Genomic DNA, 57,671 nt, shown 5'->3' on the forward strand with positions numbered 1-57,671 from the left:
GAACGGGACGTCGTCGAACAGGAGTCGCTCGAGCTCGTCGGGCGGCAGGTTGAGGAGCTCGTCGCCGGGACGGTGCAGGCAGACCTTCCTGAGCTTGCCGATCTCGGAAGGCACGTGCAGACCTTTCGTCATGGCCTCCTACCTTTCTTTCGGGCCTTACTGGCCGAATGTATCAGCGCCCCTCCATATGGGACGCTGCTTGCTGACAGCTCTAGTTATATCCAATTTCCACCCGCAATTCCACCTCGCCCCCGAACGGTCAGCAAAGTACGATGAACGGTATATCGCATATGATTTCCCATGATGCACTTCAGTTTCGTAAAGCAGATTTTCCTAGGTAAACGTTATTTTTCTAAGAAATCAAGATTCCACACTCAAAGTTATCCATGATTCAAAATTGCATAGAGAAAACAGTTTTCTGCATATATATGACGCTTGTCCTCGATTCGACCTACATTCGATTATATTCAGCTTGCTATCATTCTTATTCATACATTCTCACCAGTTGAGTGAGGATATAGATCGCTTACTCAAGGCACCGGACGTAAGTGCTTCGGCTCGTCAGCGTTAGAAGTAGGTAAAGATACCGTTCGCGCGATACGCCCGTGCCATAGGTCGACTAAATTGAGACAATAGAGAACAGTGTTAGGCTACCGTCCCCTGTAGGGACTGAACGGACAGATGCATATGCCGAGCAAAATCGAAAAGAAGCAAGCCGCCGCAAAGCTGCGCAAACCGCCGCGCGACTTCTCGTATACGCAGAACCGAGAGCTCAGCTGGCTACGCTTTGATAACCGCGTGCTTGACGAGGCATTCGACGAGACCGTTCCTTTGTTCGAGCGTCTAAAGTTCGTGTCGATCTTCGAGTCCAACCTCGATGAGTTTCTCATGGTGCGCGTGGGCGGCCTGTCCGACCTGGCAGAGCTAAAAAAACAGCCTGTCGATAACAAGAGCAATATGACCGCCTCCGAACAGGTCGATGCCGTCATGGCCGAAATGCCCGGGCTCCTTACCCGTTGGGAGTCCATCTTCAAGAGCATCGAGGGCAAACTCGACGCCCTGGGCGTTCACCGCGCTCGCGTCGATTCGCTTACGCCCGAGGAGCGCACCTTTGTCACCCGCTACTTCCAGGCCTACGTGTCGCCGGTCATCTCGCCGTTGGTCATTGACCCGCGCCACCCCTTCCCCAACCTGCGCAACGGCGCACTCTATCTAGCTTGCGGACTGGACGGTGTCACGGACGAGGAAAGTCTGCTGGGCCTCATCGAGATTCCCGCCTCGATGAACCGCGTGGTCGAGATTCCCTCGCCCGCCGGCACCTACTCCTACATCTTGCTCGAGGACGTCATTCTTGCCTGCTTGGACAGCTGCTTTGGCTCCTATAAGCCGCTCGACCGCGCTCTGATCCGCGTCACCCGCAATGCCGATATCGACCCGGACGGCGAGGGCGTCGAGGAGGAAGAGGATTACCGCCAGCACATGAAGCGCATCCTCAAAAAGCGCTTGCGCCTGCAGCCGGTGGTGCTTGCCGTCTCCGGTTCGCTCGAGAAGGCGACGCTCAAGACCATCCGCAAAGCGCTCGAGCTTTCGCGCCGCTCGGTTTTTACCTGCGATATCCCGCTCGACCTGGACTACGTCTTTGGCATCGAGGGCAAAATTCCCGAGCACCTGCGCAACGAGCTCCTCTTTACGCCGTTTAAGCCGCAGCCCAACCCCACCATCGACATGTCCCGCTCCATTCGCGAGCAGGTGCTGCAGGGCGACAAGTTGCTCTTTTACCCCTACGAGGCCATGAATCCGTTCCTGGACCTGGTACACGAGGCCGCATACGACCCCGAGTGCATCTCGCTGCGCATCACGCTCTACCGCGTGGCCAAGCAGAGTCGTCTGTGCGAGTCGTTGATTGACGCCGCCGAGAACGGCAAAGAGGTCACGGTGCTCATGGAGCTCCGCGCGCGCTTTGACGAGCAAAATAACATCGAGTGGGCAGAGCGTCTGGAAGAAGCGGGCTGCACCGTCATCTATGGCTCCGAGGGCTTTAAATGCCACTCAAAGATCTGCCAGCTCACCTATCGCGAGGGCATGGCGCTCACCCGACTCACGCTTTTGGGCACCGGTAACTTTAACGAGAAGACGGCCAAGCTCTACAGCGACTTTATGCTCATGACCGCCCACCCCGGCATCGGCGAAGACGCCAACTTGTTCTTCCGCAACCTGTCGCTGGGCAACCTGCGCGGCGACTACCGCTTTTTGGGCGTGGCGCCCGTCGGCCTTAAGCCACTCATCATGCGCGGTCTGGACCGCGAGATCCAACGCGCTCTCGCCGGCGAGCCCGCGCGCGTATTCTTTAAGCTTAACTCGCTGACTGACCGCGAGGTCATCGACAAGATCGCTGAGGCATCGTGTGCCGGTGTGCGCGTGGACATGATCATCCGCGGCATCTCGTGCCTGAAGCCCAACATTGCGGGCAAGACCGAAAACGTGCACGTACGTTCTATCGTCGGACGCTTCTTGGAGCACGCGCGCGTCTATGCCTTCGGCGTGGACTCGGACATGATCTACCTGAGCTCGGCCGACATGATGACGCGCAACACCGAGCACCGCGTGGAGATCGCCTTCCCCGTGCTCGACCCCACCTGCCGCGCCCTGGTGCACGAGTACATGGGCATGCAGCTGCGCGACAACGTGAAGGCACGCAGCCTGACGAGCGACGGCACCTGGGTTCCCGTAGAGCGAAAAGAGGGTGAGAAGCCCTTTAACTCGCAGGAGTTCCTGTTGGAGCGCGCTTATCGCAACGCCGAGTCCGCAGCCGTGGCTTCGGAGCCCGTCGCCAAAGCAAAACCGGAATCCGCACCTGTTCTGGGCCCCAAGCCCAAGCCCCAGGCGGACGTTCCCAAGGTCCAGAAGGTCCAGGCAACCGTCATTGAACCCGACCTGGAATCCGAACCCGAGCCTGCGCCCCAGCCCCAGCCCCAGCCTCGGCCGCAGACCGTCAAGTCCGCGCCCCATGCAAGCGCCCACCGCGAGAAACCCGCCGGCCAGACCAAGGCCATCGAGCGCCATCGCCCCGGCCGCGTGCGTATGGGTCTGGGCCTGATCGGCTTAGGCCTTAAGACGCTCATTACCGGCAAGACGAAATAGACGTTTGTAGAAGCGCCCCGTATTTGAGGAATGCCTCAGGTACGGGGCGCTTTTCCCTGCTACCATGGTTGCGGACAACAACGCGAATGACAGGCAGGAATATGAAGCTCACCATAGAATCGATGACGTATGGCGCCGATGGTCTGGCGCACGCCGACAACGGCAAGGCCGTATTTGTGCAGGGCGCCGTGGCGGGCGATACCGTCGAGGTCAAAATCGTGCAGGACGGCAAGTCGTTTATGCGCGCCCGCGCCACCGAGATTCTTGAGCCGAGCCCCGATCGAATTCAGCCTCCCTGCCCCTTCGTGGGCGCCTGCGGTGGCTGCTCGTGGGGCAATCTCTCGCGCACCGCTCAGCTTGCCGCCAAGGAGCAAAACCTGCGCTCCACGCTCGAGCGCATCGGCAAGTTCACCCCTGAGCAAGTCGACGAGCTGGTGCAGCCCATCCGCCACACCAAGGACGATTGGGGCTACCGCAATAAAATTGAGCTCGAACCGACCGTCGTTAACGGCCGCGTTCGTCTTGGCATGCACGGCGTCGATCCCAGCAAGATCGTGACCGTCGATTCGTGCCCGCTGTTCGATAAGCGTTTTCCCAAGGCGCTCAAATCGGTCGTCGGCGCGCTTAACTATCTGAGCGGCAGCCACGACCTGGGCTTGGAGCGCGTGGGCATTCGCGCCTCGCGTCGCACCAAAGCGCTCGAGGTCGCGCTCTGGACGCCCACGGGCTCGTTCCCGCGCTCGCAAGTCTCGCGCGTGCTGGCAGACGCCGCACACCCCACGAGCATAGTGCGCGTTATGAGCAAGGGTGAGAAGAAGGCCCGCCGCGTCTCCAAGGTTGAGATGCTCGCCGGTGAGGGCTCCTGGACCGAGAACATCGCCGACGGCCAGATGCGCCTTTCGGCCCCGTCGTTTTTCCAGGTCAACACCAAGGGTGCCGAGATTTTGATCGAGCTTGTCATGGAGGCGCTCGACCCGCAGGAAGACGAACTTGCCGTGGACCTGTATTGCGGAGCTGGAACCTTCACCCTGCCGCTCGCCCGCCGCTGCGACTTTGTTGCCGCCGTCGAGGCCTACGGCCCGGCCGTGCGCGACCTGCGCCGTAACCTGGAGATCAACAAACTCGATAACGTCGATGTCATCGGCGGCGACGCGGTGCGCGAGTTCCCCGATCAGGACGCCGATGTCCTGGTGGTCGACCCGCCGCGTGCAGGCCTCGCCCCCGAGGCGATCGACCTTATCGCCAGCACGAGTGCTCGCGATGTCGCCTACGTGAGCTGCGACCCGGCCACCCTGGCGCGCGATCTCAAACGCTTTGTCGAAGAAGGCACCTTCTCCCCCGTAAAGATCAGGCCAGTCGACCTGTTCCCGCAAACCTTCCACTGCGAAACCGTCGTCCACCTCAAGCGCAACTAACCCAACTGCTCGAACCCACCGCCCAAATGATTTTTCTGGGACGGGGATTTAATGATCATTGTGTACCGAATGATTATTAAATCCCCGTCCCAGAAAAATCATTTGGGAATGGGGCATGGCAAGCATGAGTCTTCGGGGTATAAGACGGCTAATTGTATGCCGCCCTATGAAAGGAACCCTCATGCCCAGCGTTGCCGTTCTCGCCGCCGATGGCTTTGAAACTATTGAATGCCTGACCATGGTCGATGTCATGCGTCGCGGCGGCGTGCGTGCCACGCTCGTCTCGATCATGCCCACGCGTGAGGTCGTAAGCTCGCTGCAGATCCCCGTGACCTGCGATGCGCTCTTTGATGAGATCAATTTTGACGAGTACGACTGCGTCGTGCTGCCCGGCGGCCTGCCCGGTGCCACCAACCTGCGCGCCGATCAGCGCGTCTGCGACGTGGTCTGCGAGTTCGCCGCGACCAAGCATGTTGGCGCCATCTGCGCCGCCCCGTTTATCCTGGGCGAGCTCGACCTGCTCGAGGGACGCCGCGCCACGTGCTTCCCCGGATTTGAGAAGAGCTTCCCCGAGGGCGCCTATACCGGCGACAAGATCACGCACGACGGCAACATCATCACCGCCAGCGGCATGGCCCAGTCGCTCCCCTTTGCGCTTGAGCTGCTGCGTACGCTCGCCGGCGACAAGGCCGTCGAGAAGGTTGCCGAGGGCATTCAACTATGATTTTGGCTTCGCAATCACCGCGCCGCATTGAGCTCATACGCGAAGCGGGCTATGACGTTCGCGTGATTCCCGCAGATATTGATGAAACGCCTTTTGATGGCGAGGCCCCGTTCACACTTGTCGAGCGCCTGGCACGCGCTAAGGCCGCTGCCGTTGCCGCCGAACACGCCGAGCCCAATGAGCTGACCATCGCGGCCGACACCATCGTCACCTTCGATGGCAAGATCTTAGGCAAGCCGGCAAACGAGGACGAAGCCCGCACCATGCTCCACGAGCTCTCGGGGCGCACGCACCAGGTCGCAACCGGCGTCTGCATCGTTAGAGCCGGAGACACCACCGCCCCACACGCCACCGAGAGCCTGTCGTTTGTCGATGTGACCGACGTGACGTTCTATGAGCTCACCGACGAGCAGATTGAGCGCTATGTCGCCTCGGGCGAGCCCATGGACAAGGCAGGCGCCTACGGCATCCAAGGCGTCGGCGGGCGTATGCTCGTGCACGATATTTCGGGTGACTTTTACAACGTGGTGGGCCTGCCCATCGCTCGCGTCGCGCGTGCGATTCAAAAACTATCGTAATTGTATCTGGCGCTGGGTATCCCCCGGCGCCTACAATTTTGGCGTACCGTACGGATCCCGACCGGGCATAAGGCCCGGCGGAAAACCGATAGGAGTAAAACATGGACACACTGCTTGAGGCCATTGACGTTTGCGATGTCGATGGCTTTTGCTTTGGCAACTATACGGACGAGGAGGCCGGCACCGGCTGCACTGTAATCGTGGCACCCGAGGGCGCCACCGGCGGCGCTGACGTTCGCGGCGGTGCCCCGGCATCGCGCGAGACCGACCTGCTGCGTCCCGAGAACACCGTGGACAAGGTCCACGCCGTCTGCCTTTCGGGTGGATCGGCCTTTGGTCTGGAGGCCGCAAGCGGCGTCGCCCGCGAGCTCGAGAGCCGCGGCATCGGCCTTCCCGTCGGCCCCACGCAGGTGCCCATCGTGTGCTCCAGCTGCATCTTCGACCTCGCCTTTGGCGACCCCACCGTACGCCCCGACATCGAGGCCGGCATCGCCGCCGTGCGCGAGGCGCTCGACCACACCCCCGCCACGCTCAAGCAGGGCAATGTGGGTGCCGGCACGGGTGCCACCGTCGGAAAGCTCATGGGGCCCGCCACCTGCATGAAGGCCGGCCTTGGTGCTGCCGCTGTGGCACTCGGCCCCGTCAAGGTGGGCGCCGTGGTCTCGGTCAACGCCTGCGGCAACGTGGTCGACCCCTTCACCGGCAAGTGGGTCGCCGGCATGCGCGCCGCAGCCGATAGCGACCAGATTGTCGACATGGAGCTCGCCGCCTTTGCCGCCGCCGGCTCTATGCAGATGCCGCTCGACCGCACCAACACCACTATCAGCTGCATCGTCACCAACGTGGAGCTCACCAAGGCCCAGGCCACCAAGGTCTCCCAGATGGCAGCAGACGCCTACGCGCACGCCATTCGCCCCACGCATACCACCAACGACGGCGACACCATCTACACCCTCGCCAGTGGCAAACTGGGCGCCCAGGCAAGCGCCGCCATTCCCCTAGACCTGCTGGGCATGCTCGCCGTAAGGGCGCTGGAAACCGCCATCGTAAACGGAGCCAAAACCGCCAAAACCTCCCACGGCATCCCCGGCGCCGCAAAGTAAACCAACTCGTCCGGTTGCCCGGTGGGGCTTGGTTATGTTTGCTGCTCTACAGTCCTGGCTCGCACGAAGAGCACATTAAGTGCTCTTCGGCTCGTGCGGAACTCGCGACAAACATAACCAAGCCCCACCGGGCAACCTACTCAACCAGATCCCTTTCAGCCCAGGCCCCTGTGTACCGCGCGTCGAAGATCTTCAAATTCAAATCATCTGAAAATCGATACTTATAGCAGAGGTCCCTTGGCCTTTAGTTTGATACAAGTTCCGCACGAGCCGGAAAGCACTTAATGTGCTTTCCGTGCGAGCAGGACTGTCCGCAGTAGCAAACTAAAGGCCAAGGGGCCCAGTCAACCTAACAGAAGCGATTACTCGGCAGTTAGTTGAATTTGAAGATCTTTGAGGCAAGACGGTATAGGCCGAGTGTGGTTTTGTCCCCGGCCCGTCCGCGCAGGTTGGTAAAGAAGCCGACCACGCCGTAGCGCGCACGACGATACATGCGCTCGTCGTAGGACTTCAAATCGCCCCACAGCGTCTTCAGACGCTCATCGGCACAATCCTCATCGGAAAGCTTGGTAAGCACCGAGCAAATCGCCATCATCATGGTGAAATAGCCCATCATGTACGAGCGCAGGCGCGACGACTCGACATCGCTGTACAGGTGGAACGATTCCATCATGATGCGCGTAACGCGGAACTGCTGGTCCAGGCGTTTAACCATCGTCGCCTCGTTGACGCTCTGGCCCTCGCGACCGATAAAGTAGCGGTAGAGGTCGATGTCGGCGTAATAGATAGTCTTGCAACGCGGCAGCGGCACGTAGGCGTAGATGTTGTCCACATAGAACGTGTGCGGCGGCATGGGAAGGTTGGACTCGCGCAGTACATCCGTGCGATAGCACAGGCTGTGCATGAGTAGGTTCTGGTCCAGGCGGAAATGACCGATCTGGTCCCAGGTAAAGATCTTTTTGCGCGGCAGGGCAAACTTGTAACCGATAGCGGTATGCGTGCCCTCGTAAACCTTCTCGTACACGTAGTTCGAGATAAACAGATCCACGCGCTGGTCGCGCTCCTCAAAGCCGCGCAGGATCGAAAGCATGGTCGAAAGGGCTGCGCCGTCGAGCCAGTCGTCCGAGTCGACAACCTTGTAATAGGTGCCCTGTGCCTCGCGCAGGCCCGAAAGGACGGCGATACCGTGGCCGCCATTCCCCTGATGCACCGCGCGGATAATGCCGGGGTAACGCGTCTCCCACTCGTCGGCCTTAGCGGCCGTCTCGTCCTTGGAACCGTCATCGACGATGATAATCTCGATGTCGGTGGCATAATTGCTCCCCTCCAGAATGGAGGTGATGCAATGGTCCATGTCCTTGGCGGCGTTATACGAGGGAATACCGAATGTTATGACTTTATGCATGGCAGGCGATAATCTCATCCGAAAGATCAAGGGCGGAGTTGGTCACGGCATCCATATCGTAGTAACGATACTCGGCCAAGCGACCCACCGGGTGGAAGTTCGTCAGGTTCTGGACGCGCTCAAGATAGCGCTCGTAGAGCTCGCGGTTCTCGGACTCCAGAATGGCGTAATAGGGCGTCTCGCCCGAGCCGGGCGTATAGGCCTTGGAGTACTCCTTCATGATGGTGGTCTTGCCGGGCAGGACCTGGCCAGTCATGTTCTTGAACTCGGTGATACGCGTGAAGTCCTCGCTCGTGGTGTAGTTGACGGTGCCCACGGGCTGGAACTGATCCATATCGAGCGTCTCGAACTTCATATCGAGCGTGCGGTACGGCAGCGCGCCCAGGTCGAGGTTGAACAGCTCGTCGAGTGGACCGGTGTAGACGATCTCGCCGCCGTAGACCTTGCCGTCGATCTTGACGGTGGTCTCGTCGATCTCGAAGAGGTCGCGGGCGTCCACGTCGCAGAACACATCAATCAGATCGTGGTCGAGCATGTGCTCGAACAGCGCGGTATAGCCGTCCTGCGGCATGCCCTGGAAAGGAGCCTGCGGGAAGTAGCGATCGTCATCGCCCACAAAGACGGGGACGCGGCCGGTGATCGAGGGGTCGATCTGATCGGGCGTCTGGCCCCACTGCTTCATGGTGTAATGCAAAAAGACGTTCTCGTAGATGTAATCAGCGACCTCGGCCAAGTCGGGGTCGTTCTTCTTACGCAGCTCCATAATGGGCACCTTGACATCCTTGCCAAAGGTCTCCACGAGCTTCTGATACAGCTCCTCGCCGCGCTCGTCACCAAAGGCGAGTTTGAGACTCGCATGGTTGAAGGGCACGGGCATAAGGGTGCCGTTGATGTTGGCGAGCACCTTGTGCTGATAATCCGTCCACTTGGTAAAGCGCGCCAGGAAATTGTGCACGCGCTCGTTAAAGGTGTGATAGATATGCGGACCGTACTCGTGGATCAGGATTCCGGCCTCGTCAGTGCAGTCATAGGCATTGCCCGCAATGTGGCTACGGCGCTCCAAAACGGCAACACGATAGCCGATGGTCTCGGCAAGACGGCGGGCGCAAACGGCACCGGCATATCCAGCACCGACGACAATCATGTCGTACGCGCCGGCGTTAAAGCCTTCAGGCAGGCCTGAGGTAATCTGCATCGATACTCCTTGTCAAAAGCCACGGGCTCGTTAGCTGGGCTTTTCTCGAACATTCTTCGAGACATATTTATCAGAGCGATTATAGCGCTAATGCGTCCTATAATGAGCTTGCCACACAAGGAAAGCTCAAGCACCGCGGCGTACAAATTTGAAAGGTAAACCCGCTAGCAGCGGGTTTATTCGTGAACAGCCGGGCGCCTGGAGCTTAGTGAAACGCTTGTAAGGAGTAACATGAGCGATTTCCTTAACCGTATGAAGTCTGCCGCCAAGGCCGACCTTAAGACGATCGTCCTGCCCGAGGGCGAGGATCCGCGCACCATCGTCGCGGCCACCAAGATCATCGAGGAGGGCCTGGCAAAGATCGTCATCCTGGGCAACCCCGACGAGATCAACGTTCCCGGCGCCACCGTCATCGATCCGCGCAATGCCGAGAAGCACGAGGAGTACGCGCAGAAGTTTGCCGAGCTCCGTGCCAAGAAGGGTGTCACCATCGAGCAGGCTCGCGCCCAGGTGATGGACGCCACCTACTTTGGCACCATGATGGTCAAGATGGGCGACGCCGACGGCCTGGTCTCCGGCGCCTGCCACTCCACCGCCGACACCCTGCGCCCCGCGCTGCAGATCCTCAAGACCGCCCCGGGCACCAAGCTGGTCTCGGCCTTCTTCGTGATGTGCACCGACACCCCGCAGTTCGGCACCGACGGTACGCTGATCTTCGCCGACTGCGGCCTCAACATCAACCCGTCCTCCGACGAGCTCTCCGAGATCGCCATCGCCTCCGCTCACTCCTGGTCCACTTTTATGAGCAGCGTCGAGCCGCACGTGGCCATGCTCTCCTACTCCACCATGGGCTCCGCCGGCGGCGAGGTCGCCAAGAAGGTCCAAGAGGCCGTGAAGTTCTGCAAGGAGAAGGCCCCCGAGCTCGCCATCGATGGCGACCTTCAGCTTGACGCCGCCATCGTTCCCACCGTCGCCCAGCTCAAGGCTCCCGGCTCCTCCGTTGCCGGCAAGGCCAACGTGCTTGTGTTCCCCGACCTCGAGGCCGGCAACATCGGCTACAAGCTGGTCCAGCGCTTCGCCGGCGCCGACGCTTACGGCCCTATCCTGCAGGGCATTGCCAAGCCGGTTAACGACCTTTCGCGCGGCTGCTCTGCCGACGACATCGTGGGTGTCGTGGCCATCACCGCCGTCCAGGCTCAGATGGCTGAGTAGCGGACGTATCCCCTCGGGACCCCACAGGGTAAAGCTCTGAAAACGTCCTCGGACATGTCGGAAGCCCCCGCTGCGCACTACGTGCGGCGGGGGCTTCCTCCGTCCTGCGGGATGTTTTCAGAGCTTTACCCTGTGGGGTCCCTGCCGCTACGTGATATTCAGGGAATCTGGAATGGACGGCGGCTTGGCTACGAGCTGGAGCTGAGGATCTGAATGGTCGGGTGCCGCTGTTGGGAGCGCAGGCGTTGCTGGTGATGATCACTTTGGGACTGGAATTTCCGCCTGCTAGCAAAAAGGCCTCCGAAGCTGTTGCTCTGGAGGCCTTTTTTCAATTACAAACGAATGCGCTAGTTGTTCTTGGTCAGGCGCTCGACGTCGTGGGCGATCATGTATTCCTCGTCGGTGGGGATGACCATGACCGTGACGGAAGAGCCGGCGGCGCTGATGACCTGCGGGCCGTTGCCCACGGCCTCGCGGTTCTTGTTGTTGTCGATACGCACGCCCAGCCACTCAAAGCAGTCGCAGAAGGCCTTGCGGATCGACCAGTCATTCTCACCGATGCCGGCGGTAAAGGTAATGGTGTCCACGCCCGCCATGGAGGCGATCATGGAACCGGCCTGCTGCATGGCCTTATAGGCGAACATATCGAAGGCGAGCAGGCAGCGCTCGTCACCCTCGGAGGCGCGCGTACGGATGTCGCGGGCGTCGTTGGAGATGCCCGAGATGGCAAGCAGACCGGACTGCTTGTTCATCATGTCATCGACTTCCTGGTAGGTGTAGCCGCCCTCGCGCTGGAGGTAGCACACGGTGGCCGGGTCGATAGAACCACAACGGGTGCCCATCATCAGACCGTCAAGCGGCGTGAGGCCCATCGTGGTATCGCGGCACACACCGTCCTCGATGGCGGCAATCGAGGCGCCGTTGCCCAGATGGCACGAAAGCAGACGGTGGCAGCGCGCACCCAGGATCTCCTTGGCCATCATCCACTCGTAACGGTGGCTCGTACCGTGCGCGCCATATTTGCGCACGTGGTACTTGTCGCACACGTCCTTGGGCAGGGCGTAGGTGTAGGCGACCTCGGGCATGGTCATGTGGAACGAGGTGTCGAAGACGGCCACATTGGGCAGCTCCGGATACTTCTCGCGGCAATATTCGATTGCCGCGGCCTCGCCGTAATTGTGCAGCGGGGCGAGCGGGGCCACCTCAAGGATCTTAGCCATGACCTCATCGTCGACGACCGCGGAATCATCGAAATGCCAGCCACCCTGAACGATACGGTGGCCGATGCCATCGATCGTAAAGTCGGTCTTCTCAAGCTCCTCGAGTACGCGCGCAATGGCCGAGCGATGATCGGGGAAGGGAACTTCTTCGGTCTGCTTGGCGCCACCGTTCTCGGCGTGACCAAAGATGCCCATGTCCGAGCCGATACGCTCGCAGTTGCCCTTGGCGAAAACCTCGCGGGTATCGGTATCCAAGAGCTGATATTTAAGGCTTGAGCTGCCGGCGTTAACAACAAGTACGTTCATGAGACTCCTTTGCAGTGCAATACGGTCGGCATGCCCCTTAAGGCGGCCGTATGTTAATAAGAAGTTATCACAGCTTGATAAATAGCTATCATGCATATCGCCCAACGAGCGCAAAAGAGGGGCCAAACGGCATGTTGCTGTCCAGCCCCTCCCCTCTTGCAATTACTTGGCGTTGACGATGCGCTCGACGTCGGAAGCGATCATGAACTCCTCGTCCGTGGGGATGACAAAAATCTTGACCTTAGAATCCTTGGCGGACAGGCACCAAGCGCCGTCGCCGCGCAGGGCATTGCGGGCATGATCCATCTTGACGCCCATAAAAGCCAGACGATCGGCCACGCCGGCGCGAACGGCCGGAGCGTGCTCACCGATGCCAGCAGTAAAGACCAGGGTGTCCATGCCACACATGGAGGTGGCCATCTCGGCGGCCTTGGCGGCAATCTTGTAGACGAACATATCGAAGGCGAGCTGAGCCTCGGGGTCGCCAGCGGCGGCGAGCTCCTCGACGTTACGGCAGTCGTTGGTCTTGCCGCCAGTCACGGCCATGAGGCCGGACTTCTTGTTCATCATCTCGTCGACCTCGTCAAAAGTGTAGCCACCCTCGCGCTGCAGGTAGCACACGGTAGCCGGGTCGATGGAACCGCATCGGGTACCCATCATGACGCCGTCGAGCGGCGTCAAGCCCATGGTGGTGTCCATGCACTTGCCGTCCTCGATGGCGCACAGAGAAGCGCCGGATCCAATGTGGCACACGACGACCTTGCGGGCCTCGCCGTTGGTCATCTCGGCGACCTTCTTGGAGATGTAACGGTAGCTGGTGCCGTGAGCGCCATACTTGCGGATGTGCAGCTTGTCGCAGACGTCCTTGGGCAGGGCGTAGGTGCGGGCGACCTCGGGCATGTTGAAGTGGAAAGCGGTGTCGTAAACCGTGACGTTGGGCAGGTCGGGATACTGCTCCAGGCAGTACTCGATAACGTTGGCCTCGGGGTTGTTGTGCAGCGGGGCGAGCGGGGCAACCTCGCGGATCTTGGCGAGAACGTCCTCGTCGACGAGGGAGGAATCGCCAAAGTACCAACCGCCCTGAACGATGCGGTGGCCGATGCCCTCAATCTTGACGCCGTTGGCCTCGAGGTCCTTGAGGACGACCTCGATGGCGACCTTGTGGTCGGGGAACTCGATGTTCTCGGTCACCTTCTTGGAGCCGTTGGCAGCATGGGTGAAGGTGCCGCCGGTAAAGCAGACGCGCTCGCAGGAGCCCTTTGCGGACACCTTGTGGGACTTGGTATCGATGACCTGATACTTAAGGGTCGAAGATCCTGCGTTTACGACCAGAACGTTCATGTGTCTCCCTACTAACAGGCGGTGTGGCGCCGCCAGGTTACATACGCTTCAATAATACCCCTAAACGTACGTTCGTCCTAAGCGGGAGCTGATATATCAAGCCCTGAGAGACACATTCTTCGAACGGGAACCACCGCGGTCTTTCGTAAGCTTGAAAAGCGCCGGAATATAAAGGAGCGCAGACAGAAGAAGCGCCACTAATATGGATGAAGAGACCCCAATAGACGAAACAAACAGCGCGTTGAACGCATAGAACAAGATCGCTCCAACCGAAACCATCAAGCTCTGAACCGAAATGAGAGAACAGCGAAACTGCGCAGGTGCATTGCTCTGGAAAATGGAATATTTAATCGGGGCAAAGAAAACGTACGCAACAGTCTGCAGAATATACAACAGAGGTAGAAGCGAGCGCGGCATAAATGGCAGCAGAAAGAGCGCAGTCAGCAAATACCTCGTGCAGCCCGTTAAACGAGCGAAGCGTCGTTGATCGATTCTCTTAAGCAGCGATGGAATGGCCAGCCCGAGACCAGCAGAGCATAAGAGTTGGACCGCAACCGTCGCGCCTGCGGCAACGGAGTTCATCCCCCTCTCGTTTAACATCAGCGTGAAAAAATCCTCGAGTGAAACGAAGGCAAACGCCTGCGAAACGTCCATGACATACGCCTCAATTAGGCAGGGGTTGTACAAAATCGCTTGAGTTATTTGCCCAACGGTCACATGGTCATCCCGCGCCATCGTCTTTGAGCCGTCGCGAGGTTCGTGAATCAGGGCAACGACAGCGAGCGTTAAAACCATAGCTACGATATCGCACGAAAGACCAACCCGATAAGCCTGCGCAGCCGAAATCATGCCGCCAAGGAACGCTGAAATCGCATAGGAGGCATAGAAAACGAATCGCTCAATAACGTTTAGGGAAACCAAAGCTTCTTGGGGGACACTGTCAATGTAGATGGCTTCAATAGAGCCACTGATGCAGGCAAGAGAAATGCCTTTGACGGCAAAGGCGATCAGAAGCACAGTCGGCGATTGCACAAAGAGCAGCGCAAGGTAGTATGCAATTAGACCAGCAACACCCAGCAGCCCGCTCGCTTTTCGGCCATAGCGGTCAGCAATATACCCAGTAGGCACCTCTGAGACGAACTTGCCGATCTGGTAGGCAAGCAGCATTGCTGAGATAGTCGTGAGCGAGAAACCCTCGTGCTCAAGATAGACGGTCAAGAAATAGAGGATCGTGCTGAAGTTCGACAGGAACACGAACAGCATGTAGGGCAGTATGACCCTTTTAAGCATTTTAAACCCCCTGAAGCCCAGTTTTCCAGGAGATATATCTTTTTAGCATATCGGAAATATCAGAGTAATACGGGCATTTCTTATAAGAAGAGGAATCCCCGCGCCTCACGCGACAGGCGCCTCCGCAAACAGGAGAGGCAGGGCACTCTGAACAGGGGATTTCCATCTGAAAGGCTCGGCCGCTAAGGTATCTTTCAACACTTTCAAAATATGAACAGGAATCATCCTCAACCATACCCAATGGAACCGAATTGGTACCGGCTTCGTTACAATCATAGACAGCCCCCTCTGGAGAAAACAGAAGCACCGACCCAGATAGACAGTCACCGAATAGAGGATAATGCGCTTGATCTTCTTCAAATATCTGGTAAAAATAGCCGACTTGATTCACGGCAAGCTCTGTCAAAGATATATAGCCATTCAAGCATAGTTCTAGCAATTGCCAGAAAGAAACGGCCTTTTCGTATAGAGGATATTCAACACGATGAATCTCGTACTTAAAGTCAGAGTACCTCCAATTGGAATGTCTCAGCATATCGATATTATCTTGGGATACATTTAGGCGAACCGTTACGTCAATCCCATTTCGCATAGCAGCTTTACTAGAAGAGACAACCCGATCATATGTCCCCTCCCCATCAAGCGTCCTTCGAACTTTATCATGTGAAAAGCGAGCGCCGTCCAGCGTAACGGTAACACCGTCCAACACTCCAATACTTCGCTTCAGAATTTCTAGATAATGAGGCAGTTGAGTCCCATTAGTGATTACCCGAAGTCGAAAGCCATGTCTTTTGCATATGTCTAAAGCCTCTAAAACCAGATTCATATTTTTAGGCAGTAATGGCTCTCCGCCATATAAAACGATAACAATCCGAGCAGGATCGCACGATGTCTTAAGCAATCTCTTTAAGCACGATTCAATATTATGAAGGGTGCCCGGCGCCATAGTCCGATGCTGGTACCCATTTGAAGCTTGAAAGCAATAGGAGCAACGCAAGTTGCATTCATGGGTTAATTGTAGATAGACATAGCAAGTAGTTTCGTGCTTTTGCAGATAGGAACTCCAGAGACGACATATTAACTCACGCTGTTCATGGTCCCGGACTTGCAGGTGCCCCCGTTTTTGAAGATAGGCCGATTCGGCCTTATCGAGAGTCTCTACAGAAATCGAATGATCCTCGTCAATATAATCGGCATCAATAGCATCTAGGGTGCCCAACAGATAATTAGCCAACACCGACACCCTGCTAAATTCGACAACCGTCGTAAAGTCCGCTTGCGCAAGCATCAGCAACACCCCTCATCGCTACGAGAGGCGCAGTGCCGATGCACTTCATAGTCCAAAATCGAATGAAAATCCGGGCATGATACAGAGCCTTTCCTCATGTCATATAGGGTAAGCCTCCCAGTGCATCCGCCGCCACAAACATATCTATAACGGCAAACTCGGCAGGCATCCATTTTAAGCACGGAGCGATCCCGGTAGTAAGACAGCAGCTTCTTATTCCATGCAATTCCGTTATCGTCATCGAAACCCACGGCTCGAGACCGATTGCCCATGGCCCACCAGCATTTATATACATAGCCAAATTGGTCGTATATGAATTGATTACACATAGCAGTGCAAGTTTTAATTTTTGGATGAAACTTCTTGCCACTAAATATTGATTCGATCAACTTTCTCCCGTGATACTCAACAAGAAGGTTATCGAGGTCGCCGTTTTCATCCTTTAGCCTGTCTAGGGCTTTAATTCCTTCAAGCTCATCAAGGACGTTCTCACTCTGACAACGTCCCTCTTGCTGCATAAGGTAAACATAGAATAGAACTCGATCAAACTTTTGAATGAGAGGTCCAATTTCAGTCAACGTGCCTACATTTCGCCGCGTCACGTTGATTCTTACCTGCAAGTTAAGATCAAGACAGCTTAGCAGCTCAATTGAGTGGACGATTCGATTGAAGGTCGGTTTACCGTCAATGGCCACCCTAATTGAATCATGCTCCCTTTGGGCGCCATCTAACGTTATTTGCATATCATCAATAACGGAGACGTAATCAGAGAGTAGATGCAAATACTCTGGAACAGCAAGCGCGTTCGTAACGAACGAAACCCTAAAGCCCCTATTTCTGCAGCCTATGAGAAGCTTTTCAATTGTCCGAAACGTAAAATCTTGTAGAGGTTCTCCGCCCGTAATTGTTACCAGCACTTTCGACATATCAAAATCCCCATAGCCATTCTCAAACTCAGAAAGGACTTTGGCCACAAACGAGAAAAAACGCTCGACATCTAATTCAATTTCTTTATTAAGGCGAATGCCACGCGAAATACTCGCCCTTTCAAAACAGTAGTAGCAATCAAGGTTGCATGAATAGGTTGGGACGACAATGAAATTTGGTATTTCCCTAGTCGACTCCCAAGCCAACCGTTTATCGATTCGTTCAACAAATTTGTCACGTGCATGCTCAGAGTCAAAGACATAGCCGCGCTCGATCAGTAAATCGAGCGTATCAATATCAAGCCCATCAAAACAGCCTGAACGAATAGCAAGCGCAACAGCCGCATTCACAATGTCGGCGTTTCCATTCATCAAATTGATAAGAACGGAATTATTCTCGTCCAAGCTAATGAGTTCGAGTTCATTCAGTTTAATTAATGGCATTTAATCCCCTTCAAAAAAAGGCGGCCCAGAAATGAGCCGCCCCTCGCGTCAAGGCTAAGCTTTGCAAGCGTTGTACATACAGACAACGCGTTCAGAGCTTACGTCGGTGTTTGTTTTGTTAAGGGGAGTCATTCGCAATCCTTTCTATCCTGTCATCAGAACATGGCGATCGCTTGAATGGAAAATAACCCGAAAACCGTCAATTAGAAGGAAGAGACCGACAAAAAATTTTAACCTGCACATATCTAATATCGCATAGAGTTTTCATAAGATGCCAAAACACAGTACGATGCCTTTCCGTCCATTCGTTTTTTCTATAACAGAAATAGACCGGAAGGTAGCACTCTTTAGAAGCGCTAATGTCGAGTTCCAAGATTGATGAGTTTTCTGCACAGATCTGGGAGCCAGAAAACGCGAGTATTCTTCCTCCTGAACTTAGAAAACGGCATTGCTCGAGGTTCGAATACTCCACGTCACGGAATTTCAAATCATGAAGTTGAGTTTCCGGACACTTTGAAAGGGCAGTCAAACAAGGTCCCAAGTTAATGGGAACGGCAACCCTGCCGTCAAAGAGGTCTTCGATTCGAATCGAGCGGGATAAAGAGGGATGGTCGGAGTAGGCAAGTACCTTAAGGCTCTTCTCTCCGAGATTTTTGTAATGCAAACTATCGTCGCGAGGTTCTTCAAACGAAACGGCGGCATCCGAAATGCCCATCATCAATGATTCAAAGCATGCCGCACTCGGCTGATGCCAGACGTCTAGGTGGATCTCAGGATGCTCCTCTACAAACCTATCGTAGCAATCGTCAGAAAACAGTTCGCCCCTACCGTGCAGACAAGGAACGTAAAGTCGAAAGTGGCCATCAGGAGAAACGCCTCGAAGATCTTGGCTGGCAAAATGCTTGAGCCCATCAATCTGGTTCAAAACGTCCTGAGCACGGAGAGCGAATTCTCTTCCCTCTGAAGTGGGGGCGGTCTCACGCCCTGCGCGATCAATCAGCTTAACGCCCAGTTCGGATTCAAGTTTTTTAATTGCGACCGAGACGGCTTGCGGCGTTACATGAAGCGCAGAAGCTGCTCGGCGAACACCGCCCAGCCTTACAACGGCATCGAGGTACTCCAATTGCGACAAATTCATCAAACAATCCTTAACTCGATTTCAAGGCGTTAGCGTAGATCGGCCGCGACCTGGCTACTCATGTGAATTCGAATTGTCACCGGTTCGCAACAAATAACGAGCCCGGAGACACCCACTTGAACAGGCATCTCCGGGTTAGCATTAGCAGAGAAAAGATGGTCTCAACCGGCGACGAAAACGTCGTGTGAGCCGTTTTCAGAGCAGGTTCTCGCCCAGGTTTTTGCCGCCGAGGACGTGCATGTGGAAGTGCATGACGGTCTGGCCGGCGTTGACGCCCTTGTTGGAGATGACGCGGAAACCGTCCTCCAGACCCTTGGCCTTGGCGACCTCCTGGATGGCGTGAGCCATGGCGCCCATGGTCTCGGCAGGCACGTTGTCGGCGATATCGCTGTAATGCTTCTTGGGGATCACGAGCGTGTGGACCGGCGCCTGGGGGTTGAGGTCGTCGAACGCGATGACCTGGTCGTCCTCATAGACAACGGTCGAGGGGATCTCGTGGTTGGCAATTTTGCAGAAGATGCAATCACACATGGTTGGTTCCTTTCTCACAGACCAAAGTAGTCTTTTTGGGACGGGGCTTTTTTGACTACTTTTTCGCAAACGCAAACGCTCGACGAGCCGTCGCGCAAGGGTAGTCAAAAAAGCCCCGTCCCAAAAAGACTACCCCAAAGCAGGCTGTAAGTTGGCTAGAACGAGAGGTTGTCGTCGGTGTTGGCGGCTTCGCCGTCGGCGAGCGCGTCGTTGCCGTCAACGTCCTTAAGGAGCACCGAGACCTTCTGCTCGGCATCGGCCAGGCGAGTGCGCAGGCTCTTGAGGAGCTCGACGCCGCGGGTATAGCTCTCGAGCGACTCCTCGAGCTCCATATCGCCCGACTCAAGGCTGCGGATAATGAGCTCTAGCTCTTGCGAGGCCTGCTTGTACGTAAGCTGCTCGACCGGGGTCTTCTCTGCCATATCTGTTTCCTTTCCTAAAGGTTTATCGCTATGAAACGCGGCTTACTCGACCGTATCGACCGTTGCCGCCACGTTGCCGTCTGCCATGCGCACGCGAATGGCGTCGCCCGGCTTAAAGGTCTTGGCACTCGTAGCCACCCCATCATCGCTGTACGCGATGGAGTAACCGCGGGCAAGCACCTTGAGCGGCGACAGAGCATCGAGCGACGCGGCAGCTCGGCCTAGGTCGGACGCTGGCTTGCTGAGCATCGTGCGCCCTTGATGCTCTAGGCGGGAACTCGCAAGCGTGAGTGCATGGCGCTTGCCATCGAGCCCTGAGGTGCTTGCGATCAAGCGCTCGGGCAGACGCTCGAAGTTGGAGCGGAAGGTCCCAGCCGAACGCGTTATGGCGCCAGACAGACGATCGGCCGTCAGGGCAAGCTCGGACTCGCGACGCTCAACCATAAACGTTGGATCGTTAAGACACGGGCGGCACGCGGCTGCATCGAGCGCGTCGCCCAGACGAGCCGTATAGGTGTCCCAGGCACGACGGCCGCGTTGGTCGAGCATTTCCAGATCGACCTGATCCGACCCGATCATCGAAGCCATCGCGGCGCCCAGACGCTGATGGCGCGCCTCGAGCACGTCGGCCAACTCCGTCATAGCCGGCGCCACCGATTCGGCCGCCGCCGTGGGTGTGGAGGCGCGACGGTCACTCACCATGTCGCAGATCGAGGTATCGGGCTCATGCCCAATACCAGTCACCACGGGCACGGGGCAAGCCGCCACCGCGCGGGCGAGCTCCTCATCGTTAAAGGTCATGAGGTCCTCGAAGGAACCGCCGCCACGCACGAGCAAAATGCAATCGGGCGCCGGCGTAATGGCAGCGGCGCGGCGCAAGCCTTCAATAAGCTCTGCCGGCGCACCCTCGCCCTGGACCTTTGCGCCCACGCAGACAAGCTCGACAAGCGGGTTGCGACGGCGCAGCGTACGCTTGACGTCATCGATTACGGCGCCCGAAAGCGAGGTGACGACCGCCACGCGCGAGCAAAACACCGGGATGCGACGCTTGCGCGTCTCGTCCATCAGGCCCTCGCGGCGTAGCCTTTCGGCCAGCTGCGCCACTTGTTGACGCAGCAGACCCTCCCCCGCCAGCGAAAACGAGCGGGCGACGAAGCTCATGCGACCCGTAGGTTTGTAGAGATTGAAGCTGCCCTTAAAGCTTACCTGCATGCCGTCGCGCAAGTCGAAAGTGCGCTTAAGGTAGGCGCCCTTCCAGATGATACAGTCGACGGCCGCCGAGTCGTCCTTGATCTGAAAGTAGCAGTGGCCGCTTCGGGCGTTGGGACCACGGAAACCCGTGACCTCGCCTAAAACGCTCAGCTGCGGAATGGCATCGAGCGCGCCGGCGGCGATCTCCACCGCCTGGCTCACGCTGAGCTCCTTGCGCTCCTGATCGTCCGAACCGTCGAACTCGGCGGAAACGGCATTGCCGGTTAGATTCCAGCCTGCCACGCAGCCTCCTTCCGTTATCGTGCACAAGGGCTTCGGCCCTGCGCAAATTCAAATCCAACACATAGTACAGCGCCGCGGGGACACAAATCCCCACGGCGCCCAGCGACCCAATTTGTTATCGGTTGGAGTTTCTGTTGTAGCGAGCCATAAGGTAGAGCAGCTGAATAATCGAGGTGAGCGCCGCCGCCACGTAGGTGAGCGCGGCTGCCGTCAGCACCTTCTTGGCACCGTTGACCTGCTTGGAACTCATGCCCGACTGCTCGATATACGTCACGGCACGGCGACTGGCATCGATCTCGACCGGCAGCGTAACCAGCTGGAACAGCACGCTAAACGAGAAGAAGACCAGCGCGAGGGTCGTGAGCCCCGCGATGTTCATGAACAGGCCCATGAGCAGCACGATCGTCCAGGTGTTCTGGGTAAAGTTGACGACGGGGACCAAAGCGGTGCGTACCTTCATCATGGCATAACCACTTTGACGCTGGGCGGCATGGCCCGCCTCGTGGCAGGCGACGGCAACGCTTGCGACCGACCCGCCCGAACGGTTGGCATCCGAGAGATACAGGTTGTTATCCTGCGGGTTGTAATGATCGGTAAGCTCGCCGGCAACGCCCTTTATGCCCACGGCGCTACAACCGTTGGCATCGAGCATGCGACGAGCGACCGTGGCGCCCGTATCGCCATCCGAGCGCACCTTAGACCACGTCTTGTACGTCGAGTTGATATAGCTCTGCGCGGCAAGGCCAAGCACTGTGCAGACAAGAACAACCAGCAGGTACAGCGGGTCGATGCCAAAGCCGTATCCATAGTAATAAGGCATGCGAATTCCTCCGAATCGAGTTACACGTTGGAGGCATTCTACCCACTCAAGCGGCTAGGCTTCCCTACAGGAGCTCGATTTTGCCGTCCTTCACGGTGAGTCCCATGTTGCCCGAGAGTAGATCGTCCAGGCGCGAGCCCACGAGCTCAAAACGCCAACCTTCGCGCAGGGGGCTCTGCTCGGGATGCTCGATGTAGTCGGCAAGGTCATCGCGCGAGGCAATGACCGAGGTCGCCACGCCCGAGCGCTCGGAGACCAAGCGAATAAGCGCATACATAAGGTCGGTCACGCTCTCCAACTCCGGCGAAATCTGGCGATGCCCGCGCACCATGAGCGGCAGGCGATCGTGCGGGCAGCTCGCGCCGCGCTTGATGGCCATGAGCGCGCCGTCCACATCGCGCTCCCCCAGCTGGTCGGTGCCGCGGATGCTGCGGAACTCCTCAACGCGCACGGGATTGCGTTTAACCAGGGCCAGCAACGTGTCGTCGGACATGACCCATTTGCGCGGGATGTTGCGGCGCTCGGCGCGATCCTCGCGCCAAGCGGCAAGCTCGCGCGCAATGCCCAGCTGATGGCGGCTGCAGGAGTTGATGCGCTTGACCTTGCGGAATGCCTCGTGACGATCGGCGCGATAATGCGACTCGTCGGCCAGCGGACGCAACTCGTCGAGCACCCAGTCCACCCGGCCCAGCTCGCGCAGGCGACTCATCATCTCGGTAAAGGCGACGATCAGATACTTGACGTCATCGATCGCGTACTCGATCTGTTTGTCGGTCAGCGGGCGGCGCGACCAATCGGTCAGTGACTCGGTCTTGGGCAATGAGACACCGCAAAACGTCTGCACGAGCGCGCCGTAGGAAATCTGCTGGCGCTCGCCCAAAAAGGCGGCGGCCACCTGCGTGTCAAAAATGGGACGCGGCAGCACGCCCACGGTATGGAGCATAACCTCCATATCCTGCGAGCAGGCGTGAAACACCTTGGTCACGCTCTCGTCGGCCATAAGCTCTGCCAGCGGCGATAGATCGTCGATCACCAGAGGATCGACCGCGACGCTCTCGGCAGGGGTGGCAATCTGGACCAGGCACAGGCGCGGATGAAACGTGCGCTCGCGCAAAAACTCGGTGTCGACGGCGATCGCGTCGAACTTGCGGGCGCGCTGGCAAAAGTCGAGCAGAGCCTGATGTGTGGAAATGTACATATCAACCCATCGAATAAGGTTAGGCCCGAAAAACACGGGTAGGATATCGGCATTGCCCTACAACTATACTCGGTTAGTCACAGAACGGGAACGTAAGTATGCGCTGCCTTATCATCCACAACCCGGCATCGGGCCCCAGCTCAGATGAAATCTACGCATTCACGCACGCCCTTGCACAGGGCGGCGACGAGGTCGTGATGCGCTTTATCGGCGATGGCATGGAGCCCGAGGACGCCGTGGCAGACGTTCGCGAGTTCGACCGCGTGGTCGTCTCGGGCGGCGACGGCACCGTCTCCAACGTGCTCGACCAGATGCGCGGCTGCGGCGTTCCCACGCTCGTTTTCCCCTCCGGCACGGCCTGCCTATTCTTTAACAACATCGGCAATGCCCCCGAGGCAGCGGCGCTCGCCAAGGCATGCCGCGCCGGCCGCACGGTCAAAGTCGACATGGGCGAGCTCTTTTGGCTCGACGAGAACGGCAACGAAAAGCGCCATGGCTTTATCATCATCGCCGGCTCGGGCTTTGACGCTGAGATTATGATGAAGGCCGCCCCCACTAAAAACGACATCGGCGAGATCGCCTACTTCCTGTCGGCGCTCGCCACACCCAACCCCACGGTGGCGCACTTTACCATTGAGCATGACGGCATTGTCGAGGAGCTCGACGGCATCTGCTGCATGGCAGGCAACACGTCTGTCATCCAAAACGACATCAACCTGTTCCCCAACTGCCGCATGAACGACGGCATGGTCGACATCGCGGTCATCGAGCCCGTACGCACGGTACAGCTGCTTCCCACGGTAATCACCGCCGCGCTCGACCCCGCCGGCAAGGTGCTTGGCCGTCCGCAGTTCAAGATCATCCAGACCAAAGAAGCCAAGATCACCTGCACGCCGTCGCTGGGCATGCAGTTCGATGGCGAGATCATCTCCAGCAACTCGGGCGTCTTTGGTGCCCGCGCGCTGCCTCAATGCCTTGATATCATCGTCGACGAATTCTCCCCGCTCGGAAAATAGGAGGACCCCATGAACGACAATCCCCTGCTCGGCTTTATCGTCATTGTTCTGGCCATGCTCGTCGGCTATGCGATTAACGTGATCCACCGTCGGAAGAAGTAATTCCACATTGGTATGATATTCATCCAATTATCGTCTCCCCCGTTGTTTATGCAAATTCTAAACAGCGGGGGAGTTTTCTTTTGAGTATTGTCTGGCGCTTTATTCCACTGCAGTAAATGCAGGGTGCCTTTATTTAACTAAAGCTACAAAATGAGTATTCTTATCCGCTCATCGCATATTTTATGACGCTCATCGAGTATTTCACCGAATATAGTGAATACTTTTTAGACTTCCGATAGGCTAATAGATGTATTTATTAGCTGAAATCCTGCACGGTTCCGCGGGGTTTCAACGGTTGGGAGGGATCATGAGGTTTACTCATCCCGTCAACACGCTCAAGAAGCTTGGCTGCGGCCTTGCATTCGGAGCTGCGGCCATTATGGCCATGCCGACCTCGGCACTCGCTTGCACCCAGATCTACATGGGCAGCAAACTCACGGCGGACGGCAACACGTACTACGGCCGCGCAGAGGACTTTAGCACACGCTATATCAAGCACTTTGGCATTGAGCCTGCGCACAAGGACGGTAGCAAGTACACCTCGCTCGAATCCGGCTTTGAGTACAAGTCCACGGGCCCCACGTATCGCTACACCTTCGTTCGCGACAACCCCTCTCAGTGGGAAGATCGCTATGACGCTTATTCCGAGGCTGGCATCAACGAGAAGGGCGTCTCCTGCTCTGCCACGCTGAGCACCTCCTACAACGAGAAGGCCGAGGAGGCCGACCCCCTCACCGAGGAGACCGGCATCGGTGAATACAACTACGCCAGCGTCATCCTGGGCGAGAGCGCCACGGCCCGCGAGGGCGTCGAGCTCCTCGGAAGTCTGGTCGACGAGCAGGGCATCTGCACCAACGACCAGATCATCATCGCCGACAACAACGAGACCTGGCTGTTCGCCGGACTTTCTGGCCATCAGTGGATTGCCATGAAGCTCACCGACGACATCGCCTCGGTCAACCCCAACATCGGCAACCTTAACTACAAGGTTAACCTCGACGACACCGAGAACTGCCTCCACTCCAAGGACATTCAGACCATGCCCGAAGAAAAGGGCTTTGCCAAGTACTTCGATGACGGCCAGTTCGACGTTGCCCAGACCTACGGTGAGGAAATTAGCGAGCAGGCCATGCATTCTTGGTCGCGCTATATCCAGGGCCGCGATTACTTCATGGCTCCGCTTGCCGAGGGCACCGACTACGAGATCGTTAAGGACGAGCGCGAAGATGCTCGCGCCACGACCGGCGCCCTGGTCCACGAGATGCAGCCGCTGTTCTTCCAGCCCGGCAAGTCCGACTGGAACACCTTTGAGATGATCCGCAGCTTTGCTACTCGTGGCGAGAATGTCGCCGGCCTCAACGCCAACACCGACGGCGCCTATGCCATTGGTTCCAACCGCAACACCGAGATCCACACCTTCCAGATCCGTCAGGGCATGGACCCCGAGATCGCGACCATTCAGTGGGAGATGCTCTCCAACGCCGAATTCTCCGTCGCCATCCCCTTCTACTCCGCACTGCTCACCGAGATCAGCCCCTACTTCAGCGATCAGGATGTCTCCTTTGATCACTGCGAAGAGGAAGACGTCGTGAACAACGAGGAGCCCAAGAACTCCATCAACTACGTCCTCATGGACATCAACACACTCGCCTATGAGAACCGCGACCACTGCGCCACCGGCGTCCGCGCCTATCTCGACGCCCTGCAGAAGGAACTCATCGAGCAGAACCTGACCGTCGACGATGCCATGCAGGCCACCGAGGACACCGAGGCCCGCACCGCCCTGGCCAACAAGGCCGGCAAGGCTGCCACCAAGAACACCTACCTCAAGTGCAAGGCTATGCTCGAGGAGATGCGTGACTACCTCAAGGAGGAGGATTTCTCCGAGGAGTTCGTCCCGAGTGACTACGATGCCGACAACGACTGCCTGGTCGAGTCCATCACCTACGCCGACGAGGCCCTCTCCGATGAGGATGTAGCCGAGCCCGAGGTCAAAGAGGAAGAGGCCACCGAGGAGAAGTCCGAGGGCAACAACATGGCTGCCATGGCAGTTGGCGCCGTCGTCATCATCGGTGTCTGCGCCTACGTGATCTATCGTCGCAAGAAGGCCTAAGGCCCTCATGTCCTAGCTGAGCGGGCAAGGCAGCGATGGCAGCCTCGTTCGCTCAGCCCGCTCTTTTGACCGGCGGGAAACCCGCCTGAAATCTTTTTAAAAAAGATTTCCCCGCACACACTTCGCTGTGCTATAGTGCAGCGCAACAGCAACTAGGTGCGACCGCGCCACGACATCACGAAAGGAGCCACCAACATGAAGAACACGATGAACTCTCTCAACAACTGGTGGTGGCGTGATGCGAATTCGATCGGTCGACAGTGAGTCCCTCACGCCTGTTTTTGCGCTCTAGGTGATTGGAAGGCCTCCGGTTTCGACCGGGGGCCTTTTTCTATCTCGAGCCCGATCGCATTCGCATCACGCGCCTCCGCTTTTCTCTTGCACTCCCATTCCGAAAGGATTTTCACCATGTCTCAGAACACCACCGCCGCCCAGCCCCGCACCGCCCAGACCGCCGACCGCGGCAAGCTCGATGTCCGCGCCCTCGTCCTGCTCGCCATCCTGCTCGCCGCCGGCTTCATCCTCAACTTCACCGTCGGCAAGGCAATCTCGGGCATCTCGGGCGGCATGATCAGCCCCGAGTTCATCATCTCGGCCTTCTGCCTCACCATCCTGGTCGTTCGCCCCAACATCGGCCAGGCGCTCGTCATTGGCCTCATCTCGGCTGCCGTGATCCAGATCACCACCACCTCGCCGTTCGTCGATTTTGCCGCCGAGGGCATCGCCGCCATGCTCATGGCCGTCATCGTCAACGCTGCCGCCAAGGACGGACAGGTCAAGTCTGCCGTCGCCATCGTCGCAACGTTCGTGACCACCTTTGTCTCGGGCGTCATCTTCATGGTCATCAAGATGGCCATGCTCGGCGTGGTGGGCGAGCTCGCCGCCGCTATGCTGCCCGTCGTCGCCATGACCGCCGTCTTTAACGCCATTCTGGTCGGTGCCCTCTACTTGCCCATCCAGAAGGCCCTTAGGCTCCATTAACCCGCTCGGCTTTACGAGCCACCCCATCTTGGCGTTCATTTGTCGCTCGCGTACCCAAGTACGCTTCGCACCTCTTTCGCGCCAACCTGGGGCCCCTCGTAAAGCCGTCTCCGCACTCCACCAACAAAGACTGTCCCAAACAACTAGCTCTTGGGGACGTTCTTAAACGACTAGTCATGTAAGAACGTCCCCAATGACTATGAAAGGTATCCATGGAAACGATCATCAACGTCGACGATGTCTCGTTCTCCTATGGCACGCAGACCGAGCAGGCGCTTAGCCACATCTCGCTCAGCGTGAACAAGGGAGATTTCATCGGCATCATCGGGCCCTCGGGCGCCGGCAAGTCCACGCTTTCCGCCTGCCTGTCGGGCGCCGTGCCCCACCACTACACCGGCACGTTCTTTGGGTCCGTCATGGTTGACGGACACGACACCTGCGAAGTCTCGCTCACCGACGTGTCGCAAATCGTCGGCAGTGTGCTGCAAGATATCGACACGCAGATGGTCGCTTCGGTCGTCGAGGACGAGATGCTCTTTGGCCTCGAGAACTTTGGCGTTCCCCACGACCAGATCGAGCAGCGCGTGAGCGAAACGCTCGAGACCGTCGGCATCAGCGACCTGCGCGACCGCGAGATCGCCACCCTCTCGGGCGGACAGAAGCAAAAGGTAGCCATCGCCGCCATCCTCGCCATGCGTCCGCGCGTCTTGGTTCTCGACGAGCCCACCGCGGCACTCGACCCCGCCAGCTCCACGTTGGTCTTCGAGACGCTGCGTGAGGCAAACCGCACACTTGGAATCACCATCGTCGTCGTTGAGCAAAAGGTCGCCCTGCTCTCAGAGTACTGCAACCGCGTGCTCGTGCTCAACCATGGCGAAATCGCGCTGCAGGGCGAGCCACACGAGGTCTTCGCGCATGCCGACGAGCTTCGTGCCATCGGCGTCGACTGCCCTCGTGTCACGCGTATCTTCAATAGCCTCGAAACCGATGGTCTAGTAAGCGGTACCCCTTGCTTGGATGTCGATGAGGCCGAGTGCCTGATTTCGGGCATCGTCGACCCCGCACGCGCGGCTATCGAAGCCCAGGCGCCCGCCGGTTCCCCGCATGCACCGTCGTTGCGCCCTCATGCCAAGGACGCCGAACCCGTACTCACCTTCGACCATGTTGAGTTTGCCTATCCCAATGGCGGAGCCGCCGTACACGACCTTAGCCTGACGCTCTATCCTGGCGAGCTCGTGGGCATCGTCGGCCAAAACGGTGCCGGCAAGACCACGCTCACCAAGCTGCTCACGGGTCTGCTCAAGCCCGCCTCGGGCAGCGTGCGCGTCACGGGACTGGATACCGCAACCGTCCCCACGAGCCGCATTGCCCGCGAGGTCGCAACCCTCTTCCAAAACCCTGACCGTCAAATCTGTAAGGACACCGTGCTCGACGAGGTCGCCTTTGGCTTGGAGCTTGGCGGCATGGACCGCGCCGAGGCTCTGCGTCGTGCCCAACTCGTCATCGACCGCTTTGGCTTGCCGGCCGACGAGGCGCCTTTCTCGCTTTCGCGCGGCCAGCGCCAGATGGTGGCACTCGCCTCCGTCGTGGTCGTAGAGCCCAAAATCGTGGTGCTCGACGAGCCCACGAGCGGCCTTGATTACCGCGAGTGCATGACCGTCATGGAAACGGTGCGCACCATGGCCGAGCGCGGTTGCGCCGTTATCATGGTCTGCCACGATATGGAAGTCGTTTCGGATTTTGCCGAGCGCATCGTGGTGATGGCAAACGGCCGCATCCTCGACCGCGGCCGCACGCACGAGCTATTCTCGAACATCGATCTCATGCGGCGTGTCTACGTGGAGCCTCCCCAGGTTATTGAACTCTCGCGCCGTCTGGCATCTTCCGTCTCGCCCGCTTTTGCGCAGGTGAGCGAGGTCACCGATGTCGTTCGAATTACCAAGGAGATGGTCCACCGTGGTTAACGTCATCGACTACATGCCGGGCGATACGCTGCTGCATCGCCTGAACCCCGTTGTCAAGCTGGGCCTCGCCGCCGCCATCATCGTCGGCATCTTCTTATCCGACACCTATGTGGCGCTGCTGGGCTTTTTGGCACTCACCCTTGCTCTGGGTGCCTATGCCGGCGTCGTCAACCGTCTGTTCTCGCTACTCAAGTTGCTGATTCCGCTCGCGCTTATCATGCTGGTGCTCCAGCTGGCCTTTATGCGCGATGGCAACGTGGTGTGGGGCTTTATCACCGACACGGGCCTCATCACAGGATCGAAGGCCTGTCTGCGCCTGCTGGGCGTGGCGTTACCACTCATCCTCATGCTCATGGTGACCAAGCTCAACGACCTTGCCAACGCCTGCGTCGAGGTGCTGCACGTGCCGTATCGCTATGCCTTCACCTTTACCACGGCGCTGCGCTTTGTGCCGGTGTTTGGTCAGGAGATGAACGCCATCATGGAGGCGCAGACCGCACGCGGCGTCGAGTACGACACCAAGAACCCCATCAAGAAGCTTAAGCTCATGCTGCCACTGTGCGTGCCACTGCTCATCTCGAGCGTGGGCAAAACCGATGCCACGGCCTTGGCGGCAGAACAGCGCGGCTTCTATCTGCGTACGCGCGCCAGCTCGTACAAGCGCTACCCCATCAAGGGCCTGGACATCGCCGTGCTCATCGCCAGCATCGCCCTCATCGCCATCGGCTTCCTGTTCTAGTTCACCACTGACAGCAACCGCCCAACGCAAAAGGCCTCGGCTCGCACCAAACGAGCCGAGGCCTTTACTGTTTCAACAGATAAAACCTACCAAAATAAACCTGTCCCTTTTTGGCAGGTCGGAAGCTACAGGCGATAGAGTGCGCCGCTGCGGATGATGGATTCGCGCACCAGGACATCCATGGCGTCGAGGGTAATCTCGGGCATCTCTCGGTACTTCTGCAGCACCGATAGCTCGGTGCAGGCCAGAATGACGCGGTCGCAGCCGCTACGGGCGAACTCCCACATCACGCGATCGAACTTATCCATATCGGGCTCACGTCCGGCCTTCACATCATCGTAGATAAGCGACATCACATCGTTCTGACGTTTCTCGCTGGGATAGACAACCTCGACACCTGCCGCCTCGCACTCGCGCCCGTAGACGCCGGCACCCACGGTGCCGTCGGTTCCCATAATGCCAATCTTGCGAACCGGCTCGGCCGGCATGCTCAGATTGGGATCGAACTCGCACTCCCCCATCACCGCACCCGCAAGGGCATAGCGAACCGACTCGCGCGGCATGTGAATGATCGGCACCCTGGTAAACGACTGGATCTGGTCGTAGAAGTAGTGTGACGTGTTGCAGGGAATGGCAATGTGCGCACAGCCCAGCGACTCGAGTGCCTGGGCACACTCTTTCATGGTCGCCAGCAGCTTGGCATGCTCGCCGGTCTTAATGGCCAGCGTGCGGTCGGGCATGGTCGACTTGGAGAGCACCACCATGTCGATATGTTCTTGATCGCAGGCAGCAGCCGTATGACGCACCACCTGGTCGTAGTAATACGACGTGGCCTCGGCGCCCATGCCGCCGATAACTCCCAGCTTTTCCATCGCCGCCTCCTTGGTGACGCTTGCGCAATTGCGCGTATCATACCCGCGCCCGCCCGATGTAAACCGGACGGGCGCCGCACTCATCTACTTGTAATACGTCTTGAACAGCTTAAAGTGGCGCAGCTTGGTGTGCCACATGCGCAGCCAGCGGTTAAAGACAAAGTCGCCCTTCATAAACGAAGGGTCGGCGCCCTTGCCTTCCTTGTCCAGGCGATGCACCTTCGCGCGCAACTCGGGATCCTTGACGTACTTGTCGACGACGCCCATGGGAACGACCATCCACAGGGCCTCGTCCTGCGCCGTCACAAACTCCGGCTCAAACGGGCGGTTGAACACATACTCGTCCACCACATACTTGGCAACGTTAAAGCCGCTGTTGGTGACGTAGTAGTTGCTGCGACCCTGGCGCGTGTTGAAATCGAAGAACTTAAACGAGCCGTCGCGCTCGTCGTACTTAACGTCAAAGTTGGAATAGCCCACAAAGTGAAGGTCCTCGAGCAACTTGCGCACGCCACCCATAAGCTCGTCATTGGGCTCGGTGATGATGCAGGCGTGATTACCGACGCCATGGGGCTGATGCTCCTCGAGCAGCACGTGGCCCAGGCACATCATGCGGACCTTGCCGTTGCGGTCGGAATAGCTGGTGAGCACGCGCATGTACTCGTCGTTGCCGGGCACGCGATCCTGCAAGATCAGGTCGTCGGTGTAGCCGCTGGCATACGAGTCGCGAATGACCTGTTCCAGCTCAGCACGGTCGGCAATCTCATAGGCCTTTTTCTGGCCCTCGAACTCGTGCTGCCACCACATGATGCCGTCGGAAGGCTTCAGGATCATCGGGTAAGGAAAATCGATCTGGTCGAGCACTTCGGCAGGTGCCTCGCCTTGGGCATTCAGCATCGCCATGGTGAAGGTAAAGGTATGCGGATAGGGCACGCCATGCTTCTCGCACAGCTCGTAGAAGATCTCCTTCTTCTGACACTGCTCAAGCATGCTGTAGGGAGCGTAAGGCGCGACGATGTTATCCGCCAACTCATGGGCATCCTTGGCCTGAGCCACGAGGGCAACATAGTTATCTCCACAGCCCACAAGGACAATCGTCTTATCGGCATGCGCTTGGGCAATGCCGTTGACGGTCCTGAGCATCACGGGCATGGTATCGATATCCACGTTGGGCGTGTAGTCGATAATCTGACTGCGGTACGCGGGACCCGTCTGATACTTGCCAAAGACCAGACTCTTGACCTGGTACTCCTCGTAGAAGGCGCGCGCCACCGAATAGGCGTTGATGTCGCCACCGAGCAGCACGGGGATAAACTCACGCTCTGTAAACTGCAATGCCATGGATACTTCCTATCATCAACTGCCCATACGCTGAGCGGTCTTTATGCAACCTGTTTATTCTAACGTGCCGGGCCGTCTCCTCCTAAAGCTCCACCGTATCTATGGCAATCAACGCAATTATCTAGTATGAAAGCCGCGCTCACCGCGATAGGGCCCTGTAGTTGCAAAACCCCACGTTAAGAGAGCTTTCACAGCCCAAAACTCGCCCACAAACAGGTCCTCGTAACGTTAAAGTTGAACTCTATGGTTTCTCAACAATTCGATATAACTGCAGGTCAAAGCCAAAGCCTCAAGTTCAACTTGACCCTTTAGAACCTTTAAGGTTCAAGTTGAGGTCGAAAGCAGTAGTAGAATACTTTTCGAACCATAACCTACGATTGATTGCAGAGGGACTGGATGCAGCATTCGAACCATCGCACCGCAGCGCTCATCGCGTCGAAGCCGGCTCGTATCATCACGAGCGCCGCGCTCGCCGTTGCACTGACGGCCACGCCGATGCTCTCCCCCGTCGCGGCATATGCCGCCTCGCAGGCAACGCAGGATCAGCTTTCCGCCGCCCAGCAGAAGATCGAAGCCGCCACGGGCGCCTACAACGAGGCCCGCACCAAGCTCGAGGACCTTCAGAAGCAAATCGACACCAACGAAGCCAGCATCGAGCAAATCGAAGCCGAGCTTCCCGATCAGCAGGCCAAGGCGAGCTCCGCCATGCGCGATCTGTATAAATACCAGAAGGGCACCAACCCCATCGTGAGCTTCCTGGTCAATGCGCAGAGCCTGGGTGAGTTCATCACGACCTGCAAATACACCAACCAGATCACGAGCTCGAGCGTCGACGAGATCGAAGAGCTCAACAATATGCAAACCGAACTCGAGCAGAACAAGGCCGAGCTCCAGCAGGCCAAGTCACAGCTTGAGGCAGAGCAGAAAAGCGCCGAGGATGCGCTGGCGCAGGCCCAGCAGCTCCGCAGCGAGGCACAGGCAAAAGCCGAGCAGGAAAATGCCGCCGAGCTTGCCAAGCTTGAGGCCGATAAGGCCGCTGCCGCCGAGAAGCTCTCGGGCGAGGGCGTAAGCGGCAGCAATTCCAGCAGCCAGGCCACCAACACCAACACCACCATCGACACCACGGTGAACAACTCCAATATCGGTAGCTCCGATTACGATTCGTTCATTAATGAGTGGACGAGCCGCATCGACAATTATCTCGCCGGCTCCCCCATGGCAGGCCAGGGCTATAGCTTTGCCGTCGCCGCCTGGAATACCGGTGTCGACCCCCGTTGGTCCCCCGCCATCGCCTGTATCGAGAGCACCAAGGGTGCTTATTGCGCCAATTCTTACAACGCCTGGGGCTGGAGCGCCGTTGGCGGCGGTTGGCGCAGCTTCGGCAGCTGGAGCGAGGGCATCTCAGCCCACGTTGCCTATCTTGGTCGCAATTACGGCTCCACGCTTACCCCGGCAGCCGCCAAAAAGTACTGCCCGCCCACGTGGCAGGACTGGTATAACAAAGTCGCCGCTCAGATGAACCGCATCTAAGTGCGACTGCAAAGGGCCCCAATGGGGCCCTTTTCTTTTAGGTAGCGGAGGTATCGACGACGCCGGTCGCATTGGCAACCGCGACTATGACGATCATGCATAGGAGCAGCACACCCAATGCCTTGAGCCAGAGTTTCGCGAGTTTCTTGCCGCGATAGCTGTCGAGCAGTACGAATCGCCGACGAAGACGGCGCTTATCGAGCAGCGCAAAATGCATAAGCACCATAAGGCCATCGACAAAGAAAAAATACTCGATTATGAGAAGCCACGTCGGGTAGCCTTGGTTTGCTCCCGTGGGGTGGAAGACGGCAAAGTGACTTCCGGCAAAGAACACAAGTAGCGAGAAGCAGACAAGCGTATTCCAAATGCGCCCCAGAGACTCCGGAACGCGAGAGAGCAGACCGCATGCAGCGGAGGCGGCAGACCTAGGAAGCCCTGCGGGGTTCTGGAGCCCTTGGAGCGTCAACACCGTCTCCGAGGCCGGAGTACGGACAGGCGCAGGTGTAGGAGGCCGCACGGGGCGGCTCAGATCGTATGCCGAGCGCGTCGCCCGTCCCAACGCTTCCGCACTCGCAAAACGCTTGGCCGGGTCGAGCGCCATCGACATGCAGACGGCATCGGCAAGTGGAGTGGGAATGCCACGCGCCTCGCATTGCTCGCGCATGTCGAGCCCTGGTTTAGGGTCGACTCCCGTCAAGCAGAAGAACAACAGGGCGCCAAGTGCGTAGACGTCGCTGCGCACACTCGTCTGCCCAAACCCATACTGCTCGGGTGGCGCATAGGGTCGCGTGCCGAACTTGACGGTGTCTGCATCGGCGCCATCGCGCCACACGCGCGCGATCCCCAAGTCGATAATCACCAGCGATGAAAACGCCAGGCCCTCATCAGGCGTATAGTTGGCACCTGTCACGATGATATTCGACGGCTTGAGGTCGCGATGGATCACCGGCGCCGACGTCTCCCCCGCCATTGCAAAACCGGCGTGGAGCTCGCCCACGGCATCGCATAGGGCAGGATACAATTCACGCGCATAATCGGGGGTGGCTCCCAGACGGTCCACCAGCACCCCGAGCGTCTCCCCTTCGATGTATTCCATAACCACGTTAAGCTCGTCGCCCACACGACGACAATCGACGATTCTGGGCAGGTGCTCAAAACGCCCACCTGCCCGCTGGGCGGCAAACAGACGCTCGTATGCCCCGCCGATTTGAGCCGAAGCATCGATGCGTTTACGGACAAAGGGGCCGAGCGAACCACCGCCGGTTCCTTCAAAGTACACGAGCTCGGTTGTTTCAACGGACGAGCGCTTAAGCACTCGCTCCACGCGATAGCTGTCGTCGCGATCGAGCGACGCCAGGTGCTCGGCAAGCGCTGCGGTCAGCTCGTCATCAGAATATGTTGGGGTCTGAGTATCCATAGCCTCCATCATAGCGCAGGGCGCAGACACCCCATGGCATCCGCGCCCCGTTCGTTTGCATGGTTGTTCTGGTGACACCGCCGGCTCAGCCATCGGCCACTAACTCACCGTTTCCTCGCCAAAGCGATACAGCTCCTCATTGACCTTTTGCAGGCTGCAGCCACGATCGATGCAGAAAATGATAATCGCATCACGGCGATCTTTGCAGTTGAGGACATTGGCACCTGCCGCTGTCAAGGCGCGGTTGGCCTCCTTGAGCGTCAGCGCCATGGCAAAGGCAATCTGCAGCACCTTATTGCGGCTCGGATGCCGCGCTCCGGTAAAAATCTGATAGCCAAACGTCTCGTTGAGGTCGGCCATACGGACCACGCGCGAACGCTCCAGTCCCTTTTCCTGCAGCAGCTGCTTTAGATAATCCGAAAGCGACGGGGCGGCAAAGTCGTGTTCCTTTATGTAACCATCGATACTTGGCGCATCAAGGAGCTCGTTGAGCAGCTCCTCGGTCAGTTTCTTATCGGGCATACGACTTCACCTCCCCCAGTGCATGCAACATGCTAGAAACCGCTTACGTCCGAACGCTCCCAGCTAGCAACCTGGTCGGGAGACACCGTACCCAGCGCCTCGAACTTCCAGGAGCCGCCCGCCTTCAGATGATTGGTGTTTGCAAGAGCCGTTCCAACCTGGTTGCCATCGGCATCATACAGAACATACTCAATCTGGATGTAGCTCTTTTCCTTGTCCGTGTTATTGGTCAGCGTGCCCGTGATCTTGTAGGCAAACTGATTGGAGGTGTCTTCAGCCTCATCAGCAATGGTATACGGTTCTTGCGGTTCGTTTTGCTCCTCAGCCTGCTGTGTCGCCTCGGCAGGTTTTGCCGAATCGCTCGCAGACGAATCGGTTGAATTACCACCCATAGAGCCCACGGCACCGACGATAACCAGCACCACGATGACGCCTAGGACAATCTTGCCGATCGGCTTCTTTCCCTCTTTTGCCATTGTTCATCCTTCCTACGATCCGGCTACCGTGCCGGCACACAGCACATCGTAGAAAGGATTGAACTTGGATTCATTAGCTGAGAGCTAAGGCTGTGGTAAACGGCCAATGCAGTTATCCAAACGCCGAGCAAACGCACTTTACGCGACCGTCTGCTGGCAGTGCATCAACCCACCGTGACGGATTCCCCGGTAAAGGTGCTCACAACCAACAGGATAAAGAAGGCCAAATAGCTGATGCTCAGCAGGTAGGCAATAACCAAAAAGATGGTCCATCCAACATTGCTCTTGCCTTCGGCACGGCGCTGTTCGCGAGAACGACACAGCCAGATCGTCACGCCAATAGCGACAATCAGCAGCACGAGCGCCGCTGCGGCTAGCCCGGCAAGCGCAAACATCACGCCAATGCCCACAGCAATAACCGGAAGCAGCAGCAAGCCGCACCCGCACCCACCAGGACTGTACACGACAGATTGTCGGCGTCGCCTCATCGTCACTCCATCACAAGCAATCGTTTGTAGACATCGAGGCCTTTGAGTAGGATTTCCTCGTCAAAGAGAATGGTATCGGTATGCAGAGCGCTCATCGTATAGGCTGGGCAGCCATCAGCATCGATCGGGTTTTCTTGTCCCTCTGGCACGCCCGTGCCCAGCAAAAAGAACACGCCCGGCAGATGGCGCTGATAGAACGCGAAATCCTCGGCGATTAGCAGCGGCTCGTCCACGAGTTGCAGCTCGGACAAGGCGGGCGCAATATGGGCGAACAGCTCGGGGTCGTTATCGACTGGCGGATAGCCCTCGGCAAAATTGAGATCGTACGTGCAGCCCGTTGCGGTGCACGCCTCGTCGAGCACACGGCGTACGCCCTCGCGCGCACGGTCGAACATGGCGTCCGTAAACACACGCAAGCTACCGGCAACATGGGCCTCCCCCGCCACGGCGTTACAAACGGTGCCGGCCTGCAGCAGGCCGAACTTACCGATACAGGGCTCATCGGCGCCTAGCTCGTCCATCAGCTCGCGCTCGGCAACCAAGAACTTGGCAGCCGCCAGCGCCGCATCGTGCGATTCCTCGACCGGAACCCCATAGGTCTTGGCGATATGGATGCTCGTCCCGTGAATGTGTACATGCGTCTCGCTCGAACGTGCCAGCAGCGGACCGGGGCAGCTCGCCAGCGTGCCGGCGGGAAGGTCGGGCCACACGTGAAAGCCAAAGATGCGATCGGCGCCATAGCGCTCGAACACGCCGCTCTCGCATACCGTCTTGGCACCACCGGTTGTCTCCTCGGCCGGCTGGAACACAAAGAGCACGTTACGTTTAATGGTGCCCGGCTGCTCGCGAATCGTACGGTCGACATACGTCGCGGCGGCAAGCGCCGTGGCCATGTGCCCGTCGTGCCCGCAAGCATGCATCTTACCGGGATGAGACGAGGCGAAGGCCGCACCCGTCGCCTCGGCAATGGGCAGCGCATCCATATCCGCGCGAATCGCCGTGGCATGCGTGGCACCAACGCCAGCGTCAAAGAAAGCGCAGACGCAGCTGGGGCACGGATGGGTCAGCTCGCAGTCGAGCGGCGCCAGCACGCCCTCGATATAAGCGATCGTCTGCGGAAGATCGAAATCGAGCTCCGGAATCCTGTGCAAGTCGCGCCGATAGCGACGGAGTTCTTGGAGCTCGGTCATAGAGAATCCCTTCGTAAGGCACATCTGTTGCAACTTATTGTGATACAGGATTGTGGCACACATGTTTCCAGCATATCCCTGCATTTTTTAAACGTTATATACGAATACTCTTGTTTGGTAAAGTGCAACGTGGTAGGGTCTTTACCACTTGATAGAGGCGCGGGCACGAAGATCCGCGGGCGAGCCGGCAGGCTTTGACCCCGTGGGGAGGCGAAACCCGCCGAACTGGGTTTTTCGGGCACGAACAGCCTGGTGGGCCTGCGAGAAACACCCGCAGGACTGTCTGCAGCAATGCGGGAGCGCTATCCGGACATTGGGTCCACGCTATGCGGATTCGATGCGCAGGTAGCGCCGTCTGGATAGCGAGGTTTACGGGACATGTCATTGACTCCCAACGAGGCATATGTGGCAAAGAAGCCGTTTGTGGACAAGGAAACGCTCGAGCATATCGTTGAGCAGTTCCCCACGCCGTTTCATCTATACGACGAGGCGGGCATCCGCCGCAACATGCAAGAAGTGCGCGACGCCTTTGCATGGAACCCGGGCTTTAAGGAATACTTTGCCGTCAAGGCCAACCCTAACCCGGCACTTATCTCCATCCTCAACGAATACGGCTGCGGCTGCGATTGCTCGAGCTATACCGAGCTCATGATCGCCCGCTCACTGGGCATCACCGGCCACGACATCATGTTCTCGTCCAACGACACGCCGGCGGCCGACTTTGAGCTCGCCGACAAGCTGGGTGCCATCGTCAACTTTGACGACATCAGCCACATCGAGTTCTTTGAGCACGTTGCGGGGCCAATCCCCAAGACGGTCAGCTGCCGCTTTAATCCGGGCGGTCTGTTCCAGCTCTCCAACGGCATCATGGACAACCCGGGCGACTCCAAATATGGCATGACCACCGAGCAGCTCTTCGAGGCCTTCCGCATGCTCAAGGCCAAGGGCGCCGAGGACTTTGGTATCCACGCATTCCTTGCCAGCAACACCGTCACCAACGACTACTACCCCAAGCTCGCGCGCATCCTCTTTGAGCTTGCCGTACGCCTGGAGCGCGAGACCGGCGCACACGTCGCCTTCATTAATCTATCTGGTGGCGTCGGCATCCCCTACCTGCCCGAGCAGCAGGCCAACGACATCCACGCCATCGGTGAAGGGGTACACACGGCCTACGACGAGATTCTGGTTCCCGCCGGCATGGGCGATGTGGCGATCTGTACCGAGATGGGCCGCTTTATGATGGGCCCCTATGGGTGCCTGGTCACCAAGGCCATCCACGAGAAGCAAATCTACAAGGACTATATCGGCGTGGACGCCAGTGCCGTCGACCTCATTCGTCCCGCCATGTATGGCGCTTACCACCACATCACGGTGATGGGCCAGCCGGGTGGCGACGACAAGACCACAACGCCCGTTACGGACACCTACGACATCACGGGCAATCTGTGCGAGAACAATGACAAGTTCGCCATCGACCGCGAGCTGCCGCATATCGACATGGGCGACCTGCTCGTGATTCACGACACCGGCGCGCATGGCTACTCCATGGGCTACAACTACAACGGCCGTCTGCGCTCCGCCGAGGTCCTGCTGCGCCCCGATGGCTCGGCAGACCTCATCCGCCGCGCCGAGCGCCCGGGCGATTACTTTGCCACGCTCGACGTGCTGCCGTGCGGCCGCGAGCTGCTGGCCAAATCGCGCGCCGATGCCGCCCGCCGTCGCGCTCAAGACGAGCGCCTAGCAGTCGCCGCCCAATGGAACAAACGCGTCCAGATCGCGGAAGCGAAGGAGAAGAACATGGATATCCGCAATCTCGAGGGCTCAATCGTCGCCCTTGTCACGCCGTTTAAAAAGGACGGCAGTGTCGACTTTGACGCACTTGAGCGCCTTATCGATTTCCACCTGCAAAATGGCACTGACGCCATCCTCACCCTGGGCACCACCGGAGAGAGTGCCACGATGACCGACGACGAGGACAACTCCGTTGTCGCCGCAGTGGTCAAGCAGGTTGCGGGCCGCGTCCCCGTTATTGCCGGCTCGGGCTCTAACTCCACGCAAACCATGCTCACTAAGTCGCTCACTTACCAGGGCCTGGGTGCCGATGGTCTGCTGCTCATTACCCCCTACTACAACAAATCTAACGAAGAGGGCATCTACCAGCACTTTAAGACCGTGGCCGACGCCGTGGACATCCCCTGCATTTTGTACAACATCCCCGGCCGCTGTGGCTGCGGTATCAGCGAGCGCAACGTAGAGCGCTTGGCCGCGCACCCCAACATCATGGGCATCAAGGAGGCCTCGGGCAACGTCGCCTACGCGGCCAAAATCGCCCACCTGCTGTCCGATGACTTCCGCATGTACTCGGGCGAGGATGCACTCACCGTGCCGCTCATGAGCCTAGGCGCTTCGGGTACCATCAGCGTGTGGGCCGACGTACAGCCGCAGCTCGTGCACGACATGTGCCGCGCTTATCTGGACGGCGACGTAGCGCGCGCCCGCGATATCCAGATTGCCGGCCAGCCGCTCATCAACGCCCTCTTTAGCGAGGTCAACCCCATCCCCGTTAAGGAAGCGCTCGCCCAGATGGGCATGATCGAGGCAAACTACCGTATGCCGCTATGCCCCATGGCAGACGACACGCGAGCCGCACTTACCGATACTCTGAAGGGAGCTGGTCTGCTTGATTAAGACCGTCATTATGGGAACGGGCCGCATGGGCTCGCTCATCCGCACTACCGCCGAAGGAATTGTCGACGCCGCCGGGAAGCCCGTTTTTGATATCGTGGCCCAGATTGGCTTCGATTTGAGCGAGCTCGAGAACGCACCGGCTGCCGATGTGATTATCGACTTCTCGAACGTCGTGACCTTCGACGCCGTCGTCGCCTATGTCGAGCGCACGGGTACGGCGTTGGTCTCGGGCACCACAGGCTACACTCCCGAGCAGATGGACCGCCTGCGTGAGCTGGGCCAGAACGCCCGCGTTATGCACTCGGGCAATTACTCCATCGGCATCGCCGCCCTGCGTCATCTAGTGGCCCAGGCCACGCGCGAGCTGCCCGGCTTTGACTGCGAGATTGTCGAGACGCACCACAACCAAAAGGTTGACGCCCCCAGCGGCACCGCCAAGCTGCTGCTCGACGCCGTAGTCGAGGCCGAGCCCGAGGCAGGCTACCACCCCGTCTACGGACGCGAGGGCATGTGCGGCGCGCGCGACCCCAAGGAAATCGGTATGCACTCGTTGCGCGGCGGCACCGTCGCCGGCGTGCACGAGGTGAGCTTCTTTGGCCAGGACGAGGAGGTCACGCTCACGCACCGTGCCACGAGCCGCCAGATCTTCGTCAACGGCGCCCTGGCCGCCGCCCAGAAGCTCGTCACCCGCGAGCCCGGCTTCTACACGTTCGACCAGATCATGTTTGCCTAACCAGGTATCAACCGGATCCACCCAAAGGAGAGACAGCATATGAGCAACGCAGCCGAGATGGATGCACAGGAGATTATCAACTACATCGCCACCGCGCCCAAGAAGACGCCCGTCAAACTGTACGTGCGCGAAAAGCCCGGCATGGAGGTCCAGTGGGGCAACGCACGCGTCTACGGCGATTGCCGCGGCAAGACCGTCATTGGCGACTGGGATGAGCTCAAGGCAATCCTCTACGCTAACGACGATTCTATCGATTACTACGATGTGGAGAACGACTGCCGCAACTCCGCCGTGCCCATGCTCGACCTTAAGGGCATCAACGCCCGCATCGAGCCGGGCGCGATCATCCGTGACCGCGTCGAGATCGGCGATCGCGCCGTCATCATGATGGGCGCCATCATCAACATCGGCTCCGTCATTGGCGAGGGCTCCATGATCGACATGGGCGCCGTGCTGGGCGGCCGCGCCACCGTGGGCAAGAACTGCCACATCGGCGCTGGAACCGTGTTGGCAGGCGTCGTTGAACCCGCAAGCGCCACGCCCGTCATCATCGAAGACGACGTCATGATCGGCGCCAACGCCGTGGTCCTGGAGGGCGTGCGCGTGGGCAAGGGCGCCGTCGTGGCCGCCGGTGCCGTATGCGTCGAGGACGTCCCCGCCGGTGCCGTCGTGGCCGGTGTCCCCGCCCGCGTCATCAAGATGCGCGACGAGAAGACCGACAGCAAGACCGGCCTCGAGGAAGGCCTGCGCCAGCTTTAAAAGTTACGCGGTTTTGACAAACCGCGTTTTCGCTGACGTATGCTCAACCTGCGGCGCAGTGTCAGCAACCAAGCCGAAAACAAAAAAGGCCGAAGCACCATCGGGGCTTCGGCCTTCATCATCTCAGAGTTCCGTCGTATTCAACCATGGCAGACTGCTTCAACAGACGCGCCGTGGCCGTCTTATAGACCTCGGAACGGTCACGCCGCCCAATTGCTACAATCTCGGCAATCTCAACTGTTCCGTCCTCTCGAATTCGAAAAATCATTCGGAGTCCCGCGTTTCGCCATTTGATCTTTTTGCAGCCGGCAAGCTCACCGTGAAGCGGCGTTCCGATTTCATCGGCGCGCGTCTTTAATTTTTCTATTGCAATGCGCACGAGTCTTCGCTGAGAACCATCAAGCTTTTGATATTCCTTCTCGACATCTCGATTCAAAAAGCCGATGACAAAATGCCCACTCATTCGAAAAGGTCCTCGTCGGAAATCGCGTCGGGATCCATTGACTCAAACTCTGCGAGCTCATCAGGAGTTAAGGCGTCCTCAAACGGAATAAACTCGTGCGGACCGTTCTTGATTCGGTCCGCCGCGATGCGATCAATCTCAAGTTCGCGCAGGTACTGCAGCGCACCGTACATTTCCTCATAGGCGGCATAATCGACAATCACGGTATCGATATCGTTATGGTCTGCAATGAATTGCGGGGCACGCTTGGCGCGCTTGCGTATGGCGGATAAAGACTTGCTTGCTTCGGTAGCAGAAACAACCTGGTCTTTCGTAAACACCGGTTTTTCCAGAACAAGTGGGGACATTTTTGACCTCCAAAAAAATAGTCTGGATTATATTTCCAAGTATACATCGAAATATAATCCAGACTTTTATTCAAAAGTAAAAAGCTTTATCGATTCTCGATGCTGCCAATATTCTTGAGCTCGATGGAGATGAGGCCGTTGGGCTCGTTGACGAACTCGATGTACTCGGAGTTCGAACCCATCTCGGCCGGAAAGCTGATCTCGATGCCCGTGTCGGTACGAATCTTGTGATTGCGCACCGCCGCGCGTTCTACCTGCTTGCGCTCCACGGGCACGCGCTCGGGCACCTTCTCTTCGGTCAGTGCCGCGCGTACGCTTTCCTTGATGACCGGCTCGTCCTCAAAGACCTCGTCGACGATATCCCAAGGCGGCAGTTCCTCGTCATCCTCGACCTTCTCGGCAACGGCAGCTTTGACCTTAGCCAGTGCCACAGCTGTGTTAGCACCGTGCTCCTCGGCGACTTCCTCGACCACACGCGTCACGGTGTCGATGACCTCCTTGCCCGATACGCCCGTGTCGCACTGCAGCAGGCCATCGGGGATAAGCATACGGTCCTCACCGGCAATCTTGCGCTTCTTGTCCACATAACCGATCTCCATGGTGCTCGCGCGCACGATGGCATAGCTTGGCACCTTTTGTGAAGGATTCGGCAGGATAGCATAGTGGCGCGTGATGTCGTTGCGCACCTCGCCCTCCTCGCGGCCCACTTCGTGCATAAAAGCCTGCTTGGAGCCCAGCAACATCACGGCAAACCAGCGGGCATCCTCGTCGTCGTCAAAGTCGGCCACGAGCACATCGGTGGACTCGGCTTTTTCGGCCTTGGTGAGCTCGGAGGAAATGAACTCCGCAATCTGCTGCGACAGGTCCACGAACTCGCGCTCGCCAAAGAAATAGCCCTTGAGTTCGCCGCCGAATGCGGAGTTCTCGGCAAACGTGGCGCGCTTGTTATCGGCCGATGTACGGGCACGGCGCAAATGTGTGGTCACAAAGTTGCGCACGGTGCGGCTCTCGATATCGAGCTCTCGCTGGCTCATGACGTTGACGGCAGAGTCAAAGTCCAGGATATGCAGAATCGCGTGATTGATTTTCATATACGGCATTCCGTTCTAGATCGAATTGAGCACGAACCAGTATAGCGGTCGAGCCCGCCCCAGGCGCATCGAAGATTGGTGCATCGGGGACAGGTTGCTTTGCACCAATGGCTAGCGCAGGAGCTCGGACTGCCAAGCCTCGAGCTGTTCTGCCAAACTCTTGCCGGCAGCGGGCATGTCGATCTGGGGTCGTTTGGGCAGCAGTGCGCATTTAAGGATTGCCGCGATGGTCTGCGAGACAAAGCGTCGCGTATCCTTGTCAAAGCCTTGCGCAGTCTGGAGCATCACGGGCAGGCTCTCGCGCAGATTCCCGGCGATATCCGCAAACCGCTCAGCACCCGTAGCCTCAAGCACGGAGAACAACGCATCTACAAAACGCTCGCGCTCGCTAGGCGACACCGCAAGCAGCATCTCGCGAATGGAGCCATCAACGTATCGAGCACCGGCGGACAGGCGCTCACAGTACACGAAGTCGCGACCATCAACCACCCAGCTAAAGGGATTGTGCTGCAGCAGGCTGAACTCGGTGCTCTCAACGATGGCATAGTCCTCCTGCGTCTCGAACATCATGCCAAAAATCGACGACCGAGGTAGCGTCTTGTCGATTCGACTGGATAGATCAGCGAAGGCGCTGCCGTTCAGAAACTCCTCGACGAAGCCCGGACCATCATGGGAATACGCCCGTTCGATTCGCTCACGGGCGACATCGGAGCACATCGCCGCACCGTACACCGCAAGGTTTCCACCCTTGGAATGACCTCCGCACAAAAGCGGCCCGTCAATCGTATCCGCTGCCTCGTCCACATAACGCGCCGCGGATTCCTGGGCCGGCACAGGACACCGGAACGCCATGTTAAAGTCCTCTTTCCAGCCCACAATCGTGCTGTCGGTCCCCCGGAAGGAAAGATAGCTAAACCCCGCCGGAAATCGGAACGTCATAGCCGCAAACTGCTCTGTCACCACCACATCGCTCACGGCACGATAGCCGCAAACGTGCACGCCACGGTAGCGAGGGCTTGCTGCCACGGCCTCCAACAAGGCCCTGCTCCCCTCCGGATCCCACAGGTCGCCAATCATGTCCCGGTAGCACTCGGCACGCAGCAGCTCGCGTACGTCAAGACCCTGCCAGCCGGTAAGCTCCGGCATATCCCCCGGCAAACGCAAATAGGACAGCCACGCAAAGACCAGGCTATCCACAGCGCAGAACGACCGTTCCTCAAACGGATCAAACGCCGTCTGGGCATAGGTCAAAAAATTAGGCGAATCCGACATGGCTCTCCCATCAACAATGGCGCAAAGCAACCTGTCCCCCTTGCACCAAAAAGGCGCCCGGGTCGTGTGGACCCAGGCGCCTTCATTGTAGCTTGCTGGCAAACGAGCCTAATTTAGCAGGAGAAGTCGACGCTGTCGATGATGTCCTTGAGGGCCTTGGCGGAGACGGTGAGCTCATGCTGCTCGTCATCGTTCAGCGGCACGGGGACGCGGCAGACAACGCCGTCGCGGCCAACGACGGTCGGCATGGAGATGGCAAGATCGGACAGGCCGTACTCGCCCACCATGAGCGAGGAGACGGGCAGAACGGTCTGTTCATCGCGCATGACGGCAGTGCAGATGCGCTTAACGGCCATGGCGACGCCGTAGTAGGTGGCGTGCTTCTTCTCGATGATGGTGTAGGCGGAGTTCTTGACGTCCTCGGCGATGCGCTTCTCGGCAGCCTCATGCTCCAGATGGCCGTGAAGCTCGCAGAAGGTGTTCAGCGGAACGCCGGCAACCTGAGCGCTGGACCAAGCGACAAACTCGGAGTCGCCGTGCTCACCCATGACGTAGGCCTGAACGTCGCGCGGATCGACCTCGACGTGAGCGCCGAGCATCTGCTGCAGACGGCCGGTGTCGAGCACGGTGCCGGATCCGATGACGTGGCCCTCGGGCAGACCGGACATCTTGATGGCGGCATAGGTCAGAACGTCGACCGGGTTGGAGACGATGAGCAGAATGCCGTCAAAGCCGGACTTCTTAATCTCGGGAATAATGGACTTAAAGATGTTGACGTTCTTGTTGACCAGGTCTAGGCGGGTCTCGCCGGGCTTCTGGGCAGCTCCAGCGGTGACGACGATCATAGCGGCGTCGGCGACATCGGAATAATCGCCGGCGTAGATCTTCATCGGCTCGGCAAACGTCATGCCGTGCGCGATATCCAGTGCCTCACCCTCGGCGCGGTTCTTGTCCACGTCGATGAGGACCATCTCGGAGAACAGACCACTCTGCATCAGTGCGAACGCCGAAGACGAACCGACGAAACCGCAGCCGACAATAGCGACCTTCTTCTCGTTAACCATTAGAAACTCCCATCTCTCTGCACAAACAAGCCGCCCGGGAACGACCCGAGCGGCTTGCCGTAATCCCAATATAGCCAATCGGGACTTTGATTATGCGCCTATTCGCAGCCAAAAATCGACCGTTTACCGAAATTGTTTGCAGAATTCGTAAGATAACTGCCCGAAATCGGTTTCGAACTATTGACGCGCCTAAATGTCTTTTTAATACAGACCCGCCTCGCGAATAGCCTCGACGGCCAGAGCGATCTGATCGGGCGGCAAGACCAGCGCCATGCGCACGTGTCCCTCGCCCGAAGGCCCAAAGCTCGCACCCGGCGTCACCACAACGCCGGCCTTCTCCATGAGCTCCTCGCAAAACGCCATGGAATCGGTACGGCCGCCGGGAAGTTTGGCCCACACAAACATCGACCCATGCGCGTTGGGACGCTCCCAGCCCAAGCCCTCAAGGCCGTCGCACAGGGCACCGCGGCGCTCCTGGTACTTCAGACGCTGTGCCTCAACCTCATCGCGCGGACCGTTCAGGCAGGCGATGGCAGCCTTTTGGATCGGGAAGAACATACCGAAGTCAATCTGGCCGCGCAGCTTGGCAAAGGCCGAGACCACGTCCTCGCGACCGACCAAAAAGCCGATGCGGGCACCGGTGACGTTAAACGACTTGGAAAGCGAGAAGAATTCCACGCCCACCTCGAGCGCGCCGGGATACTGCAAGAAGCTTCCGCCCGGCTCGCCGTCGAACACGATGTCGGAGTACGCGTTGTCATGGACGATGAGCAGGTCGTGCTCGCGGGCGAAAGCGATGATCTCCTCGTAGACCTCGGGAGTGCCCACCGAGCCGACCGGGTTCGCGGGCAGCGACACGATCATATACTTGGCACGATCGGCCACCTCGGAATCGATACCCGCCACATAGGGCAGGTAATTGTGCTCGGCAACCAGCGGATAGTATTCGAGCTTGGCATCGGCGATCTTGGCACCCGCCTCAAAGACCGGGTAACACGGATCGGGAACCAAAATGGTGTCACCCGGATCGAGCAGGGCAAGGCCCAAATGGCCCACCCCCTCCTGCGTGCCGTTGCACGACTGCACCATGGACGGCGTAATGCCCGAAACGCCAAAGCGACGCTCATAGTAATCGCACACGGCCTGCTTAAGCTCGGGCAGGTCGCGCAGGGCATACTTCCACATCTCGGGGTCCTGGGCGGCCTGGGTCAGCGCCTCGACCACGTGGTCGTACGGCTTAAAGTCGGGCGTGCCCACGCTCATGTTGTAAATGGTCTTGCCCTGAGCCTTCAGCACGAGAAGCTTATTGTTGAGCGAGGCGAAGACCTCCGCGCCAAAGCGGTCGAGACGCTGCGATGCCTGCATGGTGCCACCTTTCGATATAAAAAACGCGGCGCTCCGACAAGAGCGCCGCGCGATACGGGCCATCAGATTGCAAAAGTGTAACGCTTGCAACCCCCGTATTGGTTCAATTTAACCAACCTTAGTCAACTGGATTGAGCGCGTCGATCTGCGCAAGCCACAGACGCGAGCTAGCGTCACTCGGCATACGCCAATCGCCGCGCGGGCTGAGCGTCACCGAGCCCACCTTGGGACCATCGGGCAGGCAGCTGCGCTTAAACTGCTGGGCAAAGAAGCGACGATAGAACGTACGCAACCACGTGTGAACGGTCTTGACGTCGTAGACGCCCTCGAAGCTCTTGAGCGCCATGCGGTAGATCTTGCCGGGCTCAAAGCCAAAACGCAGCAGGTAGTAGAGGAAGTAGTCGTGGAGCTCGTACGGGCCCACCAAATCCTCGGTCTTCTGCGCAATCTCGCCGTCGCCCGTGGGCGGCAGAAGTTCGGGAGACACCGGCGTATCGAGGATATCGAGCAAGACCTCGGCAATGCGCCCGCCAAAGACATCAGCCGCATAACGCACCAGATGGCGCACAAGCGTCTTGGGCACGCTCGCGTTGACGGCGTACATGCTCATGTGGTCGCCATTATAGGTAGCCCAGCCGAGCGCCAACTCCGACAGGTCGCCCGTACCGATAACAAAACCGCCAGCCTGATTGGCCAGGTCCATCAGGATCTGCGTACGCTCGCGGGCCTGGCTGTTCTCGTAGGTCACGTCCTGCACGGCCGGATCGTGCTCAATGTCCCTGAAGTGCTGCTCCACGGCCGCGTGGATCGAAACTTCGCGGAAGCTCACGCCTAGGTCGCGCGCGAGCGACTCGGCGTTGGACTTAGTGCGGTGCGTCGTACCAAAGCCGGGCATGGAGACCGCCGTGATACCCGTGCGCGGCAGCCCCAGCGCATCGAAGGCACGCACGGTCACGAGTAGCGCCAGCGTGGAATCGAGGCCACCGGAAAGGCCGATGACGGCCGCCTTGGTGCTCGTATGGGCAAGGCGGGTCTTGAGGCCGGCAGTCTGCAGGTCGAGGATGGTCTCGCAGCGCTCAGCCAGGTCACCGTGGTCGGCCGGCACAAAGGGCGCGCGCGGGAAGACGCGGTCGATGTCGAGTGCATCGCGCAGGACAGGCTCTTTGGCCGGCACGCCCTCAAACGAAAACTCAACGGTCGTGGCCTCCGGCGCATCGTCCGCGCGCGTCCACGTCGTCGAGCGGCGGCGCTCGGCAACCAGACGGTCAAGGTCAACGTCGGCGATGACCATATCGCAGGTAAGCAGTTTGGTCGCGGCGAGCTTGGAGCCGTTTTCGTAGACAAGGTTCTCGCCCGCAAAGACCATATCGGTCGTGGACTCGCCCTCGCTCGCGTCCGCGTAGGCATAGGCGCAGTACAGGCGCGCGCTCTGGTTAGAGATAAGGCTGCGGCGGTAATCTGCCTTACCGATAATCTCGTCCGAGGCCGACGGGTTGAGGATCACCGTCGCACCGGCAAGCGCCATCTCGGTCGAAGGGGGTGCCGGCACCCACAGGTCCTCACAGACCTCAACGCCCAGCACCAGGTCCTCGGTACCCTCATCGCAGCAGCGGTAGACAAGCCCCGAGCCAAGCGGCACCGGACCCTGACCGGCAAATTCAATCCACACGGGATCGGCCGGCGCCGGAGCAAACCAGCGGCACTCATAAAACTCGCCGTAGTTGGGCAGATACTTTTTGGCCGTAAGGCCCAAAAGCTCGCCCGCACAGCACACGGCCGCACAATTGTAGATGTTTTCGGCCACCGCAACGGGAAGACCGATGGTAAAGATGATCGGCAGCTCACGGGTTTCATCGAGGATGCGCACCAGCGCCGCCTCGCAGCCATGCAGCAGCGTGCGGTTATGGAACAGATCAGCCGCGGTATAGCCGCACAGGTTAAGCTCGGGCAGCACCAACGCGCGAACGCCGCGCTCGGCAGCTCTGCGAACAGCTGCCAGCGCAACCTCGGCATTACCCTCGACATCTGCCACGCGAATCTGCGGCGACGCCGCCGCCACGCGCAAAAAGCCATCAGACTGAGAAAGGTGAAGATTCATAAGAATGCTCCCGTGCGTAGACGCTATTCAACACAATTAGCAAGCCCTATTGTAGTTCAACCGCCGGGTGGAACCACATCCCACCAACTTGGTGAGCTATTGATGAGTTGATGGTATCTGTTAAATGTCACGTACGATTCACATCTGGTGGGTACCCTGATGGCTACACGAAACGAAGTAGATTTACACCGGGAGGACCCCGTATGACAACCAAGTACACCGATGCGCCGCGCACGCGCGTCATGACGCCGGCATCGCTCAACAACGGCGTGCACGAGAACCATTCCATCGGACAGACCATGGCCATCGCGCCCAAAAAGGGCCTGTTCGATGACATTTCCATTCCCCAGATCATCGCCGGCGCCGCAGCTGCCGCCACGAGCGTGGCGCTTGCTTCAAAGATCGGCATTGCCGGCTCGGTGATTGGTGCCGCTGTGAGCTCAGTCATCACTGTTGTGTCTTCGCAGGTCTATCGCCACTTTATCTCCGCCAGCGCCGAAGCAATCAAGGGCACGCATGCCGCTGTCGACTACCCTACCGGCGCCTACGAGCCCGTTGAGCCCAATGTCGAGGAGCACCTAGGTGGCGCCGCAACCACGCAAGAGATGCGCCAGGTTGCGGGACGCGCGACCACGGCGCGCGTCGCTCCCAACAGCCTGCGCGCCAAGGCGGCGGCCGAGCGCAGCCAGACGCAAAAGAAGGTCATCATCTTCTCGATCGCTATCGCCATAGTCGCGGTCATCGCCTGCGCCGGCGCCATCCTTATCACCACTGCCGGTGAGGGTCTGGGCGAGCGTCCCGAGCCGATCCTTTCGTCGCGCACGACCGAGAGCGATGCAAATGGCAACACCCAGTCGCAGGATCAGCAGGCACAGACGGACGATACGCAAGACAGTTCTCCCTCTGCCAATTCGTCCTCGAACACCCAAAACCAATCGCAGGGCACCGATTCCTCTACGGCCAACAGCAGCACGCCGTCCGGCACGACCGACTCAAGCCAAACGACTGACGGTTCGCAGCCGAGCACGGGCGGCCAGACGAGCGACAGCACTTCGGGAACGGGCGCAGCAGACAGCAGCAACACCAACAGCTCGAACAGCTCGAGCGGAACCGCGTCCGGCACGGCATCCGACAACTCGAGCCAAGGCACGGCATCGGGCAACTAAGCACATTTGCCTCTCATAGATAACCGACCTGTATAACGGGCGCGAATCGACAGCGGTTCGCGCCCGTTTGCCTTGGGCGCCGCCATGGCGAACGCTATGCGATGGTAAGATGCTTTACATGTGTAAAGAGGAGATTTGCCATGAGCAAGACAATAGTTAGGCCCACGCTTTCGCTGGGCAACCACATCTATCTGTATCGACTGCTACGCGATGCGCTTGGATGCGGCAAGCAAACGTTTATGACGCAGGTCGAGGAGGCACTCGCCGCGGGCGATATGACGGCCTACGACCTGGGCTTTGAGTCCACGCGCGAGTTGCTCGAGGAGCTTGACGACTGCATTAAGCTGACCGTCTTTAAGGGCGGTCGCCTGTATGCCACGGTCATCGCAAACGAGGCCTGGGATGCCGCACTTGCCAAGGGCGAGGACAAGCCCAAGGCAGTCAAGGGCGCCAAGCAGTCCTACAAAAAGAAAAAGCGCGGTGAGAAGGACCTCAAGGCCGTGCGCCCCAAGCACGTAAAGCGCACCGAGCCAGAAGCCATGGTTGAAGCCGTGCCGGAACCCGAGCCCGAGACAGAGATCGAAGTCGCTATCGAGGTGACGGCAGAAGCCGAAACCGAAATCGCCACCACAACTGATTCCGAAGCCATGTCTGATCAGGAAGCCACTGTTGAGCTCAACGAGACTCCCACGTCGACAATCGAAGAGACGGCTGGCCAACCCGAGGCGCCCGTGTTCCAGAATAGCGATGTCTTTGGCGACAATGCCGAGGACGGTCAGTCTGACGAGCCCGCAGATCAAAACGCTACCGAGGCGACACCGGAGCCCGAGACGCCGCAGCCCGCCATCTCGCTCACGGTCGTCTATGACCCCGAGAACGCCAACGCAGGTATCACCACCATGGCTTCCACGCCGGTTGAGACAAAGCCATCTGTCGAGACAGAGGACGCCCCTCAAACCAATACCAAAACCGAGGCCGAAGACACGTCCGTCCCCGTGGAACCGACAGATTCCGCAGCTAAGCCGGAAGCGGCGCCTGAGTCTGCAGCCGTCATCGAGTCTGTGCCCACCGCTGCTTGCGACCAAATTCCCGCACCAGCACCGGCTTCGGCGCCCGTAGCGGCCCCAACCCCCGCACCCGCAGCACCTACCACCCCCGAGGACTTCCCCATCGATTTCGCAACCGAGGTCTTCTGCCCCGGTCCGTTGCTACACCAGTTGTCGACCTATCTCCCCTACGGCGCCGACACGCTCGGCATCGTCGGCGAGTACTACTGGATCGCCCGCGAACGCGGTACCATCGAGGCCGCGCGAAACCGAGCAAGCTTCCCCCTGCGCTACACGCAGGCCGGCGAGCGCCACGAAGTCACCGTGCGCATCCGCCGCAACACCACCGGCGGTCTCGGAGCCACCTGGGCCATCGATAAAGTCGAACCTTCTACCAAGTAACAAAAAGGGACGATAACCCTCAAGGTTATCGTCCCTTTCTCATTAGGTCACCTGAGCTCGACTAGTCGCGCGTCAGCTTACGGTGGATACGATGCGGCTGGGCTGCGTCCTCGCCCAGGCGCTCGATGCGGTTGGCCTGATAGGCCTCGAAGTTGCCCTCGAACCAATACCAGTTGCCCGGATTCTCGTCGGTGCCCTCCCACGCCAGAATGTGCGTGGCGACGCGGTCCAGGAACATGCGGTCGTGGCTAATGACTACCGAGCAGCCCGGGAACTCGAGCAGCGCCGCTTCGAGCGAGGACAGCGTCTCGACGTCGAGATCGTTCGTGGGCTCGTCGAGGAGCAGCAGGTTGCCGCCCTGCTTGAGCGTGAGTGCCAGGTTCAGACGATTGCGCTCACCACCGGAGAGTACGCCAGCGCGCTTCTGCTGGTCCTGGCCCTTAAAGCCAAAGCTCGCCACATAAGCGCGGCTCGGAACCTCGGTCTCGCCGACCATCATGTGGTCCAGGCCGTCCGAGACGACCTCCCATAGGTTCTTATCGGGGTCGATGCCGGAACGGTTCTGGTCGACGTAAGAAATCTTGACGGTCTCACCCACCTCGAGCTCACCCGAAGTCAGCGGCTCCAGACCCACAATCGTCTTGAACAGCGTGGTCTTACCGACGCCGTTGGGACCGATGACGCCCACGATGCCGTTGCGCGGCAGGGTGAATGATAGGTCGTCGATGAGCACGCGGCCGTCGAACTCTTTGTGCAGGTGATGGGCCTCGAGCACCTTGTTGCCCAGACGCGGACCCACAGGGATGCGGATGTCGGTCCAGTCGAGCTTCTGGCTTGCGCGGGCCTCGGCCTCCATCTCCTCGTAGCGAGCCAGACGGGCCTTGTTCTTGGCCTGGCGGGCCTTGGGCGAGCTGCGCACCCACTCGAGCTCGGCCTCCATGCGCTTGGCGAGCTTGGCATCGCGGTTGCCCTGAGCCTCGATACGCGCGGCCTTGGTCTCCAGATACGTGGAGTAGTTGCCCTTGTAGGGATAAAGGTGACCGCGGTCGACCTCGCAGATCCACTCGGCAACGTTATCCAGAAAGTAGCGATCGTGCGTGACGGCAAGCACCGCGCCCTGGTAGTTGTGCAGGAAGTGCTCGAGCCACAGGATCGACTCAGCGTCCAGGTGGTTCGTGGGCTCGTCGAGCAGCAGCAGGTCGGGAGCCTCGAGCAGCAGCTTGCACAGGGCCACGCGGCGGCGCTCGCCGCCGGAAAGCACGTTGACCAGCATGTCGGAATCGGGCAGCTGCAGGGCGTCCATCGCCTGGCCGAGCTTGGAATCGATATCCCAGCCGTCGGCGGCGTCGATCTCGTCCTGGAGCTTTCCCATCTCGGCCATGAGGGCGTCCATGTCGCAATCCGGGTCGCACATCTCCTCGCCGATCTTATTGAAGCGATCGACCTTGGCGATCATATCGCCAAACGCCATGCGCACGTTCTCGATGACGGTCTTGTCGTCGTCGAGCGGCGGCTCCTGCTGCAGGATTCCTACGGTGTAGCCGGGGGTGAGCCTGGCATCGCCGTTTGAGACCTCCTCAATGCCGGCCATGATCTTGAGCAGGGTCGACTTGCCCATACCGTTGGGGCCCACGACGCCGATCTTGGCACCGGGGTAGAAGCTCAGGGTCACGTCGTCAAGGATCACCTTGTCGCCATGGGCCTTGCGAGCCTGATACATTTGGTAGATAAACTCCGCCATATGCCTGTTTTATCCTTTCTACCTGCTGTTTCCCTATTCTTGATTCGCTTTAGCGGAAACGAAATGAGGAAACCAGCTCTGAAACTTAACGAAAAAGGGGCATGGTTGCCCACACCCCCTAATACTACCTGGGAAAAGTCCCCCAGAACATACCATGAACTGCGTACGCTAGTTTTCCGCAACCTTAGCGAACGGCTCGCTGCGATTTACGCCACAGCAGATACGAATAGACGTAGGCAGCTCCGGCTGAACCAAACGCCAGAACCGCAATCACCGCGGCAACGACTTCACTCGAAAGCACCGCACCTGCCACGCCCATCACAATCAGGCCAATACCCAGCACCATAAAGCAGGCGCCGCCAAAACGCTGCGTACGGCGCCAGTTCTCGGGATCGGCAAGCGCCCAAGGCGTCTTGATACCGAGCGTATAGTTCTGCTTCACACGCGGCAAGTAGTTGCCTACGCCGATGAACAGCAAACCGATAGCACCGGAAATCAGCACGTTGACCGAACCGACCGCCGGCACCACGCCCCAGACCGTAAGCTCACCCAACCAGCTTATGGCACACATGAACAAGGTGAAGGCGATTACGAAGCCCTGATAGAACTTGCCCGAGGTTCGATATGCCTCACCTTTGGGGTCAATGCGTGGCACCACGTAGAACATTGCAAGAAGTGCCAGAGGCAGCACGCCGAGCGCGGAGGCCATCCAGCTAGGGCCCCAACCGTCGACGGCGCCGTTCGCTCCCCAGTGCGTGGGAATCTGCGCAGGCAAGCTCGGCATCACTATCAGATGCGCTACGACATTGGCGACGCACAGAGCGACCAGCGCAATCCACACGCGCGACGATACCCCCGTGGCGTGAATGCCCTTGTTTTCGTTATTCATCCTTATCACCTTCAGTGTTTGTAAAGCCCATAAACCAACCGATCAAGTCCTGCATGACGGTGGTGTTTAAGCTGTATACGATGTTTTGACCATGACGCTCGTCGATCACCAACCCAGCGTTTTTAAGCGTCGCCAAATGATGGCTGAGCGACGGCTTGCTCATGTCGAAATGCTCGGCAAGCTCCCCCGCCGTGCAGGTGCCCTCGCGCAGCAGCTCCAAAATGCGCCGCCGCGTTGGATCGGCAAGCGCCTTAAAACCCTCTCCCGGCATAGGACCTCCTCTCAGTATTTCGTTCGACGCGCACACTATACTCAATATTTAGATATTTGTCTAACTATCTAATCTTATACTCAAAAAAATAGCCGCCCCCGCGTAATGCGAAGACGGCCACTTCTCACGCTACAAACGTGTTTGGGAGTTGGCAAACCCGCGGCAACGGGTGCCACCTGCTTCATCTTATGCGAATCCCGGCCCCATTTCAACAAGCCCCTAGGGCTCAAATGAAATCGCGATAATACCTATAATGGCGATAGCCAAACCACGATCCGCTTCCCCATCGGAGGATATCTATGACCGAATCCGCAGCTGCAGCTCCCGTCGAGACACGCGACACCAAGCTCGAGATCATCATGGGCCGCGAGGCGCTCGATAAACTCGCCAACGCCACGGTGCTGGTGCTTGGCTGCGGCGGCGTGGGCTCCAACTGCTGCGAGGCACTTGCCCGCGGCGGCATCGGTCATTTTGTGATCCTGGACAAGGACATCATCGCGCCCAGCAACATCAACCGCCAGGCTATCGCCTTTCACAGCACCATCGGCAAGCGCAAAGTGGATGTAATGGAAGCCATGATCAACGACATCAACCCCGCCGCCGCTGTCATCAAACGTACCGAATACCTGTTGAGCGACAACATCGATGAGTTCTTCGCAAGTGTTTTGGAGCAGACGGACGGCAAGCTCGACTACGTCGTCGACGCCATCGACACCATCTCGGCCAAGCTCACCATTGCCAAATATGCTCAGGACCACGACATTCATTTGGTTAGCTCCATGGGCGGGGCCAACAAGCTCCACCCCGAATGCCTGCGTTTTGCCGACATTTTTGACACCGTGCGCGACCCTATGAGCCGCATCATGCGCAAAGAGTGCAAAAAGCGTGGCATCAAGAGCCTTCGCGTGTTGTTTAGCTGCGAGGAATCGGTTAAGACACAGCCTCGCGACCCTTCCAACATCCACGAGCGTACCGAGCTGGGAACCGCGAGCTTTATGCCGCCCATCATGGGCCAGATGATCGCCGGCGAGGTTATCCGCCAGATCAGCGGACGCGGCACCGAGCGCGTGCGCGCCGACGGCCAGCGCTTGGACTAGCAGGGATGCCGCGATGGAGCCGCAGCTGTTTGATGCACACTGTCATCTTGATTTGATGGCTTGCCCGGATACCGTTGCCGATGAGGCGACGGCACTGGGCCTGGGTCTATTTGACTGCGGCGTCGACCCACGCGACTTCGCGGCAGCAAAAACACGCGCCAGTCACCGCCCGAGCATCATCGCGGGCGTAGGGCTCCATCCCTGGTGGCTCGCCGACGGCCGATGCGGAACCGCCGAAATCAATCTACTTTGCGAAGTCGCTGCACAAGAGCGTTTTATCGGCGAGATCGGGCTCGACTTTTCCGCACGCTTTGTTGGAAGCGAGCCGTTACAAATACAGGCACTTGAACGGCTCTGCGATGCACTTGTGCATCATCCTCTTACCGGGCGCGTGATATCAATTCACGCCGTTCGTTCGGCAGGAACCGTACTGGACGTCCTCGAGTCGCACGGATTGCTCACCCCAAGGCCCGACTCCCCCGTTATCACCTTCCACTGGTTTAGCGGTACCTCGGACGAACTCGTCCGCGCGAGCGATGCAGGCTGCTATTTCTCCGTCAACGAGCGCATGCTCGCCACCAAGCGCGGTCGTGAATACGCCCGACAGATTCCACTCGACCGTATACTGCTCGAGACCGATGCTCCTGCCGAACCGCAAGCAGATACAAGCGCGCGGCAGCTCATCACATCGCTAAAAAGCGTCTCCCGGCGCATCGCCGAACTTAAAAACTGCGCCGAGGAGAGCGTCGAATCGACCGTTTTAAGAAATTCGCGCTCCATATTTGACTTCCGCTGATCCCGGTGGGCAAAAAATGCCAAATATGAGTACTGTTGCAAAGCTAGTCACATTATTTTGCGATAAAACAACACCTCGATAATGTACAACCGTTCATTATCGAGGTGTTTTTAGCATGCTTGAGTGCTATTTAACAGGTTTTAATCGTCCCCAGACACTCAACTAAGGCCTCAAAGGCTTGATTTTGCTGTTGCCAAAATAGTGACAGTACTCATATTTGGCATTTTTTGCCCACTCGCTCCTAGAAAGCCCCCAACAGACCCCTAAGAAAGCGTGAGCAGTTCCGGCAGCTGGTCGATAATCTTGTCCGCGGCATCCTGGCTAAAGCCAAAGCGCTCCTCGCGCTTGGCAATCACCGTTAACCCCGCGCGTTTGCCGGCAGTGATACCAGGCACCGAATCCTCAACACAGCAGCAACGGTCCGCAGGCAGCCCCAACAGA

The 57,671-nt window shown here is 58.5% G+C and carries 50 protein-coding genes, 1 pseudogene and 1 riboswitch (1 of these 52 running past the window's edge); of the genes and pseudogenes, 19 read left to right on the forward strand and 32 right to left on the reverse strand.

The features are described 5' to 3' along the window. A pseudogene (locus DWX25_RS05510) lies at positions 1 to 132 on the reverse strand (arginine deiminase); the annotation flags it as partial. Positions 133 to 687: 555 nt separating this feature from the next. On the opposite strand from DWX25_RS05510, the gene ppk1 reads away from it, so the two are divergent. The 5 genes from ppk1 (at position 688) to DWX25_RS05535 (ending at position 6,961) form a co-directional block, all read left to right on the forward strand. Continuing rightward, complete coding sequence (gene ppk1 / locus DWX25_RS05515; RefSeq protein WP_233505232.1) at positions 688 to 3,141, forward strand: polyphosphate kinase 1; 2,454 nt, start codon at positions 688 to 690, stop codon at positions 3,139 to 3,141. A gap of 86 nt (positions 3,142 to 3,227) precedes the next feature. Then, a complete protein-coding gene (gene rlmD, locus DWX25_RS05520) occupies positions 3,228 to 4,556 on the forward strand; it encodes a 23S rRNA (uracil(1939)-C(5))-methyltransferase RlmD (RefSeq protein WP_117799062.1) in 1,329 nt (442 codons plus the stop codon). 181 nt (positions 4,557 to 4,737) lie between these two features. Then, positions 4,738 to 5,280, forward strand: a complete 543-nt coding sequence (locus DWX25_RS05525; protein WP_117799061.1) for a DJ-1 family glyoxalase III — start codon at positions 4,738 to 4,740, stop codon at positions 5,278 to 5,280. Then, the gene (locus DWX25_RS05530; RefSeq protein WP_117799060.1) at positions 5,277 to 5,858 is read left to right on the forward strand and encodes a nucleoside triphosphate pyrophosphatase; all 582 of its coding nucleotides are present in this window, start codon (positions 5,277 to 5,279) and stop codon (positions 5,856 to 5,858) included. Before DWX25_RS05525 ends, DWX25_RS05530 begins: the two co-directional genes overlap by 4 nt. A gap of 101 nt (positions 5,859 to 5,959) precedes the next feature. Continuing rightward, positions 5,960 to 6,961, forward strand: a complete 1,002-nt coding sequence (locus DWX25_RS05535) for a P1 family peptidase (protein WP_117799059.1) — start codon at positions 5,960 to 5,962, stop codon at positions 6,959 to 6,961. A gap of 373 nt (positions 6,962 to 7,334) precedes the next feature. Here the strand turns inward: DWX25_RS05535 and DWX25_RS05540 are convergent, their stop codons facing one another. Then, complete coding sequence (locus tag DWX25_RS05540; RefSeq protein WP_117799058.1) at positions 7,335 to 8,366, reverse strand: glycosyltransferase family 2 protein; 1,032 nt, start codon at positions 8,364 to 8,366, stop codon at positions 7,335 to 7,337. After that, positions 8,359 to 9,561: a UDP-galactopyranose mutase gene (gene glf, locus DWX25_RS05545; RefSeq protein WP_117799057.1), complete on the reverse strand. Its 1,203-nt coding sequence runs from the start codon at positions 9,559 to 9,561 to the stop codon at positions 8,359 to 8,361. Before glf ends, DWX25_RS05540 begins: the two co-directional genes overlap by 8 nt. 231 nt (positions 9,562 to 9,792) lie before the next feature. On the opposite strand from glf, the gene pta reads away from it, so the two are divergent. Continuing rightward, positions 9,793 to 10,773: a phosphate acetyltransferase gene (gene pta / locus DWX25_RS05550; RefSeq protein WP_117735246.1), complete on the forward strand. Its 981-nt coding sequence runs from the start codon at positions 9,793 to 9,795 to the stop codon at positions 10,771 to 10,773. A gap of 347 nt (positions 10,774 to 11,120) precedes the next feature. Here pta and DWX25_RS05555 read toward each other — a convergent pair whose 3' ends face one another. From DWX25_RS05555 to rnd, 11 genes are all read right to left on the reverse strand, one after another. Then, a complete protein-coding gene (locus DWX25_RS05555; protein WP_117799056.1) occupies positions 11,121 to 12,299 on the reverse strand; it encodes an acetate/propionate family kinase in 1,179 nt (392 codons plus the stop codon). A gap of 162 nt (positions 12,300 to 12,461) precedes the next feature. Beyond that, positions 12,462 to 13,640, reverse strand: coding sequence for an acetate/propionate family kinase (locus DWX25_RS05560; protein WP_117735248.1), 1,179 nt, complete (start codon positions 13,638 to 13,640; stop codon positions 12,462 to 12,464). Between the two features lie 96 nt (positions 13,641 to 13,736). Then, on the reverse strand, positions 13,737 to 14,930 hold the full coding sequence (locus DWX25_RS05565; RefSeq protein WP_117799055.1) for an MFS transporter: 1,194 nt from the start codon (positions 14,928 to 14,930) through the stop codon (positions 13,737 to 13,739). A 1-nt stretch (position 14,931) separates the two neighbouring features. Beyond that, positions 14,932 to 16,218, reverse strand: coding sequence for a radical SAM protein (locus DWX25_RS05570; RefSeq protein WP_117799054.1), 1,287 nt, complete (start codon positions 16,216 to 16,218; stop codon positions 14,932 to 14,934). Then, positions 16,218 to 17,588: a radical SAM protein gene (locus DWX25_RS05575; protein WP_117799053.1), complete on the reverse strand. Its 1,371-nt coding sequence runs from the start codon at positions 17,586 to 17,588 to the stop codon at positions 16,218 to 16,220. The genes DWX25_RS05570 and DWX25_RS05575 overlap by 1 nt, the downstream gene beginning before the upstream one ends. A 199-nt stretch (positions 17,589 to 17,787) precedes the next feature. Next, positions 17,788 to 18,726, reverse strand: coding sequence for a LysR family transcriptional regulator (locus DWX25_RS05580; RefSeq protein ID WP_117799052.1), 939 nt, complete (start codon positions 18,724 to 18,726; stop codon positions 17,788 to 17,790). A gap of 195 nt (positions 18,727 to 18,921) precedes the next feature. Then, a complete protein-coding gene (locus DWX25_RS05585; protein ID WP_117799051.1) occupies positions 18,922 to 19,257 on the reverse strand; it encodes a histidine triad nucleotide-binding protein in 336 nt (111 codons plus the stop codon). A gap of 155 nt (positions 19,258 to 19,412) precedes the next feature. Beyond that, the gene (xseB, locus tag DWX25_RS05590) at positions 19,413 to 19,679 is read right to left on the reverse strand and encodes an exodeoxyribonuclease VII small subunit (protein ID WP_117799050.1); all 267 of its coding nucleotides are present in this window, start codon (positions 19,677 to 19,679) and stop codon (positions 19,413 to 19,415) included. Between the two features lie 42 nt (positions 19,680 to 19,721). Continuing rightward, a complete protein-coding gene (xseA, locus tag DWX25_RS05595) occupies positions 19,722 to 21,173 on the reverse strand; it encodes an exodeoxyribonuclease VII large subunit (protein WP_369832061.1) in 1,452 nt (483 codons plus the stop codon). Between the two features lie 115 nt (positions 21,174 to 21,288). Further along, positions 21,289 to 21,993 (reverse strand): zinc metallopeptidase, encoded by a 705-nt coding sequence (locus DWX25_RS05600; RefSeq protein WP_117763748.1) that lies wholly within the window; start codon positions 21,991 to 21,993, stop codon positions 21,289 to 21,291. A 64-nt stretch (positions 21,994 to 22,057) separates the two neighbouring features. Further along, positions 22,058 to 23,191: a ribonuclease D gene (gene rnd / locus DWX25_RS05605; RefSeq protein ID WP_117799049.1), complete on the reverse strand. Its 1,134-nt coding sequence runs from the start codon at positions 23,189 to 23,191 to the stop codon at positions 22,058 to 22,060. Between the two features lie 98 nt (positions 23,192 to 23,289). On the opposite strand from rnd, the gene DWX25_RS05610 reads away from it, so the two are divergent. The 5 genes from DWX25_RS05610 to DWX25_RS05630 all read left to right on the forward strand — a co-directional run bounded on the left by DWX25_RS05610 (position 23,290) and on the right by DWX25_RS05630 (position 30,106). Beyond that, the gene (locus tag DWX25_RS05610) at positions 23,290 to 24,207 is read left to right on the forward strand and encodes a diacylglycerol kinase family protein (protein ID WP_117799048.1); all 918 of its coding nucleotides are present in this window, start codon (positions 23,290 to 23,292) and stop codon (positions 24,205 to 24,207) included. Between the two features lie 409 nt (positions 24,208 to 24,616). Then, entirely contained in the window at positions 24,617 to 26,422 is a 1,806-nt protein-coding gene (locus tag DWX25_RS05615) for a C69 family dipeptidase (RefSeq protein ID WP_158557582.1), read from the forward strand. A 408-nt stretch (positions 26,423 to 26,830) separates the two neighbouring features. After that, a complete protein-coding gene (locus DWX25_RS05620; RefSeq protein ID WP_117794508.1) occupies positions 26,831 to 27,403 on the forward strand; it encodes a hypothetical protein in 573 nt (190 codons plus the stop codon). Positions 27,404 to 27,615: 212 nt separating this feature from the next. Then, positions 27,616 to 29,367, forward strand: coding sequence for an ABC transporter ATP-binding protein (locus tag DWX25_RS05625; RefSeq protein ID WP_117799046.1), 1,752 nt, complete (start codon positions 27,616 to 27,618; stop codon positions 29,365 to 29,367). After that, on the forward strand, positions 29,360 to 30,106 hold the full coding sequence (locus tag DWX25_RS05630; RefSeq protein WP_117743485.1) for an energy-coupling factor transporter transmembrane protein EcfT: 747 nt from the start codon (positions 29,360 to 29,362) through the stop codon (positions 30,104 to 30,106). The genes DWX25_RS05625 and DWX25_RS05630 overlap by 8 nt, the downstream gene beginning before the upstream one ends. Before the next feature lie 125 nt (positions 30,107 to 30,231). Here the strand turns inward: DWX25_RS05630 and DWX25_RS05635 are convergent, their stop codons facing one another. Further along, a complete protein-coding gene (locus tag DWX25_RS05635; RefSeq protein WP_233502225.1) occupies positions 30,232 to 30,978 on the reverse strand; it encodes an aspartate/glutamate racemase family protein in 747 nt (248 codons plus the stop codon). Positions 30,979 to 31,062: 84 nt separating this feature from the next. Then, positions 31,063 to 32,319 carry an ATP-grasp domain-containing protein gene (locus DWX25_RS05640; RefSeq protein ID WP_099431498.1) on the reverse strand — a complete coding sequence of 419 codons (1,257 nt, stop codon included), beginning with the start codon at positions 32,317 to 32,319 and terminating at the stop codon, positions 31,063 to 31,065. Positions 32,320 to 32,715: 396 nt separating this feature from the next. On the opposite strand from DWX25_RS05640, the gene DWX25_RS05645 reads away from it, so the two are divergent. Beyond that, positions 32,716 to 33,849 (forward strand): glucosaminidase domain-containing protein, encoded by a 1,134-nt coding sequence (locus DWX25_RS05645; RefSeq protein ID WP_117799045.1) that lies wholly within the window; start codon positions 32,716 to 32,718, stop codon positions 33,847 to 33,849. A gap of 37 nt (positions 33,850 to 33,886) precedes the next feature. Here DWX25_RS05645 and DWX25_RS05650 read toward each other — a convergent pair whose 3' ends face one another. The 5 genes from DWX25_RS05650 to DWX25_RS05670 form a co-directional block, all read right to left on the reverse strand. Continuing rightward, positions 33,887 to 35,266 (reverse strand): protein kinase, encoded by a 1,380-nt coding sequence (locus DWX25_RS05650; protein WP_158557581.1) that lies wholly within the window; start codon positions 35,264 to 35,266, stop codon positions 33,887 to 33,889. A gap of 99 nt (positions 35,267 to 35,365) precedes the next feature. Then, positions 35,366 to 35,788: an XRE family transcriptional regulator gene (locus tag DWX25_RS05655; RefSeq protein WP_117743488.1), complete on the reverse strand. Its 423-nt coding sequence runs from the start codon at positions 35,786 to 35,788 to the stop codon at positions 35,366 to 35,368. A 32-nt stretch (positions 35,789 to 35,820) separates the two neighbouring features. Continuing rightward, positions 35,821 to 36,264 carry an FxLYD domain-containing protein gene (locus DWX25_RS05660; protein ID WP_117799043.1) on the reverse strand — a complete coding sequence of 148 codons (444 nt, stop codon included), beginning with the start codon at positions 36,262 to 36,264 and terminating at the stop codon, positions 35,821 to 35,823. A 164-nt stretch (positions 36,265 to 36,428) separates the two neighbouring features. Beyond that, complete coding sequence (locus DWX25_RS05665; RefSeq protein WP_117743490.1) at positions 36,429 to 36,698, reverse strand: hypothetical protein; 270 nt, start codon at positions 36,696 to 36,698, stop codon at positions 36,429 to 36,431. Between the two features lie 56 nt (positions 36,699 to 36,754). After that, positions 36,755 to 37,942 (reverse strand): N-acetyldiaminopimelate deacetylase, encoded by a 1,188-nt coding sequence (locus DWX25_RS05670; protein WP_233505230.1) that lies wholly within the window; start codon positions 37,940 to 37,942, stop codon positions 36,755 to 36,757. A 144-nt stretch (positions 37,943 to 38,086) separates the two neighbouring features. Then, positions 38,087 to 38,255: riboswitch (Lysine riboswitch) on the forward strand. 65 nt (positions 38,256 to 38,320) lie between these two features. Between DWX25_RS05670 and dapA the strand changes: the two genes are divergently transcribed. The 3 genes from dapA to dapD are packed head-to-tail and all read left to right on the forward strand — an operon-like array spanning position 38,321 to position 42,122. After that, complete coding sequence (gene dapA / locus DWX25_RS09690; RefSeq protein WP_147336100.1) at positions 38,321 to 40,630, forward strand: 4-hydroxy-tetrahydrodipicolinate synthase; 2,310 nt, start codon at positions 38,321 to 38,323, stop codon at positions 40,628 to 40,630. Continuing rightward, on the forward strand, positions 40,623 to 41,363 hold the full coding sequence (gene dapB, locus DWX25_RS05680; protein ID WP_199407136.1) for a 4-hydroxy-tetrahydrodipicolinate reductase: 741 nt from the start codon (positions 40,623 to 40,625) through the stop codon (positions 41,361 to 41,363). Before dapA ends, dapB begins: the two co-directional genes overlap by 8 nt. Positions 41,364 to 41,402: 39 nt before the next feature. Further along, on the forward strand, positions 41,403 to 42,122 hold the full coding sequence (dapD, locus tag DWX25_RS05685) for a 2,3,4,5-tetrahydropyridine-2,6-dicarboxylate N-acetyltransferase (protein WP_117735265.1): 720 nt from the start codon (positions 41,403 to 41,405) through the stop codon (positions 42,120 to 42,122). Positions 42,123 to 42,240: 118 nt separating this feature from the next. Here dapD and DWX25_RS05690 read toward each other — a convergent pair whose 3' ends face one another. The 7 genes from DWX25_RS05690 to DWX25_RS05720 all read right to left on the reverse strand — a co-directional run bounded on the left by DWX25_RS05690 (position 42,241) and on the right by DWX25_RS05720 (position 49,822). Then, positions 42,241 to 42,585 carry a type II toxin-antitoxin system RelE/ParE family toxin gene (locus DWX25_RS05690; protein ID WP_117735266.1) on the reverse strand — a complete coding sequence of 115 codons (345 nt, stop codon included), beginning with the start codon at positions 42,583 to 42,585 and terminating at the stop codon, positions 42,241 to 42,243. Further along, the gene (locus DWX25_RS05695; RefSeq protein ID WP_158557580.1) at positions 42,582 to 42,905 is read right to left on the reverse strand and encodes a hypothetical protein; all 324 of its coding nucleotides are present in this window, start codon (positions 42,903 to 42,905) and stop codon (positions 42,582 to 42,584) included. The genes DWX25_RS05690 and DWX25_RS05695 overlap by 4 nt, the downstream gene beginning before the upstream one ends. Positions 42,906 to 43,018: 113 nt before the next feature. Further along, positions 43,019 to 44,023: a nucleoid-associated protein gene (locus DWX25_RS05700; RefSeq protein WP_117743492.1), complete on the reverse strand. Its 1,005-nt coding sequence runs from the start codon at positions 44,021 to 44,023 to the stop codon at positions 43,019 to 43,021. A 111-nt stretch (positions 44,024 to 44,134) separates the two neighbouring features. Next, complete coding sequence (locus DWX25_RS05705; RefSeq protein ID WP_117735269.1) at positions 44,135 to 45,295, reverse strand: DUF2974 domain-containing protein; 1,161 nt, start codon at positions 45,293 to 45,295, stop codon at positions 44,135 to 44,137. A 113-nt stretch (positions 45,296 to 45,408) separates the two neighbouring features. Continuing rightward, positions 45,409 to 46,359, reverse strand: a complete 951-nt coding sequence (locus DWX25_RS05710; RefSeq protein ID WP_117735270.1) for an L-lactate dehydrogenase — start codon at positions 46,357 to 46,359, stop codon at positions 45,409 to 45,411. A gap of 201 nt (positions 46,360 to 46,560) precedes the next feature. Beyond that, complete coding sequence (locus tag DWX25_RS05715; protein ID WP_117799042.1) at positions 46,561 to 47,724, reverse strand: pyridoxal phosphate-dependent aminotransferase; 1,164 nt, start codon at positions 47,722 to 47,724, stop codon at positions 46,561 to 46,563. A 118-nt stretch (positions 47,725 to 47,842) separates the two neighbouring features. Continuing rightward, complete coding sequence (locus DWX25_RS05720) at positions 47,843 to 49,822, reverse strand: NAD(+) synthase (protein ID WP_117799041.1); 1,980 nt, start codon at positions 49,820 to 49,822, stop codon at positions 47,843 to 47,845. A 203-nt stretch (positions 49,823 to 50,025) separates the two neighbouring features. Between DWX25_RS05720 and DWX25_RS05725 the strand changes: the two genes are divergently transcribed. After that, positions 50,026 to 50,988, forward strand: a complete 963-nt coding sequence (locus DWX25_RS05725; RefSeq protein ID WP_117799040.1) for a hypothetical protein — start codon at positions 50,026 to 50,028, stop codon at positions 50,986 to 50,988. Between the two features lie 140 nt (positions 50,989 to 51,128). Continuing rightward, the gene (locus DWX25_RS05730) at positions 51,129 to 52,436 is read left to right on the forward strand and encodes a hypothetical protein (protein ID WP_117799039.1); all 1,308 of its coding nucleotides are present in this window, start codon (positions 51,129 to 51,131) and stop codon (positions 52,434 to 52,436) included. Positions 52,437 to 52,497: 61 nt separating this feature from the next. Here the strand turns inward: DWX25_RS05730 and ettA are convergent, their stop codons facing one another. The 3 genes from ettA to DWX25_RS05745 form a co-directional block, all read right to left on the reverse strand. Then, a complete protein-coding gene (gene ettA / locus DWX25_RS05735) occupies positions 52,498 to 54,177 on the reverse strand; it encodes an energy-dependent translational throttle protein EttA (protein ID WP_117799038.1) in 1,680 nt (559 codons plus the stop codon). 184 nt (positions 54,178 to 54,361) lie between these two features. Further along, on the reverse strand, positions 54,362 to 55,066 hold the full coding sequence (locus DWX25_RS05740) for an SdpI family protein (protein ID WP_117799037.1): 705 nt from the start codon (positions 55,064 to 55,066) through the stop codon (positions 54,362 to 54,364). After that, positions 55,059 to 55,337 carry an autorepressor SdpR family transcription factor gene (locus DWX25_RS05745; protein WP_117799036.1) on the reverse strand — a complete coding sequence of 93 codons (279 nt, stop codon included), beginning with the start codon at positions 55,335 to 55,337 and terminating at the stop codon, positions 55,059 to 55,061. Before DWX25_RS05745 ends, DWX25_RS05740 begins: the two co-directional genes overlap by 8 nt. A 299-nt stretch (positions 55,338 to 55,636) precedes the next feature. Between DWX25_RS05745 and DWX25_RS05750 the strand changes: the two genes are divergently transcribed. Both DWX25_RS05750 and DWX25_RS05755 read left to right on the forward strand, forming a co-directional pair. Next, entirely contained in the window at positions 55,637 to 56,434 is a 798-nt protein-coding gene (locus DWX25_RS05750) for a ThiF family adenylyltransferase (RefSeq protein WP_117799035.1), read from the forward strand. Between the two features lie 13 nt (positions 56,435 to 56,447). Further along, positions 56,448 to 57,230: a TatD family hydrolase gene (locus DWX25_RS05755; protein WP_117799034.1), complete on the forward strand. Its 783-nt coding sequence runs from the start codon at positions 56,448 to 56,450 to the stop codon at positions 57,228 to 57,230. Positions 57,231 to 57,493: 263 nt separating this feature from the next. Here the strand turns inward: DWX25_RS05755 and DWX25_RS05760 are convergent, their stop codons facing one another. Further along, positions 57,494 to 57,671 carry the 3' end of an HAD family hydrolase gene (locus DWX25_RS05760; RefSeq protein WP_369831507.1) on the reverse strand. Its footprint extends 482 nt past the window's final position, so the window shows 178 of its 660 coding nt (coding positions 483-660); the start codon falls outside the window, past its right edge; its stop codon occupies positions 57,494 to 57,496.

It is taken from the genome of Collinsella sp. AF18-8LB (genome assembly GCF_003459795.1).
GTDB lineage: Bacteria > Actinomycetota > Coriobacteriia > Coriobacteriales > Coriobacteriaceae > Collinsella.

Excerpts from the sequence above, each read along its gene's own strand:
- ppk1 (WP_233505232.1), top strand. The coding sequence starts at position 688 with ATGCCGAGCAAAATCGAAAAGAAGCAAGCCGCCGCAAAGCTGCGCAAA.
- rlmD (WP_117799062.1), top strand. The coding sequence starts at position 3,228 with ATGACAGGCAGGAATATGAAGCTCACCATAGAATCGATGACGTATGGC.
- DWX25_RS05525 (WP_117799061.1), top strand. The coding sequence starts at position 4,738 with ATGCCCAGCGTTGCCGTTCTCGCCGCCGATGGCTTTGAAACTATTGAA.
- DWX25_RS05530 (WP_117799060.1), top strand. The coding sequence starts at position 5,277 with ATGATTTTGGCTTCGCAATCACCGCGCCGCATTGAGCTCATACGCGAA.
- DWX25_RS05535 (WP_117799059.1), top strand. The coding sequence starts at position 5,960 with ATGGACACACTGCTTGAGGCCATTGACGTTTGCGATGTCGATGGCTTT.
- DWX25_RS05540 (WP_117799058.1), bottom strand. The coding sequence starts at position 8,366 with ATGCATAAAGTCATAACATTCGGTATTCCCTCGTATAACGCCGCCAAG.
- glf (WP_117799057.1), bottom strand. The coding sequence starts at position 9,561 with ATGCAGATTACCTCAGGCCTGCCTGAAGGCTTTAACGCCGGCGCGTAC.
- pta (WP_117735246.1), top strand. The coding sequence starts at position 9,793 with ATGAGCGATTTCCTTAACCGTATGAAGTCTGCCGCCAAGGCCGACCTT.
- DWX25_RS05555 (WP_117799056.1), bottom strand. The coding sequence starts at position 12,299 with ATGAACGTACTTGTTGTTAACGCCGGCAGCTCAAGCCTTAAATATCAG.
- DWX25_RS05560 (WP_117735248.1), bottom strand. The coding sequence starts at position 13,640 with ATGAACGTTCTGGTCGTAAACGCAGGATCTTCGACCCTTAAGTATCAG.
- DWX25_RS05565 (WP_117799055.1), bottom strand. The coding sequence starts at position 14,930 with ATGCTTAAAAGGGTCATACTGCCCTACATGCTGTTCGTGTTCCTGTCG.
- DWX25_RS05570 (WP_117799054.1), bottom strand. The coding sequence starts at position 16,218 with ATGCTTGCGCAAGCGGACTTTACGACGGTTGTCGAATTTAGCAGGGTG.
- DWX25_RS05575 (WP_117799053.1), bottom strand. The coding sequence starts at position 17,588 with ATGCCATTAATTAAACTGAATGAACTCGAACTCATTAGCTTGGACGAG.
- DWX25_RS05580 (WP_117799052.1), bottom strand. The coding sequence starts at position 18,726 with ATGAATTTGTCGCAATTGGAGTACCTCGATGCCGTTGTAAGGCTGGGC.
- DWX25_RS05585 (WP_117799051.1), bottom strand. The coding sequence starts at position 19,257 with ATGTGTGATTGCATCTTCTGCAAAATTGCCAACCACGAGATCCCCTCG.
- xseB (WP_117799050.1), bottom strand. The coding sequence starts at position 19,679 with ATGGCAGAGAAGACCCCGGTCGAGCAGCTTACGTACAAGCAGGCCTCG.
- DWX25_RS05600 (WP_117763748.1), bottom strand. The coding sequence starts at position 21,993 with ATGCCTTATTACTATGGATACGGCTTTGGCATCGACCCGCTGTACCTG.
- rnd (WP_117799049.1), bottom strand. The coding sequence starts at position 23,191 with ATGTACATTTCCACACATCAGGCTCTGCTCGACTTTTGCCAGCGCGCC.
- DWX25_RS05610 (WP_117799048.1), top strand. The coding sequence starts at position 23,290 with ATGCGCTGCCTTATCATCCACAACCCGGCATCGGGCCCCAGCTCAGAT.
- DWX25_RS05615 (WP_158557582.1), top strand. The coding sequence starts at position 24,617 with ATGAGGTTTACTCATCCCGTCAACACGCTCAAGAAGCTTGGCTGCGGC.
- DWX25_RS05620 (WP_117794508.1), top strand. The coding sequence starts at position 26,831 with ATGTCTCAGAACACCACCGCCGCCCAGCCCCGCACCGCCCAGACCGCC.
- DWX25_RS05625 (WP_117799046.1), top strand. The coding sequence starts at position 27,616 with ATGGAAACGATCATCAACGTCGACGATGTCTCGTTCTCCTATGGCACG.
- DWX25_RS05635 (WP_233502225.1), bottom strand. The coding sequence starts at position 30,978 with ATGGAAAAGCTGGGAGTTATCGGCGGCATGGGCGCCGAGGCCACGTCG.
- DWX25_RS05640 (WP_099431498.1), bottom strand. The coding sequence starts at position 32,319 with ATGGCATTGCAGTTTACAGAGCGTGAGTTTATCCCCGTGCTGCTCGGT.
- DWX25_RS05645 (WP_117799045.1), top strand. The coding sequence starts at position 32,716 with ATGCAGCATTCGAACCATCGCACCGCAGCGCTCATCGCGTCGAAGCCG.
- DWX25_RS05650 (WP_158557581.1), bottom strand. The coding sequence starts at position 35,266 with ATGGATACTCAGACCCCAACATATTCTGATGACGAGCTGACCGCAGCG.
- DWX25_RS05655 (WP_117743488.1), bottom strand. The coding sequence starts at position 35,788 with ATGCCCGATAAGAAACTGACCGAGGAGCTGCTCAACGAGCTCCTTGAT.
- DWX25_RS05660 (WP_117799043.1), bottom strand. The coding sequence starts at position 36,264 with ATGGCAAAAGAGGGAAAGAAGCCGATCGGCAAGATTGTCCTAGGCGTC.
- DWX25_RS05670 (WP_233505230.1), bottom strand. The coding sequence starts at position 37,942 with ATGACCGAGCTCCAAGAACTCCGTCGCTATCGGCGCGACTTGCACAGG.
- dapA (WP_147336100.1), top strand. The coding sequence starts at position 38,321 with ATGTCATTGACTCCCAACGAGGCATATGTGGCAAAGAAGCCGTTTGTG.
- dapD (WP_117735265.1), top strand. The coding sequence starts at position 41,403 with ATGAGCAACGCAGCCGAGATGGATGCACAGGAGATTATCAACTACATC.
- DWX25_RS05690 (WP_117735266.1), bottom strand. The coding sequence starts at position 42,585 with ATGAGTGGGCATTTTGTCATCGGCTTTTTGAATCGAGATGTCGAGAAG.
- DWX25_RS05700 (WP_117743492.1), bottom strand. The coding sequence starts at position 44,023 with ATGAAAATCAATCACGCGATTCTGCATATCCTGGACTTTGACTCTGCC.
- DWX25_RS05705 (WP_117735269.1), bottom strand. The coding sequence starts at position 45,295 with ATGTCGGATTCGCCTAATTTTTTGACCTATGCCCAGACGGCGTTTGAT.
- DWX25_RS05710 (WP_117735270.1), bottom strand. The coding sequence starts at position 46,359 with ATGGTTAACGAGAAGAAGGTCGCTATTGTCGGCTGCGGTTTCGTCGGT.
- DWX25_RS05715 (WP_117799042.1), bottom strand. The coding sequence starts at position 47,724 with ATGCAGGCATCGCAGCGTCTCGACCGCTTTGGCGCGGAGGTCTTCGCC.
- DWX25_RS05720 (WP_117799041.1), bottom strand. The coding sequence starts at position 49,822 with ATGAATCTTCACCTTTCTCAGTCTGATGGCTTTTTGCGCGTGGCGGCG.
- DWX25_RS05725 (WP_117799040.1), top strand. The coding sequence starts at position 50,026 with ATGACAACCAAGTACACCGATGCGCCGCGCACGCGCGTCATGACGCCG.
- DWX25_RS05730 (WP_117799039.1), top strand. The coding sequence starts at position 51,129 with ATGAGCAAGACAATAGTTAGGCCCACGCTTTCGCTGGGCAACCACATC.
- ettA (WP_117799038.1), bottom strand. The coding sequence starts at position 54,177 with ATGGCGGAGTTTATCTACCAAATGTATCAGGCTCGCAAGGCCCATGGC.
- DWX25_RS05740 (WP_117799037.1), bottom strand. The coding sequence starts at position 55,066 with ATGAATAACGAAAACAAGGGCATTCACGCCACGGGGGTATCGTCGCGC.
- DWX25_RS05745 (WP_117799036.1), bottom strand. The coding sequence starts at position 55,337 with ATGCCGGGAGAGGGTTTTAAGGCGCTTGCCGATCCAACGCGGCGGCGC.
- DWX25_RS05750 (WP_117799035.1), top strand. The coding sequence starts at position 55,637 with ATGACCGAATCCGCAGCTGCAGCTCCCGTCGAGACACGCGACACCAAG.
- DWX25_RS05755 (WP_117799034.1), top strand. The coding sequence starts at position 56,448 with ATGGAGCCGCAGCTGTTTGATGCACACTGTCATCTTGATTTGATGGCT.